Here is a 57,671-nt window from a genome sequence, read left to right on the forward strand (position 1 = left end):
GACATAGAGTTCGTCACCCAGGTTGATATCGGAAACCTCCCTGACCTGAAACGGTTCGCCGAAGCGGGCTGCCCGGAGTGTGTATGTGTTGCCGCGTCGTTCCAGTTGAATAATGTCGGCATCGGTGAGTGTCGTGCGGTTTTCGTTGATCGATTCTCCGGCGGTTTGGCGAACATACAGCGAAGTGGCCCCTTTGCTGTTTACCGCAGCACGTACGTACGGAGCGTTCGGCTCCAGGCTGGTTCGGGCCATCCAGCCGATTTGATGCACAGCATCGCTCGTTGACCGATGAGCGCGCGTGTAGACGATAAAGTCACCTTTAATGCGTTTCCACAGAAAATGCGATTCGTCCTGAGTAGTCCCCATACTGCTTAGTTCATACGCCTGCGTTGACGCCGTATAGCGAGCGGGCATGGACTGAGTCGCGGTGCCGATCTGGTTATCCCCATCGAAGATTCCGACGGATTTCTGCTGGGCATACGTGTCCATACAGATACTCATGATCAGGCTGGTCAGGCCAGTTATGGATAGGATAGTTGTCCGGTAGAATCGGTTATGTGCAAGCATAGGGGAGAGCGAAAACGCGTCAATAACTCTCGTGAAAGACAGTAGTCGACAAAGTTTACTTTCTGTTTATCGTCGGCCTAAACTGTTACCTCTATCCGTTAGTTCATAAGACACGAATCGGTGCTGTTCAGGCAAAACGATTTACTCAACTAACTATCTTTTCGTATGCGTTCGATCTTATTCTTCCTGTCTGTTGGTTTGTATAGCTCAGTTTGTCTGGGTCAAGTTGATATGGATACGACCAAAGCTCCCCGCGAACCTTCGCCGACAACGCGCGTGGCAATCCCCGGTGTTGATACGCCACTGTCGGGGCCGGGAACGATGATGCAGTCAACACCCGATCCCACGGCGGTCGTTCAGCCGCAGGATAACCGCAGAAAACGGAAAAACAAAACCGTCCCACCAACTGATCCCAGAGCGTTTGGCGTTGGTGTACCAATTGGCAAGACCAAAAAAGATTCGTTACGGTAAATCCACGAAACGAACCTTGTCTGACTAACTGCCCGTCCAGATGTTAAAATCGCTGACCTTTTCGCGGCTGACTGGCACTTCTTTAACAAAAATGGGTAATTCCTTCAGGGCGAGCTGATTGTCAAAATAAGACTGCATCTGATCGACGGCCTGGTGCATGACCAGAATGCCCCGGTTGATTCGAAAGAATCGATCGGGGCATTCTAGTTGTCAGCGAGTCTGGTAAGGTACAAGGCGATGAACGTTGCTGAACCGATGCGCGGTTTACAGAACGGCATAAAAGCACAGTGCGCTTTTATCTATCTTTGCCGCTTCATTAAAAGTACGTTATGAATAGCCAACTATTCAACAGGAGAGATCTGATTGCTTATTTTATTGTCGCTGCTATTGGTGCGTCATTACAGCTTATAGTAGGTACTTTACTTCAGGAATGGTTTCCCGTCACCTATGAGCAAGCCCTGCTCGCCGGTTATGTAGCCGCCTTTTTGATTGGTTTTTATCTGACTAAACTCTTTGCGTTCAACGCCAAAAATTCGGCCAAGACCAGACGGGAAGCGGCTAAATTCACGCTCGTTTCTATACTATCCTGCCTGATAACCGTTTATGGCTCTTCGTTGCTCTACGAATACTCCGTTAGCGTCATGCCCGCGATCACGTTTACGATTCCTTCGTCCACAAAGGTGGTGAATGTCAATAAACTAGTGTCGCATACAACGGGTATGGGCCTGAGCTTTGTCAGCAATTATATTCTGCACAAACGATTCACTTTCCGCGATACGGGCTTCTATGACAAACTAAAGCGGCTGCTAAATTTGTAGTGACTGCCGGTTGAAGCCCGGACAGTTCCCGCTAAGATCCGTCATCTGGTTCCAAACGAATAGTTGACTCCAACCTGGGCTTGTAGTAGGCTGTTTCCCGAGACTGCATACTCCCGGTTAGGGTTGATGACATCCTGCCAGTTAAGCGCAATATCAGCGCGTAGGGCCGACGATAGGCCGACACTCAAACCGGCGGTCAACGAACGCGCGTGGATATTGAGCGTACTATGACCGCTATAAATCCGCGTTCCGGATGAACCTGAACTAACGCTGGCGTTTTCTCCCGAATACGTGTACTGCCCAAACCGATACGAGCCTGCTATAAAGGGCGACAACCGGGTTCGGGTCAGGTGGTAACGCAAGGCGGGACCGACCGAAATCGTGTTGGTTACGATATTCTTCTGAGACCATTCCAGGCTCTGGCCTGCCGACAAACCCAGCATCAGCTTGTCCGCAATGAAATAGCCACCATGAAGCTGATTGCTCAGATTACGCGCTAAAAAAGTAGCCTTCGAGTAACCGCTCTGGATGCCGATCTGCCACGTTTTTCGCGCAAATGGCTTTGCCGAAAGCTGAGTCTCCTCCTTTTGAGCAACGCGTTGAGCTTGACCGAAAGCAGGGAATAAGACCACGCAGAGGAGTAAGGCTGTTTTCATGGACTAGGTCATTTTCCTGAAAACGGGAAACCTCTACGGTGCGTATGGGTCAGTTTTATAAATTCCGAATTATTTACTGGGAGGTAATAGCCTGCGCAAATGCCTGAACGGCAAATGAGTAAATCAACGTTTACAAGTAGTCTTGACCTATTATAGGTTCTGACAGAAAACCTTATTTTTCCTGGATTACCATTGTTTCGTCGGCTGCTTTCAACACCGAATCCAGTAATCCCGGAAACTTCGTTTCCAGCTCGTGCGACCGTAACGACGTCAGGCTCTGTGTCCCTTCGGTTCGTATCTGAACAATGCCCGCTTCGCGCAATACACGCAGGTGATGGGACATGGTCGATTTGGCAACGGGTGTTGGAATGGCACCGCAGGGTTGCTCACAGGTAAGTTTGGCCAGACACTGTACGAAATTCAGCCGCACCGGATCACTCAGTGCGTGCAGCAAACCGGTCAATGTAATCTGGTCAATGGTGGGATGCTGGTACTGTTTCATAAGGCTGGTTTGTCCAATTCTTGCTCATTTACCGGCTTCCGAGAAAAAGAAGTAGCTACAGCAATTGCTACTACAACGATCAGATCGATAAAAAAAATTCACTGTTTTTTTCAAACGCTGGAACCCGGAGCGCGCCAATGCTTGTTCGATGGCCATAAAACAACTATAGTTCGATACTTGTAGAACATTAAAACTATACAGCCTCGTTCCCAATGAAAACGCTCAAAAATCGAACAAAAACGTTCATCGCTGGCATCGTTGCGCTAACGGTCGCCTTTTTTCTCATCACCCCAAAAATCTTCTCCAATAAGCCGGAGCCATCCAACACGGAGGCAACCGCAGCCGCAACGGAAAGCAAAGTCGCGACCGACGTTTTTGTCGTGAAACGTGAAACCGTTACCGATGAACTTCAGACTACCGGAACCATTGCCGCCAATCAGGAAGTCGATCTGGTGAGTGAAGTAGCGCGTAAACTCGTTCGGGCCTACGCTCGTGAGGGGAGTTATGTTGGCCAGGGTACGTTACTGTTCAAACTGGATGACGCCGATCTACTGGCTAAAAAGCGGAAAATTGCCCTTCAGGAAAAACTGGCGAAACTGGACGAAAAACGGTTCCGGGAACTACTGTCAACCGAAGCGGTCAATCAGCAGGAATACGACAAGATTCTGACCAACCTGAATGTATTAGAGGCCGAACTGGCAATGGTTGACGTCGAGCTGGCTAAAACCGAAATCCGGGCACCGTTTGCGGGTCGGCTCGGCCTCAAACGCGTCGATGTTGGCGCGTATGTGACCCCCGCCACCGTGCTCAGTTCGTTTGATGATGTGAGCCGCGTGGAGGTCAACTTCACCATTCCCGAAAAGTATGCATCCGATGTTCGGCCGGGCCAGTCGATCCGTTTCATGACCGAAAATAGCAATCGTCCATTCGTTGGCAACGTCACGGCAACCGAACCAAAGCTGGAAGCCAATACGCGAAGCCTGCTGGTGAAAGCCGTTAGTGATAACCGTAGCGGTAAACTCGTGCCGGGTTCGTCGGCCAGGATTTCCTTCGCGCTGCATGTGGCTCAGGATGGTATTTTAATTCCAACGGAAGCGCTGATTCCTAATGCCAAAGGCTATTCGCTGTTCCGGCTCAATCATGGCAAAGCCGAACGGCGGGATGTGAAAACCGGCAGCCGCACCAAAGGGACCGTGCAGATTCTGGATGGTTTGTCAATCGGTGATACGGTGCTGACTACCAATTTATTGCGGCTCGATACAGGCGTTCCCGTAACCGCTTCTACCACCAATTAGGCTTCTATCCACACCACCTTCTCGTTCACAATTGTCCCAAAATTTACCCAATCATGAGTTTGTCGGGAATTAGTATTCAGCGGCCAGTGCTGGCCGGAGTACTGTCTGTATTGATTATTCTGTTTGGTTTCGTTGGGCTCGCCTATCTGGGAATTCGGGAATATCCCGTCACTGATTCGCCTATCGTTACCGTTACCACAACCTATCCGGGAGCGAGCCCGGACGTTATTGCCTACCAGATTACCAAACCGCTGGAAGAGTCGATCGGGGAGGCCAATGGCATTCGAACCATCTCGTCGGTTTCGCGCGAAGCGGCCAGTGTGATCACGATTGAGTTTAATCTTGATGCCGATCTGGAAGCTGCCGCTAACGACGTTCGCGACAAAGTGACGAAAGCCCGGCGGTTGCTGCCCGGTGATGTCGATCCGCCCATCGTCGAAAAAGCCAACAGTGGCGACATCGTGATATTCATGGCTGTGGAAAGCAAGACCAGGAGCATTCTGGAAGTCAGTAATATGGCGTCTACGATCATCAAAGAGCGTATGCAGACCATTCCGGGCGTCAAACGGGTGGGTATTGCCGGTGAGAAAAAATATGCGATGCGCCTGCGGATCGACCCGGCCAAACTAGCCGCTTACCAATTGACACCGTCGGATATTGAGCAGGCGCTGCGGAAAGAGAACGTAGATCTACCATCCGGCCGTATTGAGGGCGATCGTAACGAACTGACCGTCCGGACGCTGGGTCGGCTGACGAAAGAGGCCGATTTCAACAACATGATCGTCAAGCAGGAGGGGACTAGCATTATCCGGTTCAAGAATATTGGTTACGCTGAACTGGGTGCTGAAAACGAACGAACGGCCATCCTGAATAGTCTGAAAGGTAATTCGCCAGCCATTGGTGTCTTCGTCGAACCACAACGCGGTGCCAATGCCGTTGCCATCGCCGATGAATTCTACCGCCGGTTAAAAGAACTCCGCAAAGAAATTCCAGCCGAGTATGAGCTAACCATCGGGAAGGATTTTACGGAGCCAATCCGCGATTCGATCTCCGAAGTTGAAGAAACCCTGTTCATCGCGTTCGCGCTCGTTATCCTGATCCTGTTCCTGTTTCTGCGCGACTGGCGTTCGACCATTATTCCGGTGGTGGCAATTCCGGTGTCGATCGTGTCGGCCTTTTTCATCATGTACGTGGCCGGTTATTCGATTAATATCCTGACGCTGTTGGCCCTAGTGCTGGCCATCGGGCTGGTGGTCGACGATGCCATTGTGGTCCTGGAAAATATCTACGCCAAAGTCGAAGAAGGCATGTCGCCGTTGCAGGCTGCGTTCAAGGGATCGTCGGAAATCTACTTCGCCGTTATCTCCACAACGATTACGCTGGCCGCGGTCTTTCTACCTATTCTTTTCCTCCCAGGCGTCACTGGAAAACTCTTTCAGGAATTTGCGGTCGTGGTTGCCGGATCGGTCATCGTATCGGCCTTTGTGGCGTTGACGCTTTCGCCCATGATGAGCGCGTATCTGCTGAAGCGGCATACCAAACCAAACTGGCTATACCGCACAACGGAGCCCTATTTCGTGGCTTTAAACCGTGGGTATGAAACGTCGCTGAGCTGGTTCCTGCGCTACCGCTGGGTTGCCTTCCCGACGCTGATCATTACGTTTGGCCTGATCTATCTGATCGGGAAACAGCTTCCGTCTGAATTGGCCCCGCTGGAAGACCGATCGCAGATCAGTCTGGCCGTTGTTGCGCCGGAAGGGTCGTCGTACGAATACACGGAGAAATACATGAACGAAATCGCCAAATTCTCGGTCGATTCCACGCAGGGTTTGTTCCAGACATATTCCATTCTGGCGTTGACCTTTGGCCCGCCCGCTCCGGTGAATATGGCCATTCAAAATACCTTCCTCAAAAAGGCCGATGACCGCACGACCACGCAGGCGGATGTGTTCAATGCTTATTCCCGGAATGCGCAAAATTTCAGGGGTGTGATGGTGTTTCCGGTGCAGCCCCCAACGATCGGGAGTCGCTTTGGACAGGCTCAGCCCGTTCAGTATGTATTGCAGGGGACAAACCTGGCGGCTATCACGGCGGTATTACCGAAGTTCATGGACGAAGCCCGCAACAGCCCGATTCTCCGTTTCGCCGACTCCGATCTGAAAGTGAACAAACCCGAACTGGTGCTCCAGATAAACCGGGACAAAGCCGCTGAATTGGGTATCTCCGTCGCCGAAATTGCCCGTAGTCTGCAACTGGCACTGAGTGGCCAGCGGTACGGTTATTTTATCTTCAACGACCGGCAGTACGAGGTGATCGGACAGTTGCAGAAACAGGATCGCGATACGCCCTACGACCTCAAGTCCATGTACGTGCGTACTCGAACGGGTGATGTGGTCTCGCTGGACAACCTGGTTTCGTTCAAGGAAAGCATTAGTCCGGCGGCTATCTATCGGTATGACCAGGCAATCTCGGCGACTGTTTCTGCGGGGTTAGCACCGGGAAAGACCATTGGCGACGGCGTGGCCGAGATGAACCGGATTGCCAAAAAAGTGCTGCCGCCGACCATCAAAACGGCATTGGCGGGCGAATCGAGGGATTTTGCCGAAAGCTCGTCGAGTCTGCTCTTTGCGTTTGTCTTCGCGCTGGTGTTGATCTATCTGATTCTGGCCGCTCAGTTTGAAAGCCTGATCGATCCGTTTATTATTCTGCTCACGGTGCCGATGGCCATGACGGGGGCGCTTCTCAGCCTGTGGCTTTTCGGTCAGACGCTGAATATTTTCAGCCAGATCGGGATCATTACGCTGATTGGTCTGATCACGAAAAACGGTATTCTGATCGTTGAATTTGCGAACCAGAGCAAGGAAGCAGGAATGACGACGCTGGAAGCTGCCAAAGCCGCAGCCGCTTCCCGCTTCCGACCCATTCTGATGACGAGTCTGGCCATGATTTTCGGTACGATTCCCATTGCGCTCACGGAAAACAGCCGCAATTCGCTCGGAACCGTGATTGTCGGTGGGTTATTATTCGCGGGTTTACTGACGCTCTATATCATACCCGCCGTGTATTCTTACTTCTCCAGAGTGCCCAAACACGCCGATGCTGACGAATTACAGCCGGTTAACGAAACGAGTCTTAGTCACTAAATTTCATGAGACATCTTATTTATAGTCTGCTGGCTACCCTATTGATCTGGGGTGGTCCGGGGCAGACACTGGCTCAGCGCCAGCTAACGATGGACAATGCCGTTAAGCTCGCACTGGACAAAAATCGGGATATTCAGGTTGCCTCGCTGGAAACGGCCAAGTACGCCCAGAAAGTGGTCGAAGCGCGGAGCTATGCGTTGCCAGCCATTGCGGGATCAGCCCAGTATTTGTATTATTTTAACAAGCAGGTTTCGTTTCTGCCGGGCAGTTTTGTTGGACTCCCCGAAAATCAACTGGCTACGTTCCGTGTTGGCGGTTCGAATGCGCTGGTGGGGGGAATTGCCGCTACGCAACCGCTTTTTCAGGCGGGTATCCGTTCGGGAATTAAAGCGGCACAGATCGATGAAGCGGCCACCAATGAAGCCCTGACCGACGTTCGGGCGGGTGTCGTGACCGATGTGAAAAAAGCCTATCTGGATGTGCTGATCACGCAGGAGCAGCTTCGGTTGCAGCAGCAAAGCATTGCCCGGAACGAACAGGCGTTGAAAGATTCACGGTCGTTGCTGGCGCAGGGACGAGCCTCGCGCGTGGATACATTACGGGCCTTCGTGACGGTCGAAAATCTCCGCCCAACCTTGATCCAACTGACAAACCGGATCGGAATAACCAAAACGGTTCTAAAGCGGACTATGGGTCTGGACGAGCAGGAAACGATCGAGTTACAGGATTCACTACGTTTTGATGACGCTTTATTCATCGCACCTGGTGCAGACGCTTTTCAGGATGCCGTCCAGGCCCGTCCCGAAGTACGCCGGCTGGCATTGATCGAACAATTGAACCGCGAACAGGTGGCCATACAATCCGCTGAACGGCAACCCAAGCTGTCGGCTATCGGGCTGGTTCAGTCCCAATCACAGGCCAATAATTTCCGGGTAGATGAGTACAGATGGCCGGTGAGTTCGTATATGGGCCTACAGCTAACCGTTCCCATTTTTACGGGTTTTCGGACGAATTCACGAATTCAGCAGGCACAAATTACGCGTCAGCAAACCGAAACGCAGGTTGCGAATTTGAAGGAGATTGTACGGGCGCAGGTAAAAATTGGGCTGGCGAATGTGGAGGAAGCACGTCTTCGTATCGAAACTCAGCGGCAAACCATTGGCGTCGCCGAATTAGGCTACCGCATCACCCGCGATCGCTGGAAACAGGGTATTGCCTCCCGGCTTGATCTGTCCGACGCTGAACTTTTGCTGACACAGGCCAAATCGAATTATCTACAGGCGGTTTATGACTACCTCACCGCTACCGTCAATCTGGATAGAGTGATGGGCCGAATCAAGTGATTGTATACCCCTGGCCCCTCTCTTGGAATGGGAGAGGGGCCAGGGGCGGTCCAACGGGTCGTGAGGATAAGGTTGTATGTTTCCCTGAATGTTGTCATTTACGACTCAATAAAGGTGAGAACGACTCTGGGTAGTTTTGAACCAATAACAGGCGTTTTGGATGATCATAACGCGTTGTCCGCACCATTCGCTGGCCGTTGGAAAAGGTGGTAAAGCGTAGTAAATCGTTTGTAGCGATCAGTTACGGAAACAATCAACCAGTTATAGCGTGCCATTTGCCGGTTACTAAATTCGCTTAGGTTACCCAAGACAGGTTCTGCACTTTTGTTCACCTCTGCAACCATCATGCAAACGATAACCATCCTTCCTCTGCTAATTGCTTTTGGCGCTTTGTCCGTTGGCATGCTTTGTCTGCTTGTTGGCTGGTATTTATGGTACGAAAGCCAGGACCTTCGCAGTGGTGGTCTCACTGTGACGGCTACTATTCTGAAAAAATTCAGGAAAGATGATCAGGGAATAGGGAGAAGTCTGGAAAGCTATTACGCTCAGTGTCAATTTTATGACCCTACGGGGCAGGCGCGTGAGGTTGACGTGTATATGCAGTTGAAACGCTGGTTGCAAATGGATGAGGGTACAACAACGCTGCTGACATACATACCCGACGAGCGGGATGAGCCGTTACTTGGTTCGCGCTTCAACTGGCAGCTACGGGGTATGATTGGCCTTGGGCTGATGGCGCTGGGTATGTGCCTGATTCTTGTCCTGACCGTCGGCGGAATTCAGGAGTGGCTAACGATGAATCGAGCGTTCTGATAGCCAGTATTTTCGCTTTATACGCTTGTTAATTAACGTAATGCAAACACGGATGATCGACTGAGTACCCGCGTTCCGGCTGGTTCGTCCTTTGTCTTTGTTTCGCCGATAGCATTGATCTTTCTTTCCCGCCTTGTTGCGCAATGAACTCGGGACGCCCTTCGATTGCCCCAAGCCTAACGTTTCCGTGAGCCGACACGGTTTTATTTCTCAACGGTATGGATTTTTTTGGCTTATACAACGCCAGCGCCTTACGTACTATCAACAATTGTAAAAATTGCCTTAATGGTGTATTTATAGTAACTTGTAAATGTGATTTATTAATTAATTTGTACTTATTGTTAATATAATTTTGTGGTCAGAGTTGTGGTTTGAAATAGTTGCGGTATTTTTGGGATGTCTGGTTCCATCATGTTCCAGCGAAATATCCATCACTGCAAACTTGTATGATAAAAGCTGCGAACCTCGCTAAAAAAATGTTGGGTATACACCCGCAACAAGGTGTAAAACCGCTTGCCAATTTAGTACATGTGGGTTCTATGTTCCACGGATACCACATTCCTGACCAGTTTTTGACTAGTAAGTCGGTTTGCTATTGCGTTGGCGCTGGCGAGGATGTTTCGTTTGACACAGAATTGAAGGTAATTTACGACGCTCAGGTCTATATTTTTGATCCTACTCCGGAAGGTATCAACCATTTTCAAAAGCTCAAAGACTACACCGTCTCGGGTAAACCGATGACGCTTCACGAAAATGCGCCGTTTACGTATCGGACATCGACGGAGCAGTTAAATGAAATAACGTTTGTGGAAGTAGGCGTGTGGGATAGTAAAACAACGCTTAAGTTTTACGAACCAACGCGAGAAAACTATGCCTCTCACTCGGTGTTTCTGTTTAAAGAGTCAGGCAACTACATCGAAGCGCCGGTTGATCGCCTGAAAAACCTAATGGAAACACTAGGGCACAACAGTGTCGATATCGTCAAACTAGAGATCGAAGGGGCTGAATACACGGTTATCGACACAATCGTGGAGGATCAGTTAGACGTCAAAATCGTACTGGTAGAGTTTGACGAAGTGCACAATTCGACGGATAAGAAATTCCATTTCCGGATCAAACGCGCCTGCGACCAACTGAAGAAAGCAGGGTACGTACTTGTTCATTCGACGGACAGCATGAAACGTACATTTATTAAGAAAGATCTTTACGAACAACTGAAAAAGGCTGAAACAAAGGCAGTCAGCTAAATACAGCGCGCTCCTCGTAGTGATTCTATGCAGAAGCAGCCCTGATTGTTTTTGCCATACAGTAGACTCGCTGTAACGCGAATGAAAACCCGCGATTCTAGCCAACTGGTACGGGTTTCCACCCGTGTTACAACAGGATAGCGACTAAAACGGACTCGAGCCTTCACGTATACACGTGAAGGCTCGAGTCCGTTTTAATGGTTACCTCTTCGTGAGTTAGACGATTGGGCGATCTAGTGAGTTGACATTGTCCTTAGAATCAGTACCCATCTTAGCTCCAAATCCCGCAGCCCCTACACCGATCAACAGACCAAAGAAGCCAAAGATGGCGGCTTTAGACGCAGCTGAAGCAGCGGCATCGGCTGCATGCCGTGCTTTCACTTCCGCTTCCTGTTTCGTCTGTTCAAACTTGGCCGCTGCCTGTTTGTAGGTGTTGATCCAGTTATCAACTACCTGCTCAGATTCAGCCCGGCTCTTGCCAGTCCGTTTCATGACCACATTCACAGCATCGTCGCGATCTACACTGTTGACCGTAGCCTGTCCCTGTTTGAACAACCGGCTGAACAAACCATCCGCAATATCGTCCGACGACTGAGGATTGGAAGCAGCACGGTTAGCGGCATTTTTTGCCTGCTCGCCAGCCTGATCGGCTTTGCGTTCCAGCGTGTTTGGGTCAAGATTGGCATTGCCCGTTTGCCGTAGCAATTTGTTGGCTTCCTGCTTCAGGTCGTTTAGGTCCAGGTTCTGCAAGTCAACGCCATTCTCTTTAAGCTGACCCTGAACCGCGTTACCGATACCGGGTGCAGCCGCAGCTACAGCCGATCCGGCGGTGCTAACCAAACCACCGACTAGTCGACCGGCTCCACCAATGATGCTACCAATAGTCGTCGTCAGAAAATAGATCGTTATCAACGTAGCAAGACACCAAGTCAGTACCCCGTGAATAATACCGTCGAACAGGCGAGGTGTGCTGGCCAGACGACCGGCTATCCATCCACCGATGAACAGCGAGAGGAGGCTGCTGATGATATACCAGACGGCGCTTCCTGTGCCTAGTCCAGCGGTCGGGTTCTGTTCCGATACTGGATCAATGGTGCTTAGGCCAATGCCAACCCCTAATAAGGTCAGCAGCATTTGGCTAACAATGGCTACCAGTACCCCGGCGAAAACGGCGCTCCAGGAAATACGTTTTATAAAACTACCACGGCCATAAGCCGGATCGGTCGAGTAAGAAAGTTTGTGTTCCATTTTATTCTATAATTAACAGTTGAGGTAATGCATTAAGTAAAAAAGTATCGCTCGTTTTGGACTTATCTGATAACTGATCGTCCAATTTTCCGAACTTTAAATGTGAGTCCCTACTTCATGGCGAGGCCGGGATCCCTATATGAGTGTTGAGTAAATCAGAAAAGCCGCGAATCAATTAGCTGACTTTGAACATGTCTTTGAGTTTGGCAATACCTGACTTAGCATCATTTGCCAGTTGATCAGTTTTGTCATCTGCCTTGTCAGCGTAGTTGTCAAACTTGTCTTTTGCTTTGTCGGTGATGTGATCGGCGTCGGCTTTGATCGTATCAGCGGTTTCCTGCGCCTTTGTATCGTTCCATTTATCTTGAACTTCCTTCGTTTTGTCGTTTACCGTACTTAGTATTTGTTTACGAAGGTCTTTTCCTTGCCGGGGTGCAAACAGAAAGCCGACAGCCAGACCTGCGACCAACCCGGTCAATAATCCTGATACGTATTTTTGATCGGTGATCAGATCGTTTCTTCTGTCAAAAAGCATAGTAATGAGTAATGAGGTAATTGATGTGACTACATTAAATTGTGAATTACAATACCTGGGATTAAAAAATATGCCAAGTAATTTATTAATAGTCAATCAGTTGATTATTAGTGCCTTGTTTGAGTAATAATACTTGTGTATAGTAAATTTTGTGTGGGTATTTTTACTCAACTGTGGGGTCTATTGTCTCCGTTGCAGCTATGAGTGGTACTGGCTATGCTTTTGCATAGACATAACGGGTTGTCTGCAAAAGCGCACTCGTAAGCTGTACTAAGTGATCGTACTTACCGAGTTGGAATTGATCGGTTGTGTATGATGGCCCTGATACAGGAAACCATCACCGCGCACCGGGGCTGGAGGCTATCAATCGCCACGTATCGACGAGTGTACCCGGCGAGCCAGTGTGCCTAACTAGTTCACTGACTGGCTCAAACAGGTGATCAGTAATCGGATCAATATTGCGGTTTTGCCTACGGTAACCTGTACGTCTGGGTAAATCTGTGCGGAAGGGATGAAAAGCTTTTATTACCCGTTCGGCAGGTTGCGAACGTCAACGGTCATTTACCACAAAATGCTGGATCGTGGCATTGATAGACACCAATCAGGATATTGATGAACCTACAAGCCGCCGACAGACAACGGCCTTAGATCATGGTTCTCGACATTCGCGTGTCCGGACGAGAGGATTGCCAGACCCGTCGGTTGATCCGGGAGCAAGCCATAACATCGATCGCGCCTGGGTTATGGACAGGAAGCAGATGATTGGCGCATTACCGAAACGGGCTTTCGATGTCTCATTTGGTCAAGCCGGTAGCCTTGGCAATCCTGAAATAATTAATAGCCTGGTCTCCCGGCCCGTTCAGTCTAGTCTGACCATAGCCCAAAATTCAAATCGGGCTTTACGCCTGACCTCGGATGTTCTCACAAATCAAACTTAACGGATAGGCTTACGCTGTTTCGGTGAGCAACAACGGGTACTGATTCATCGTACGATCATTGCGATGAATCAGTACCTCACAAGCCAACATAATAATCATATCCTCGTTCGGCCCAGAAATCGCGCGGACGTTCATCGGCGAAGAATAACCGGCCAATGCGTTTAAGATTTTTAACACCGTATTTCACTGGAATCAGTAGCCGGAGCGGAGCGCCGTGCGGAGCCGTAATGGGTTGACCGTTCAGCTCGTAGGCTAACAGCGTTTGCGGATGCAGCGCACTCTTCATATCAACACCCACGTAATAGCCTTTGTCGGGCGTTTCCAGACCGACGTACTTGAATAAATCGTTGGTCGCGTCGGGATTGGGCCCATTGCCGCTGCGCGTTCCCAGTTTATAGTGTTCCATGAAATCCGAGAGCCGAACGCCACCCCAGTGCTGGACCTGACTCCAGCCTTCAATGCACTTGAATTCAAAGACAATCTCCTGCTTCGGTAACGCCTTGACGTCTTCGATGGTCACTTCCAGAGCCGGTCTTCCGGGCGTCTCAATGAGCATTTTCCAATCTTCGGGAACGGGCGTTTTTATGCCTTCGTAACTGTTGATGCGCGCTTTCTTGGCGGCTTCTTCAACCGGAAATGTCCGTACCAGATGGGTGTTGCTGAAATACGTCCGGGCAATAGCCTCGTTTGTGTTCAATACATTACGAAGGGGCTTCAGCGTGCCCATTTCTTTGGGACTGCGTGTTATCCAGTTGTAAACGCCAAAGGGAACCGCAGAGGCTACGGCAAACAAACCGAAGGAAACCAGCATTTTCCGGCGAAGGGCTGACTCCGGAACGTCTTTCTGTGGCAGTTGTGGTTCGTCTGTATCGGGTTTTGTTGATGAGGTCATGAGAGAGCGGGTTGAGTTGGACTGTCTACGGGAGAAGGTGTCGAGTCGGTAGGGTCAGTGGGTCGGATTTTATCCGGTTCTGTCGCAGCGGGCCGATCCGACGCACCGGGCTTTACGACCTCAAAACCGGTCACCATCGACTGAAAGTTATGCCAGCCCGCACGAATCACCTGGCCAACGTGGACAAAAAAGAAGAGCACAAAGCCGATCGTTAGCGCAAAATGTTCCAGTCGGGCGGCTTCGTAACCACCGAGTAAAGTCGTAAGCCACGAAAATTGAGTTGGTTTGTAAATGGCATAACCCGTTACTGCTGATCCGATACCCATGAGCATGATCGCGAAATAAGCGATTTTCTGGGCTCCGTTGTATTTGATGAACGGCGGCTGGGTTTTGCGCAGCCCCAGATCATGAAGCGTCACCTGAATGGCTTCGCGGAACGAGTTTCGATCAGGAACCAGATGACGCCATTGGCCCGAAATGACCGTATATCCCACATAGAATAAGCCATTGATCAAAAAGATCCACATGAACACAAAGTGCCACGCCATCCCCTCGGCTAACCGGCGCGGTATTTTCAGAAACTTAAAAAATCCGTCCGGAAAAAATGAGACTAGCACGTAGTCGCCAATCTGAATTTTATAGGGATGATAGGCCCAGTAAATCAACAGGCCACTCCAGATCATGACGAACAGCACCGGGAAGTTGACCCAGTGAAACCAGCGAATCGCCAGCGGGTGTTTATGAACAATGCGTTTCATAACGAAAAAGTAATCAAGACGGTTAGCGAGTCGCTTACACCTTATTACGAACAATCGCCTTTCGTAGATTGTTGGCGGAGTTTAGTCGCGACGAATACGCTGTGCGGAGTTGCCGTAAAGCGAGTGCCTGGAAGTAAGGTCATCGACAGAACAGGTTTAGAACACCCTTCGTTTTGGGTTCCTGACAAGAATCGTGCATATTAGTGTAAATCGCTTACTATCCGAACGTATTTTCTGCCCGAAAAGTAACATGACAGCCGATAAGACACTGCTGATGGACGCCATTCGCCAGTTTGTTCCCGTCGCCGATACCGACGAAGTACTTATCGATCAACTTTTTGAATCGTACGACCTTGAGCCCGGTGACTTCTTCTTGCAGGCCGGTGAGGTTTGCCGGTATGTGGGTTTTGTAAAGACTGGCCTGTTGCGCTATTACGTACTCGACGACGGCGAGGAACATACCTACGACTTTTCGCCGGATCAGACATTTGCCTGCAACTACGAAAGCTTTCTGCCACAAACGCCCTCTACGCGCTACATTCAGGCCATCGAACCTACCGCGTTGTGGCGCATCAGTTACGATAACCTTCAGCAATTATACAAAACGCTGCAACACGGTCAGCAATTTGGGCGGTTAGTGGCCGAGCAACTTTTTGTGATAACCTTGCAGAAGTTGACATCCTTTTACAGTGAGACGGCCGACGAACGCTACGATAGTTTTCTGCGTCTGTTTCCGGAGCTGGCCGAGCGCGTGCCTCAATATGTTGTCGCATCATACGTCGGAATCAAACCGCAGTCGCTGAGCCGAATTCGGGCGCAACGAGCGGGAAAACACTACTGACCGATCTTCACGTAGGTGAATGTGAGCGCCTGCTACGGGGCCGACCTTTGTGTTGTCAAACCAATCAACTACGACGATGCAAACGGACAAACTGCCCTTGTGGGCGAAAATCACTGGTTATTTTTTCGGAATCGCCCTGCTCTTTCTCGGGGCACGGTTTCTGTTTCTGCCCGAAACCGCCGAACGCGGGTTTGGCCTTGTTTATGATCAACCGTCAGACTCTTTCCATTCTATTAAGGGGATTCGTGATCTGTTTACGGGCCTGATTTTGATCATTTTCACCGCTGTAAATTGGCGCAAGCCGCTGATGGTTGTTGTATTGGTTGGGTCATTGATTCCGGTGGTGGATATGCTCGTTGTGCTCAATGCTCTGCATGCAGTACCCGGAACCGAATGGATTCATGGGCTGACTGCTGTGGCGTCGTGGGTATTTGCGTATTTCCTGAGTCGCTCCTGACCAGTTTCCTGCGAGACGGGTGCTGTTGAATCGGGTTCAGCCTGCCCATTGGGTAGCAGCCGTAGTTATTCACGGCAGATACTACCTTTGCGGGATAACTCTCGCGTTGTATGACTCTCCAACCCCTTGACACCGGACTTTTCAAACTCGACGGCGGAGCCATGTTCGGCGTCGTGCCCAAACCACTCTGGAACAAGCTCAATCCCGCCGATGAACAGAATCGCTGCACCTGGGCTATGCGCTGTTTGCTGTATGAACAGGGCGATCGGCTCCTGCTGATCGATACCGGTATTGGCGATAAACAGGATGCTAAATTCTTTGGCCATTATGACCTGCACGGCGATGCGTCGCTGCTGGAGTCAATTCAAAAGGCCGGTTATTCGGCAACGGACGTAACCGATGTACTGCTTACGCATCTGCATTTCGATCATGTGGGTGGGGCTGTCAGGCGGGAAGGGGAACAACTGCGACCCGTTTTTGCCAATGCTGCGTACTGGACGCATCCGGCGCACTGGGCCTGGGCGATCCAGCCAAACCCACGCGAAAAAGCATCGTTTCTGCGCGAAAATATTTTGCCGTTGCAGGAAAGTGGCCAGCTAAACTTTTTGACTGAAACGGAATTTCCATTCAGTGATGTGTCGATGCTGTACGTAGACGGGCACACCGAGAAAATGGCGTTACCCATGTTTACCATCAAGGGACGGACGGTAGCGTACATGGCTGATCTGATCCCCTCGTCGGCTCATGTACCGTTGCCCTACGTGATGAGCTACGATGTGCGGCCCCTGCTGACGATGGATGAGAAGACTCACCTGTTGCAGCGCGCAGCCGACGAAAACTGGATTCTGGTCTTTGAACACGATCCGGTAACCGAAGCAGCTACTGTCGAGATGACCGACAAAGGCGCTCGGGTCAGCGAAAAGGGCCGGTTGGCAGACTTCCTGTAACGCCCGTAGCGCAGGAGGAAACCAGCATATCGGTAGGCTTAATGTGTCAATATGGCCTCTCAAACGGCAATAAAGCGGATTTCCATCCGCCTGACGCATCCCTACAAACCAAACCGTTAATCCTGCCGTTATGGAACCGTATTGTCTTGATGAACAATGAAAATCGGTCTTGCCTTATCGGGTGGTGGAGCGCGTGGTCTAGCCCATTTGGGCGTCATTAAAGCATTGAAGGAGATGGGCATTGACTTCGATCAGATTGCCGGAACCAGTGCCGGAGCGGTTGCGGGGGCAATGCTGGCACAAGGCTACACGCCCGATGAGAGCCTGAAAATCATTGAATCGTCGTCGTTTGTCCGTCACCTGCGGCCCGCCTGGAGTCGGATGGGATTGCTGCGACTCGACATGGTCATTGATTTGTACCGCAAATACATACCGCATGATTCGTTCGAAGGATTACAGATTCCATTGCACGTGGTTGCGGTCGATCTGAACAACGGCGAACTGGTGGTTTTTGAGAAAGGTGAACTGATCCGGCCTGTGCTGGCGTCCTGCTGTCTGCCGGGAATTTTTGAGCCGCTATTGATCGATAAACGGCAATTTGTGGATGGTGGCGTTTTAAATAACCTGCCGGCCGACGTGATCGAGCACAAAGTAGATTTCATGATCGGGTCGCACTGCAACGTGCTGGGCCCACGGAAACCAATCACGTCGATGCGGGGTGTTATTGAGCGCAGTCTGGTGCTGGCAGTGCAGAGTAAAACGAAGGATCGCTTTGCGAAGTGTAATGTCCTGATTGAACCGCCCCAGCTGGCGCAGTACGGAACCACCGATATCAGCAAAGCGCGGGAACTGTTTCGGGTAGGGTATCAATATACCCGATCGATAGCTGACCGGATCGAGAAAAGCCTGCTGAACCCAACCACTGACTTATCGTGACATAGAATGAATTAGCGCTGTCAGGCGCCGGGCTTCACTGCCCGGCGCTTTTTTTGTAGGTCAGATTTACTGATTGCAGCGTACAGAGTCAGGCTGTAACTTGCGGCTCATTTACCTCGAGCCATTCTGGTGCCGTTGCCTCCGGGCAAGTGCTGGACAGGCGCTCTATTGACAAGATGAAAAAACACGTTTATTTTCTTTGCCTCCTCGCTATCGCCAGCGTTGGCTATGCGCAGCGAGCTACACCCGCAACCGACTTAGCCGATCTGGTGAATCCGCTGATCGGAACCGACTCGAAGCCAAGTTTATCGAACGGAAACACCTATCCGGCCATTGCGCTGCCCTGGGGTATGAATTTCTGGATGCCGCAGACGGGGAAAATGGGCGATGGATGGGCATACACCTATGCCGCCGACAAAATACGGGGTTTCAAGCAAACCCACCAGCCGTCTCCCTGGATGAATGACTACGGTCAGTTTTCGATCATGCCCATGACGGGCAAGTTGCGAATCGACCAGGACGAACGGGCGAGCTGGTACTCCCACAAAGCCGAAGTGGCCAAGCCCTACTACTACAGCGTTTACCTGGCCGACCATAACGTCACCACCGAAATTGCCCCCACCGAACGAGCGGCCAGTTTTCGGTTTACGTTTCCGAAGACCGATAGTTCGTATGTCGTGATCGACGCTTTCGATAAGGGGTCATCCGTCAAAATCATACCCAGCGAGCGGAAGATTATTGGGTACACAACGCGGAACAGTGGCGGTGTGCCGAAGAATTTCAAAAATTATTTTGTCATCTATTTTGACAAACCCTTTGCCTCGGCCCGAACCTGGCGCGGCAACCGATTGGTGAACGATACGCTGGAATTGACATCAAATCACAGCGGGGCGGCCATTGGGTTCAAAACCGCGAAAGGAGAGCACGTTGTAGCGCGTGTGGCTTCCTCGTTCATCAGCTACGAACAGGCCGAACTGAACCTGAAAGAAATTGGTACGGATTCGTTCGAAGCGGTGAAGCAAAAGGCCAAAGCGGCCTGGAACAAGGAGTTGAGCCGGATTCAGGTCGAAGGGGGGTCTCTTGCCCAGACCCAGACATTTTATTCGTGTTTGTACCGTTCGCTGCTGTTTCCCCGCAAATTCTTCGAGCTGGACGCAAACAGGAAAGTGGTTCATTACAGTCCTTACAATGGGCAGGTGCTGCCCGGCTACATGTTCACCGACACGGGTTTCTGGGATACGTTCCGGTCGATGTTTCCGTTCCTGAATCTGATGTATCCAACGCTGAATACGCAGATGCAGGAAGGATTGGCCAATGCCTATAAGGAGGGCGGCTGGTTGCCCGAATGGGCGAGTCCAGGTCTGCGGAGTGTGATGGTTGGTTCCAACTCGGCGTCTGTCATTGCAGATGCATACCTGAAAGGGGGCCGTGGGTACGACATCAATACGCTTTACGAAGCGGTTTTGAAAAATTCGGAGCACGAAGGGCCAATGGATGCGGTGGGTCGCCAGGGTGTCAAGTATTACAATGAGCTGGGCTACGTGCCCTATGATGTGAAAATCAACGAGAATGCCGCCCGGACGTTGGAGTATGCCTACGATGATTTTGCCATCTACCAACTGGCCAAAGCCCTGAAACGGCCTCAGGTGGAAATCGATCGCTTTGCCAAGCGTTGTCAGAATTACCGCAATCTGTTCGACAAGCAAACAGGGCTGATGCGCGGTAAGAATAAAGATGGGTCATTTCAGTCGCCGTTCAATCCGTTCAAATGGGGCGATGCGTTCACCGAAGGAAACAGCTGGCATTATACCTGGTCGGTCTTTCACGATATACAGGGCCTGGCCGATCTGATGGGCGGTCGCGACAAATTTGCTGCCAAGCTCGATTCGGTGTTTACAATGCCGCCCGTGTACGATGAAAGTTATTATGGGAGTGTAATCCACGAGATTCGGGAAATGCAGATTGCCGATATGGGCCAGTATGCGCACGGTAACCAGCCCATTCAGCACATGATCTACCTGTATAACTACGCTGGCCAACCCTGGAAGGCGCAATACTGGCTGCGCGAAGTGATGAATCGCCTGTACCTGCCTACACCGGATGGGTACTGTGGTGACGAAGACAATGGGCAGACATCGGCTTGGTACGTGTTTACCGCGATGGGGTTCTATCCGGTTTGTCCGGCTACGGACCAGTACGTTATTGGCAGTCCACTGTTCAAAAAAGTGACGGCTAGGCTGGAAAACGGTAAGCAGATCACCATTAATGCCCCGACCAACAGCGACTCGAATCGGTATATCAGCACAATGCGGCTGAACGGCAAACCCTATACAAAAAACTGGTTGAGTCACCAGGGGTTGCTGCAAGGGGCAATAATCGACCTGAACATGTCGTCGTTGCCCAATAAAGAGCGGGGAACCCAAACAGTTGACCTGCCCTACTCGTTCTCAGGGAGTGGCTTAAAGTAACGAACGGGGCAGGCGCGTGCCGCTCATTTCGCAAACAGCACGCGCCTGCCCCGTTCGTTACGGCACGAGTAAAAGGTAATCGTGCCAATAACCATCTAGTAAATACTCGGTGGTAAATTCATGAGACAGCTTTTAATTAGTTAAGTACAATTCTCATGTTTAGTGCTTTACTATCCATTCATTTATACTTTCTGTTATATTTGACCCATCTAACTATACCTGTGTGAAACGTCAGTCATCTTTAGTATCGGAAAGTGTCTTAATCGAAAAGCTTACCAGGCGCGATGAGCAAGCTTTCCATTGGCTGTACGACCAATACTCGCCAGCGCTCTACGGGGTCGTATTACGAATTGTTCGTGATGATGAACATGCCCAAGATCTCGTGCAGGATATTTTCGTGAAGATCTGGAAGAACCTGGATGCCTACGATGCCAGTAAAGGTCGGTTGTTTACGTGGATGCTTAATGTGGCCCGTAACACAGCCATTGATGCGCTCCGCGCCAGAAAAACGCAGCCATCCCAAACCAATGCAATCCGAACAGACGAAGAAAACGTACATATTGTTGACCGTCAGCACAACACTGAACAGCCAAACCCTGAACACATCGGGATCAAGGATGTTGTGAGTCAACTGCGGCCAGAACGTAGACAGTTAATCGACCTGGTTTACTTCGGGGGCTATACCCATGAAGAGGCCGCCGATGAGCTTAATCTGCCGCTTGGAACCGTCAAAACCCGGATTCGGGCCGCGTTGCAGGAACTAAAACAATTATTTAAGTCATGAATATACCGGAGTACATAGCGTCTGGCATCCTGGAATCGTACGTTATGGGCGCAGTGAGCGACCAAGAACGGCGTGAGGTTAATTGCCTGTCGTCTATTTACCCTGAGGTCCAGCAGGAACTGGATCAGCTGAGTTTGTCCATCGAGAATTACGCATTGCTGCACAGTGTTGAGCCGCCCGCTGAGCTGAAATCGAAGATTATGGCTCAGCTCACGTTTGAAGAGAAAACCGACGATCCGATCATCCGACCTATGCCCGTCGACCTGAGCGTCGATCGGCCAACGTTTAAAACTACCTGGATTGTAGCCGCTTCTATTGGCTTGTTATTACTGGGCTTCTCGTTTTTTTTACTGTCGCAGCTGCGTAGCAATCAGGATACGGTCGCTCAACTGCAATCGTCCAATGGGGTTCTGCAAAAGGAAGTTAGCCAGCTAAAAGATCATCAATCGGAAAGCGAACAGGCATTGGCTCTCTTTCGCCAGCCAGGTACGCGTACCCTCGAACTCAAGGGGAATGAAAAGGCTCCGAACGGTGATATGCTCGTAGTCTGGAATGCTAAAACTCGTCAGGTCGCGGTCGAAGTTCGGTCGCTTCCCCGGCTACGTCCCGATCAGCAGTACCAGCTTTGGTCGATGGTGGGTGGCAAGCCCGTTGATGCCGGTGTATTTGATACCAGCGATACGACGAAGCTGCTTCAGCAACTGAACCGACCTATCGACCGCGCCGACGCGTTCGCCGTAACGGTTGAAAAACGGGGTGGTAGTCCATCACCTACGCTCTCTACACTTCTGGCAATGTCGACCGTCGACGCCTGAACGATAGCCTCATTTTTGTTGTTTTTAACATAGGACACTCACTGTTCCGATGCCTGTGGCATTCTCTGGACGGTGGTGTTCTCGCTAACACTACAGATGGATTTCTTTCGGGAAACGGTCGTAGTGAAACGCAACTAAATTTACTCAATCAGTACACGCTCTGTATAGTTACCAACACACTGACTTATGAAAAACACGCTGTTATTCTTAGTGCCTGCTTTACTCTTGATGGGCTTTATTGGTATGAAGACCACGTTCGCACCTGCGGCAAATTCTGTCGATCAGACGAAGCGACTTGTCGATGAGAAACCTCCGGGTGGCCGGCGCGTTATCAAAACGGATGCTGAATGGAAGAAAATTCTTACCGCCGATCAGTTTGCCGTTTTACGCGAGCACGGAACGGAGCGGGCGTTCACCAGCCCGCTGAATGATATTCATGATCACGGCGTCTTTTACTGCGCTGGTTGCCACAACCCCCTATTTTCGTCGGATACGAAGTTCAACTCGGGTACGGGCTGGCCAAGCTTTTACGCGCCGATTGCCAAAAATGCGCTCAAAGAAAATAGTGACAAAAGCTACGGAATGGTACGGACCGAAGTGCTGTGCAACGTCTGTGGTGGTCACCTGGGCCATGTCTTTGATGATGGGCCAAAACCTACGGGATTGCGCTACTGCATGAACGGTGTAGCGATGACATTTGAGAAAAAATAGCCAGGACAGTTAGTTTAGAACGAAGGCGGCAAAAAGAAACCTGACTGTATAGGTCATTTCTTGTTTGCCGCCTTCGTTTCGTTAAGACGAAATATCCGACGGGTTCAAGTAACAAACGGATTGGTTAAGACGTTAATTAGTAGTGAATTAACCCGATTGAATTGTCCGTTCAGTTTTTCCGTTCCGGATGAATACCCAGACAAAACGAACGTGTTTCGTCGTATTTATGCTGTCGTAACAGCCCGACTTTTGTGTACCACATCGGCCGAAAATGCGCTATATTTGAAGCCCGGCGCGGATTCTGTAGCTGGTCTGCCCATGAGTGGATTAGCGGGCAGCGTTGACGTTCGCCTTTGATCGTAACAAAGTGTCCCATAACCGAGAACTTACGAATTATAACGCATGAGTGAATACAGGGAGCGATTCCGCGCCGTCCGGCACGCGTTTGGAGCGTTTCGACGACGAATTCGACTACGCCGGACAGAATTTGGCGAAGTTAGGCGCGGAGTTGGTCGGCAATTATATCGGCAGACAGCCCGGCTTGCCGGTGAAGAGCGGGTTAGCGGATGGGTTTTGACCTACCGTACGTATCGTAATCAACTACGCTCATTCATTCACCGCTACATTGACCCCGATGCCTGGTATTATCCGTATCTGAAATATGGTATACAGGGAGGCTTAACGGCTGCCCTGGTTCTGGGTATCTATGTGTTTATGCTCAATTACAACTTCCTGTATCTGACCGGCGAAATGCCTAGTGTGGAGGAGTTGAAAAATCCGAAATTGAACCAATCGTCGGAAATTTATTCGCAGGATGGCGTGATGATCGGGAAGTTTTATGCCGAGAACCGGACACCCATTAAGTACGAAAATATTCCGAAACAGCTGATCAATGCGCTGGTTGCCACCGAAGATGTGCGTTTTTACGAACATGGCGGTGTTGATCCTCGTGCTATTGGCCGGGCCCTCATCAGCTTCGGTCGCGAAGGGGGTGGATCGACGATCACCCAGCAATTGGCCAAAAATCTGTTCAAGACGCGCCGAAAGACCGAGTCAGGGTTGCTGACCCGTATTCCGTTTATCCGTAAAGTGATCTACAAGTCGAAAGAATGGCTGATGGCCCTGAAGCTGGAGCGCAATTTTTCGAAAGAGGAAATCATTACCTACTATTTTAATACGGTCGATTTTGGTAGCAATGCGTTTGGCCTGAAAACCGCAGCCCGGACGTTCTTCAATAAAGCACCCGATAGCCTGAATGTTCAGGAAGGGGCCGTGCTGGTTGGTTTACAGAAAGCGACCACGAGCTATAACCCACTTAAGAACCCGAAACGGTCGCAGGAGCGTCGGAACATAGTGCTGGGGCAGATGGCAAAATACGATTACCTGACCAAAAAACAGGCCGACTCTTTGAGCGCAATTCCCCTGGAAACGGACTTTACTCCAGAAAATCCGTACTCCGGACCCGCCAGTTATCTGAAAAATGCGGTTCAGGACTATGTGAAAAAATGGGGCGAAGAAAACGGCTACGACCTGTATACCGATGGGTTACGCATCATTACGACCGTTGACTCACGGATGCAGAAATACGCCGAAGACGCAACGAGCGAGAAAATGAAGCAGTTGCAGCGGACATTCGACAATCACTGGCGTGGCCAGAACCCCTGGACCGACGAAGACGGTAATGAGTTGCCGGGGTTCATTGATTCAGTGGCGCGTCGTACGGAGCGGTACAAAACCCTCAGTCGTCGGTTCATGCCGCTATACCCCGATTCGATCATGTACTACATGAAAAATAAGAAGTACAAGATGCGGGTTTTCAGCTGGACCGAAAAGCGCGGGTACGACTCTACGGAGATGACGCCTTACGATTCCATTGCGTACTATAAACATTTCTTGCAGTCGGGCATGGTCGCTATGGACCCGCATACGGGCTATATTCGGGCATGGGTCGGTGGGCTGGATTACGACTATTTCAAGTACGACCACGTCAAACAGGGGAAACGACAACCCGGCTCAACGTTCAAGCCGTTTGTGTATACGGCTGCCATCGACGATTCACTGGTCAATTTAAGCCCCTGCGATCGGGTTGAAGACCGGCCTTTCCGCAAGGAGTTCATTAATGCCGAAGGGAAAGAAGACATCTGGGAGCCCCGCAACTCAACGGGCTATTACACCTACTCGAACATGACCCTGCGCCGGGCGCTGGCGCGTTCGGTCAACTCAATCACGGCCCAGCTTACGGATCGGGTCACGCCCGAACGGGTGGCTCAGTATGCGCACCGGATGGGCATAAAGAGTCGGCTGGATGCGGTTCCATCGATCGGGCTTGGCTCGTCGGACGTATCGCTTTATGAGCTGGTCGGGGCCTATTGCGCATTCGTCAACGAAGGCGAAGCGATAGAGCCCATGATTGTGCAGCGCATCGAAGATCGGGACGGAAACGTGATCGAAACATTCAAATCGAAGCAGACGCGCGCTATCAGTCCCGAATCCGCTTTTCTGATGCGTTACATGCTACAGGGTGGGCTCCAGGAGTCAGGAGGCACATCGCAGGGATTATGGTCGTACGATATAGGGAAAAACCATAATGAGATGGGCGCGAAAACCGGCACGACGTCGAACAACTCCGATGGCTGGTTCGTGGCAATATCCGACAAACTGGTCGTTGGGGCCTGGGTCGGGGGTGACGATCGCAGCATTCACTTCCGCTCGACAGACCTTGGGGAAGGAGCAAAAACGGCATTGCCGCTGGTAGGCCAGTTCCTGAAAAAAGTGTATGCCGATTCGCGGTTTAAGGATTTGCAGGGACCGTTTCCGAAGCCAGCATTCACCGTCGAGAAAAATTATCTAAACTGCGGCTACTCGGACGAAGAAGAAGATACCGAAGAGTCGGATTCGACCGCAACGGGAGACGTGAGCGATTCGACGTTCGTACCAACGGCTCCGGCTCCTGAACCCACAACTCCCCCGGATACAACAGGCGTTCGACAGGAATAAGTAATTAGCAACAAAAAGGGCCAGAAAACGATTCTGGCCCTTTTTATTGAGTAGCCTAGAGGGCTATGTTCGGGTAGTCAACCTAGTTCCTGCCCGGACGGCCACGTCCGGGCTACTTAACTTACCAGAAATAGGTCAGGCTTAGCCGGGCGAAGAATGGAGTACCGGGCGTGAAGTGAATTTCGTCGACCGGGGCCGATTCACCCTGCAACCGGCTTTCGGTAGCAAACTGCGTTTCTTTCCAGCGGGTGTTTAGCAGGTTTTGTACCGACAGCCCGATGTTGTATCGATGTTTGGTGTAATTGGCTTGTAAGTCCGTGACAAAATAACCGCTTGCCACAATGGAGTTATCTTCATTTGCCGGGCGGTCGCCCATGTATCGGTATCGAATCGATCCGTTCAGACCATAGGCTGTTTGAAGCGATAGTCCACCCGTTGAGGTAAATGTCGGGGCCAGCGGGAGGTAATTTTGACTTACTTCGGCATCGATAGCGCGCGGTTTCGCCGTATTCAGATCAATGTCAGCATAGAGGTTTCTGGTGAGCTGATAACGGACTGAGACATCGATACCCTGCCGCCTTGACCGTCCACTTGGCTCCACAACGCCTTCGTCGCCAACGTAAACAAACTCCTGTTCCATCCACAAATACCAGGCAGCCGCATTGATCAGCAATTTGGGAAATGGCTTGACAAGCACGCCCAGATCGGAGCCGTAAGCGCCGGGTAAAATCTGCCCGGTACGCCGGAGCGGGCCATCCTGAGCCGTTACGACCCGCGCATCGTTGGAGTGAAATCCTTTACCTGTGTTGAGATACAGTTGAAAACGCGGATTGATCGTGTAGTACAGATTCAGCTTAGGTGATACAATAGCCTGCGTTGCGCGTTTAGTCGTAGGTGGAACGACCAGCAAATCCTCGTACTGACTCCGGAAATAGTCGACCCGAACGCCCGCATTGAGCGTGAACTGATCGGATAGCTGAATAAGCTCGTCAGCGTAGGCCGCTGCGTTGATCTCATTGATGTTGCCAAACTTAATCCGATTCAGCGTCTCTACACGATTTTTGGTATGCGACAGTTCGGTGTGGTTCGTTATGTCCTGCCGATACTGCGCGCCCAGCGTTGTGGTCCAGCGGGTCTTGCCAATATTGGTCTGGGTCGAATAACTACCATTGTAGCCGAACAGATTGCGGTGTTCTTTCTGCCGGATTTGGTCCCCGTTCACACTGTCCTCTTTGAAGAACGTGAAGTTGGAATACAGCTCAAAGTTATAATTACTGTAGAAAAACTGATTTTTGATGATGTGATTACGGGGCGTAACGGTTACCAGTTGCGCATTGAGGTTTGTCCGGCTGGTTTCGCCACCTTCCGATGGATCGATGGAGCCAAAGAAGCCGATCAAACCCGATTCGACCGCCCGGTCGGGAATCTGACCGGAGTGATTCCATTTGCTCCAAAACGTTGAGCCGGTCAGCGTCAGATTGGTGTTCGGAGTGAGGTGGCCGTGATACTTACCTACCACGTTTACGCGCTTGAAATGCTGGGGGTTATCGAAGTATGAATCCGAATAGGAATACTCAGAAGCAAGATAAGCGGACTGGTTTTTAGCCCGTCCTTTGCTGCCGAGCAGATCCAGACCAGCGACAGCCCGGTAGGTGTTGTACTGCCCGACTTCGAGCTTGGCAAACGAATGATCCAGCGCTGTTTTCGTTCTGAAGTCCACCCAGCCCGCCGTCGAAAAATTGCCTTTGTCGGTATGATAAGGTCCTTTCTTGAAATCGGCTCCTTCAACCAGTTCGGGAATAACGAAGTGAAGGTCGGCGTAACCTTGTCCGTGCGCGTGTGATACCATATTGACGGGCATACCATCCACTGTCAGGCGAATATCGGTGCCGTGATCGAGGTCGAAGCCACGCAGAAAAATCTGTTCGGCCTTGCCGCCACCCGCGTGCTGGCCGATAAATAGGCCCGGAACCAGCCGTAAAATTTCCTGTGAGTTGGTAATGGGTCGTAACCTGATATCCAGGCTACTGATCAGCTGCTGATCGTGTGCACGTTGCGATGAAACGACCACTTCGCGAAGCTCGACAGGAGCGCTGGTGAGGACTGTTTTTAAAAACGTTGTCTGATCTTCCCGAACCACCACGTCGACAAGCAGTGACTTGAACCCCACGTAAGACAGCTCCAGTTTGTAGGGTGACGGCACCAACCCATCGAACCGAAACTGCCCCAGCTCATTCGTGAGTGTGGCCTTGCCCAACCCGGTCAGTTGCACCGTAACACCTCTTAAGGGCAAATTCGTAGCCTGATCGTGTACGGTTCCGGAAATGCTACCAAGGTGCGCGTGGGCCTGTAGACTGACCAAGACAAAAAACAGCAGGAGAACTGATCGCATAGAAAAACGTAAGTCGATGAATGAGCGGTTGGAGAAAGCAGCTGGCTTCCCGATCACGGGACAAAGTTAGGGTTTGTTTTGCGGTTGGTCGACCTAGATTACAGCTAAACTGACTCGCTACAATGCTTTACGTGTTTATGGACATAGATGATGCCGGCATAAGCCAAAAAAGTCGGTCGGGCAGCGTGCCCGACCGACTTGATACATTAACTGATGCGTGTAGCGTCTATTTTCCGGTTGCCTGCTTGATTGCGGCCACTTCGGCGGGGTCAACGGGCGTACCGTCCTGTTTGAACACTTCGTGGAACCAGATAGCCGGTTCGCGACCGTTGACGTATGGATTTTGCCAGCTATCCCAGGGTAGGAATGTCTGTGTTTTGCCGGCCACGAAACCCCAGTTGATCATACCGACTTTCGCTTTCTTCGCAATGGGTAAATGCGACTGAAATTTACTGTTAACCCCCCTGGCCATGTATTCGGTGCAGATAACCGGACGACCAAATGATTCCAGCGCGGGAATGACCTTTTCCAGTTCCGTTGGGTTCGAATACTGGTGGAAGGTGATGATATCGGAATTCTCAAACTGAACCTTTTCCATGGGACTCCATTTCGCTGAATTCTGCCAGTCGGCGGGTGTACGATATACCCAAACACCTGACGTTACCGGTTGCGATGCTCCGGCCACCCGCACCCACTGGAATACGTGCGGAAGCAGACCCGTCACAATAGCGACTTTATTGGCAGGTTCAAGCTTCTTGCCATTTTTGCCGTAGCTGTTGTCGTTGGTATTATCGGGTTCGTTCCAGACGTCCCACGCCAGAATCCGGTTGTCATTCTTAAAGGCACCCACTACACCCTTCACGTACGTTTCCAGGCGCGGATATTGCGATACATCGGTCAACGCGGCTACGCCGGGACTCTGTACCCAGCCCGAATTGTGAATACCTGGCACCGGCTCACGCTGCTTACCCAATTTTGGGAACGAGTCCCAGCACGAATCGAACAGCACCAGCATCGGGCGGATTTTGTGTTTGGCACAAATGCTCAGAAACTGGTCCAGTCGTTTGGTAAAACCGGCGGGGTCCTGCCAAAGCAGATCGTGCAGAAAAACCCGCATGGTGTTCATGCCGATGCTCTCGGCCATAGCCAGCTCTTTATCGATCGTTGCAGGGTCAAAGCTTTCGGCCTGGAACATTTCAAGCTCGTTAATGGCATTGGCCGGGGCATAATTGGCTCCTACCAAAAACGGTTCTTTGGCATACCAATCATTGGCTTTCTTCGCTGACCAGCGACCCGGTGCGTCCTGTCCAAAGGTGGTCATGGCAACCAGGCACAGGCATACTAGAAACAAAAAACGATTCATACGTAGCAATAGGGATTAACAAGTAAGTGATACAAGACTCAGAACAGCATATTGGCCAATGATTACTTCACGGTCGAGAACCGATACTCGGTTGTCTGGCTGTACGTCTGTCCGGGTTTCAGAATCGTGTTTGGATAAGTCGGATGGTTGGGCGAATCGGGGTAATGCTGGGTTTCCATCGCGAACGCACCACGATAGACAATGGGTTTGCCATATTTGCCGGTATCTGTTCCTTTGAAGAAATTACCGCCGTAGAACTGGAGGGCTGGCTCGGTCGTCAGTACGTCCATTTTGATCCCAGATTTGTCGCCAATCACTTCGGCAGCGGTGGTTAGTTCGCCCGATTTGGGTTTGTTCAATACCCAGTTATGGTCGTATCCTCCGGCGAAGGTGAGTTGTTCGTTGATCTGGTCTACGCGTGCCGCCACCGTCGTTGGTTTACGAAAATCGAACGGAGTGCCGACGACAGAAGCGGGTTCACCCTGCGGAATCAGTCCTTTGTCTACCACCGAGTATTTGTCGGCGTTGATCATCACAAGGTGATCGTTGATCGTGCCGCTGCCCTCGCCGTTCAGATTGAAGAACCCGTGACTCGTTGGGTTATAAGGTGTAGCCTTGTCGGTTTTGGCCGAATAAACGATCTTCAAGGCATTATCGTCGGTTAGCGAGTAGGTCACGTTGGTGGTCACCGTTCCGGGAAAGCCGCCCTCGCCATCTTTCGAAACATAGGTTAATTCAAGCGTTTTGTCATTCACTTGTTTGGCATCCCAGACGTGGTTATGAAAGCCAGTGGGTCCGCCGTGTAAAGTGTTACCGTTGTTGTTGAGTTCAAGCGTGTAGGGTTTACCATCCAGCGTAAATTTGCCTTTCGCGATCCGGTTGCCAAACCGACCAACAATGGGACCGAAGAAAGCCCCTTCCGGCTTTTCATACTTGGCTACGGTCGAAAAACCGGGTGCTACATCCGTTACTTTGCCGTTCTTATCGGGTACAAGCAGGCCCACGATCCGTGCGCCGTAGTCGGTGATTGCGACCTGAATGGCTTTGTTTTTAAGGATATACAGGCTCGCTTTTTTGCCAGCCACATCTCCGCCGAACGATGCTGGATCGGGTAATTTCGCGTCTATCATTGCGGTTGTGTCGCCAGAAACGACGGCTAGTGAATCCGTTGCCTTTTGTTCCGTTTTGTTGGCTTGCTGACAGGCATTGAGGCCAACAACAGCTGCGAGCACCGGAAAAATTAGTTTTTGCATTGGTTTGAGAATTGAGGGAAATGAGTAAAGAGCGTAATAGGGCAGTTGAGTAAGCGGGGCGTTAACTAGAAACGAGTATGGCCCGTCTGTTTGTTACGAAATAGGACAATTACCTAGTTAACCGGCATCACTCGTCGTTAACGGACTCGTCACTTTGCTATTGGTGCCGGAACTGCTACATTGACAATTGGTTTGCCGAAATCGGGCGACCCGTCGGCATGCCACGTAAAAGGCTGAATATAAGGGGCTCGTTTATCCCCGCAGCCATCGGTAGCTGACCGGTTAGCGTGGTAGATCATCCAGTCCTGCTTGCCATCGGCTGAGCGAAAGAAACCACCGTGGCCCGGAGCCCACACGCCATTTTCGGGAGCCTGCACAAATACCGGGTTTTGGCTTTTCGTCCAGCTGCCGGGATCCAGCAGATCACCCTTGCCGTTGTACGTCAATAGGCCCAGACAGTAATCGAGCCAGCAGGCATTCGCCGAATACACAATGAACAGTTTATCGCTGTGCTGTAGAAATTCAGGTCCCTCGTTCACGTAAATTTTAGGGACTTCGCCGTTTTTCTGCCACGCCTGGGGCACATCACCGTGCATTTCCCACGGTAGATCGGGCTGCGAGATTTTGATGCGGTCACCGTCGATTGTCCAGGGATTTTTGAGCCGGGCGAGGTAAATATCCTGCCGGCCATTCGTTGGCCCTTCCCACCCCGACCAGGCTGCGTAAAGCTGTCCCTTATAATCAATGACCGACATATCAATTTCCCAATGGTCGGCTTTATCGCCAATTTTTCCTTTCATCACCCAGTCACCCTGCATGGGATCGGGCGACGCGTTTTCGATGACCCAAACCCGGTGCGAGCGGTTATTGAGCGAATCCGCTGAGAAGTAGATGTACCAGCGGTCGTTGAACGAGTGAATTTCGGGAGCCCATAAATCTCTGGAATAAGGCTGTCCGGCAGGAGGGGTGTAAACGATTTTGCTTTCTGCCGTAGCGAGTTCCGCCAGATTATGCGTTCGCCAGAGCGTCAGATTACGGCCGGTGGTATTCATGTAATAATACCAGCCGTCTTTTTGCAGCACCCACGGATCGGGACCCGATGACTTTATGGGATTGGTAAACGTTCGCTGAGCCATCGCGACAGGGCTCATACTAACCAGCAGTAGGCAGAGGGACAGAAACAGGCCTACGCGCGTCCGGGATGGGGAGAACGTTGATTGCCTGGGGGATGGGCTGCTGATGAACCGACCAAAATAGTGACGTGATTGCATTGATCAACAAAGGGGGTTTGGTAAGTAAAGGCCAAACCCGGCAATTTTACCCCTGCTGATCAGCGGAGAACGATTACTTTAATCACCACACCTGTTTTGGACGAGGTATCGTCTACGCGTTACTATCCAATTTCCCCGTATCATCAGTCGGTTTCGTTGCGCATGACTCGTCCGTACACTGGCCGTAAAAAACCAGTGAATGCGACTCCACGGAAAATTGAAGGGCGTTGCCAACGTTGGTCTGAATCAGATGCAGGCGGGGATCGCAGAATTCCTTCACCTTGTGGCAGACCGTGCAGACCAGATGCGCGTGCTGCTGACGTCCCAGCGATTTCTCGTAGCGGCTCTTGACGTTGTCTTCTTCACCAAACCGGTGTTTCCGAACCAGCCCACAATCGACCAGAACCTCCAGCGTGTTGTAGACCGTTGCCCGACTGACAGGATACGATTTCTGGTGCATGGCCAGGAATAATTCTTCCGCGTCGAAATGATCATTCCGGGAATAGACTTCTTCCAAAATGGCAAACCGCTCTCCTGAGCGACGCAAGCCTTTCGCCAGTAGCGACGCTTCCAGTTTAGCGCGGGCGGTGGCAAGCAACGAATTTGTCTCCTGCATAAACGAGTTGTTTGTCAGAAAGGAACTGGTCAAACGCCAGTTCCTTGTCCCGTAACCTAACCTATGACTTGTCTTAAATCACTACTACGATCAGTATGTATCAATCTATCCGTCAGCTGTCAGGACGAATCTGTAGTCTGCTTTCTTATTTAGACTAATTTTAAACAAACATACGGACTGGAAGCCTAAAACGCAAGGGCTGGTTTACTAATTTGTCGATTGGCAGAAGCAGGAACTCAATGGGAAAGCCTGTTACAAGGAAGATGGAAGCTAACTAAAAGGCCGTTCGGCTACTCCCGGCTGAGGTCGTGATCGGTGTTGGAATCGATGGAGCCGACTCGATAACAGGCTTTTCCGGTGCTAGGCCAGGTGTGTTGCGCTTGCTGCCGAAGAGCCGGTTGAACGAGCGGGTATACAAAAAACTCAATCCGCCACCCGTTGTAATCGTACTGTTGACGCTATACTGGGACAGTACGCTCTGCTGGTTCCGATTGTACACCTTTGCCCGGAATTTTCCGTCCGGTGTAATGAAGTATTCTAGCGTCCATTCGCCCAGCAGACTGGCGGCATTATACTGACTCTGCCCGTACGTAAAGCCACCATCGCGACTGATACGCAGCCGATCATTCAGTAAACGATACGAGAACCGAAGCTGTAGGTTGTTGAGCAGGTTTTCGTTCTGGGTATTGGTACTGGTGAATCCCCCGATTGATACGCCTACGTCCAGTTTCTCATCAAGATTCGATGCCAGCCGGCTAATCTGATTCGAAATCAATTCGCTCACACTGTTAGCCACCCCGGAGTTGACCTGTCCCTGATCGAACAGGTTGGTTCCTTCGGGCAGTAACTGGTTGAATAACAAAACGCTGCTCACCTGGCGGGTCAACTCCTGATCGTTGCTTTGGATGCGGGATTTGAACGCCGTTACGGCCTGTCGGAAATCGGACGAAGCGGGGAATTCTTTCACGTCCAGATCGTAACTAATGGCTGGTGAATCCAGATCACCGTTCAGCTTAATAACCAGATCGACCGGGTATCGGCGCGTCTGGTCGGAACTGGTGCTCGACGTGGGTAAGAGTGGAGAGAGCGAGGTATACTGCGTGTAAGCCGCTGTAACATCCAGTAAGGCACCGTACGGATCACCCGTCCAGGTAATGCGACTGTTCGGACGAATCTGAAACCGTTTGTTGATGATATTCTGGAACGTGAACGTGTATTCTCCCCGCTGAATCTCGTAGTTACCCGTCATCGAGAAATCGCCTTTCGTATCGACCTTCATAGCCAGCCGGCCCTGCCCATACGCCTTGATAATATCACCCGTCTGACGGTCGAGCTGGATTTCGCAATAGGCATCGGGTGTAATGTCAAAATTGAAATCCATCTGAATCCGGGACAAGTCCAGGTCAGATGCGCCACTTCCCGTTTTAGTCGACGTTGTTGTTTGGCTAGCGGGTGCACTGCGGCTGACAAACCGAATTTGATCATCGGACGCCAGCGACGTTGCTCCATCCAGCGGAATAAAAATGCGCGTGCCTTTATTACTGGCCACATTGGCGCGAATCGTCAGATTATTGAGCGGGCCGTAGAGTTCGGCTTTACCCGTTACAACGGCCTGTCCATAGAACATGTCATTGTCTTTGGCAACGGTGTTCAGGATTCGGAAGTTCTTCAGGTCGGCGTCGAAGCCCAGCGTGAAATACCGGAATCCATCGTGATAGACACCACCCCGAATCAGAGCCGTATTGCCGTCCGGATCGCGTAGCGTCAGTTTACGGGTAACGATCTCATTTTCGCCAAAGTAAATTTTATCGTCGAAGGTGAAATCTGCTTTTAGGTAATCGAAACGACCGCGTCCGCCCGTTACACTAACGTCGCCGTTCAGCACCGGGGCCGATGGGGTGCCGGTTATCGCTACTACGCCATTGGCCATGCCGCCAAGGTTAGAAAACAGATCGGTCGTAAACGCTTCGAGCAGGTGAAGATCAGCGTTGGTGAGGTTGGCTTTCAGCGACAGCGGATTCGATTTTTGCTGAGGGGTGTAGTTGCCCGCCAGGGTCAGCACATCGGCCCCATTCCGGTTGAGATTCGCGTTGACGTTGAGTCGCTGCGTTTGTTGATCCCACTTTGCCCGACCACGCAGATCACCCGCCAATGCTTTCTGGTAGGAGAGGGTATCAACCGAAAATTCACTTTCGATAATGGGCGTCTCGTACACATCGCGCACGGTCAGGGTTCCATTGAGTTTGCCGCCCAGCTCTGTATTCAGAAGCGGATTCAGCGACCGGAGCAGGAAGTTTCGCGCTTCCAGATTTAGTCGCTGTACAGAGTCCGCCGAGACCTTTCCCGATACCAGAATCAATTGATTCTGGTTTAGTACCGACATATTGCTGACGGTGTAGTCGGTGCCGACTTTGCGAATGATACTCTGCGGATTCAGGGTCCAGTCACTGTCCAGCACGCGCACTTTCGACTGATGAAAGGTCAGATCGATGGCATCGCCTTTAAAACGCATTTCGCCGTTCAGATCGGCCCGGTTCGAGCTGTTGGCTTGATCGATACTGCTGGTGAAGTTGATATGGTCGACGTCCCACGAAGCCTCAGCCTGAAGATTCCGGGTTGGCAGCAATGAACTGAAGGTTTGGCGTTGCGACGATACCACCGCCGATGCCAGCACTTCTTCGCCATACGTGAATTTAGACGTCGTCAGGTCCAATTCACTCGGCCCGAAGCCCAGTTTCCCGAAGCTGAGCGAATCAGACTTGACATTCGCCGTCAGAAATGAGGTATTATCGACCGTAAACCGCCCCTCAAGGCGTGTGGCCGGTGCTACGTAGACCGTAGGGCTCAGAAACGCCATCAGGGGCGCTATTGCTTTGGATACAAACTGGAAGTCAACGCCGTAACGCGGAGTTGCTTTAGTGCGTAGTGCACTTGCCTGCCGCAGTTTCTGCTGATAATACGCTTTCATGCCAGCGGCATCACCAGCAAAGTGAAGTTCATACTCGCGAGCCAGTCGTTTCAGGTCGTCGAAGGTGCGTTGTGGCTGGAAATTTCCCTGCAAGCGCGTAATCAGAAAATCGGAATCAAGGTCAAAGTAACGCTGCGTGCCTATCGAGTCTTTCCGTTCGATGGACGATAGCAGCGACAATGTTCCAACACGCAGGTTACGCTTACCGAGGCTTAGTTCGGCGTTGTGGAAATCGGCGTTACCGACAATATCATCCAGCTTACTACCCTCCAGCTTGACCGCTAAATCAGTTTTGACAACGAGCGAATCCGCCATGTAGCCTAACGCACGCAGGTCGGCGTGGCGAATGACACCATGCAGGTCGTACCGATGCTTCGGCTCCCGCAGGTCGAATTCACCATCCAGCGCAAAGTCCAGATTGGTATCGGTCAGCCCCAGTTTACCCCGAAACAACGCATTCTGCAAATTGCCCTGCGCCACGATATTGCGGTAATCATAACCCTGCCAGCCGAAGCGGCCTAACCGGCCATCGACATCGATACTGGCTCGCTCCAGATCCGTTCCGTGACCAGTAATACGGCCTTCGCCATCCAGCTTACCGAATTGATCCGACTGATCGATCAGTTTACCGAGATCCAGATTTTCACTCTTCAGGTTGGCGGTGTATGTAGTCTGATCGGAGTTTTTCGCCAGCTTCAGTGCCAGATCACCCGTTACGCTGCCTATACCCGTGCGAAATGTCCCCTTCGTCCTGAAGTTATCGAACGTACCGGCAAATTTAGCGTCGAAAGCGACCGTACCGAGCTTCTGAATCGTGTGATTGAAGGATGTGTCAGGGTAGTATTGCCGGATGTCGGCCATGTTCACGACCGAGGGCGTAAAGGCAAAATCGACGGTCGTTTTGTCCATGTCCGGTAATCCTTTCCAGGCAATATCGCCCGCCAGACGGCTACGTCCACCGGGTCCAAAGCGAAGATCGGTGTGGCTCAACCGAAACTCGTTGACGGTGCCCGTAAAATTGCCCGACAGATACCAGGTCTCGTTTAATTCCCGCAGATAATCCGAAAAGAAGCCCAGGTCTTTGGATTGCACTTCGCTGTCGCGGAAATGGGCCTGCATCAGCACCCGGCTGTTGAAATCACTGAACGCCGATGGTCTGTCGTAGAAAAAAGTGAGGCTGTTACGAATGATGGAATTGCCGATGTGCGCGCGCAGCTTGGCCAGTTCCATTTTCGTGTTGCAGTACAGAAAGCGCGTGTCCAGTTGCCGGATAAGTAACTTCGAATCCCGGTCAAAACCCGACAAACCTTTTATGTCGAGCGCAATCGTGTCGCCCAAGACCAGGAAGTTACTAACTTCCGCCGTCAGGTTTTTGAGCGTGAAGTGATTGTAATCGAACCGGTTCCGGTTTTTTATAAAGGGCTCGCGCGGGTCTTCGAGCGTATACATCCCTTCGACCAGATGAATATGGCTAACCGTGAACGGAACGTTCTGATTCGGGATACTGGGCTTGGTCGGATCAGATGTCAGCTCTTCGATCCGGGCAATGAATTCGTCCAGATTGGTATCGCCGGTCTTCGGGTTTTTAATCATCTGGACATCGGGCCGGTACAGCACAATTTCATCCAGGTGAATGTTGTGCGCCGATGAATCGATCAGGTTCTTCAGATCGTAATCCGCATCGAGCCGACCCACGCGAATCATGGGCCGTCCTTCCTTATCGCGAATACGGACGCCGGTGAGCGTGATCGAATCGAACCATTTGATGGAAACACCTTGGATATCAACCGGAAATTGAAGTTTTTCGGAGAAACGCGCGGCCAGTTCGCTCACTACCCGCGTTTGCACCGCCGGAATCTGTAACCCCAGCACAATTCCCAACAGCAAGCCGATTACCGTTAGGAACAGGTAAAGCAGCGTTTTAAGGAATATAGCGAAGAATTGACGCATTCGGGCCGGAAATGCCTAATGTACAATGATTATTGAAAAATACGCCTATCTCTGACAACTAAGAGAGTGAACGGTTTAGTAGCAACTTCCATTATATAGTCTACAAGAAACATTATCCATTAGTTTTGCACGGTGAATATTTTAGCCATTGAATCTTCCTGCGACGAAACATCAGCCGCCGTTTTAGCTAACGGTCAGCTGAAATCCAACATTATTGCCACGCAGCTGATTCACGAGCAATATGGGGGCGTTGTGCCCGAATTGGCGTCGCGTGCTCACCAACAGCATATTCTGCCAGTCGTTGAACGGGCGTTAGCGGAGGCAAATATAGCCAAAACTGACCTGTCGGCCATTGCTTTTACGCGGGGTCCGGGCTTGTTGGGGTCGTTACTGGTCGGTACGTCCTTCGCCAAAGCCATGGCGCTTGGGCTGAACATTCCGCTGATCGAGGTCAATCACATGCAGGCTCACGTACTGGCTCACTTCATCGATGAGCAGACCGACGGTGTTGCCAAACCAAAGCCGGGTTTTCCGTTTCTGTGCCTAACCGTTAGTGGCGGGCATACGCAGTTAGTACGGATCAACAGTCCGCTCGATATGGAGGTGATTGGCCAGACGCAGGACGATGCCGTTGGAGAAGCCTTCGATAAGTCGGCGAAGCTGCTCAACCTGCCGTATCCTGGTGGTCCGTTGATCGATAAATACGCCAAAGAAGGAAATCCACTGGCGTACAAATTTCCGATGGGCGAGATGCCGGGACTGGATTTTTCATTCAGCGGTATAAAAACGGCCATCCTGTATTTCCTGCGCGATAACGTCCGGGCGAATCCGAATTTTATTGCCGAGAACCTCACCGACATTTGCGCCAGCATTCAGCATACGCTGGTGCAGATGTTGCTCACGAAACTAAAGCGGGCGATCCGCGAAACGGGTATCCACGACATTGCCGTCGCGGGCGGGGTGTCGGCCAATAGCGGCCTGCGGTCGGCATTGACTCAACTCGGTAGTGAGCAAAACTGGAACGTATTCATTCCGCGTTTCGAGTACTGCACCGACAATGCCGCTATGATCGCCATGGCCGCTCAATTCAAATACGATCAGGGCGACTTCACGGCGCAAACCGTTAGTCCGTTACCACGAATGAGTTTTTAAGATTGACCATGATCACCATTTCTGAACTCTACATCTACCCGATAAAATCACTGGGTGGTATTTCTGTACAAGAAGCCGTGATTGAACCAAAAGGGCTTCAATATGACCGGCGGTTTATGCTGGTTTCGCCGGATGGTCAGTTCATCACGCAGCGCACGCACACGCAGATGGCGCTCATCGACGTAGCCATCTTTGGTGATCGACTGCGCGTGTGGCACAGAAACCATCCGGACGATGTACTGGAGCTGCCTTTGGTCATGCCGGAACAAGCTGATGCGGCCAGCGAAACAATGTCGGTAACCATCTGGGACAGCCACGATGTTCCGGCTATTACGGTCAGTACTGAGGCCGATCGGTGGTTTACGGCGATACTGGGCCAGGCGTGTCGGTTGGTGTTCATGCCCGAAACCACGCACCGCACCGTCGATGAACAATACGCCCGTCAGCAGGATGCGGTCAGTTTTGCCGATGGCTATCCGTATCTGCTGATCGGTCAGGCGTCCCTCGATGAACTGAACCGACGGTTATCCAATACGGCTTCCGAGCCATCAAGGGCACTTTCCATGCTTCGATTTCGGCCAAACATCGTTGTTACCGGAACACCCCCTCACGACGAAGATGCCTGGGCGCATTTCAGGATCGATGGCATTGATTTGTACGGTGTAAAACCCTGCGCTCGCTGCGTACTGACGACGATTGATCCGGCAACGGGTGAAAAGGGGAAAGAACCACTCCGGACGCTGGCGACCTACCGCCAATGGACTAAAAAAATCCTGTTCGGGCAGAATGTGCTGGCCGAACAAACGGGCGAACACCTATTGGGTACGCTTCGGGTGGGTCAACAGGTTGAGGTTGTTCGTCGTCAGGAACCCTGGCTCGCACCGCCCGTCGCTGAAATCCGGCAGGTTTGAAAACCTATTTGATTGGCCCTCGTTTACTGCCTACCGCTACTTCCAACTGAGTATTTTGTTAACACCTTTACGCAACGCTTATTACCTAAGCTTACCGGTCGTGTTTGGGGCCGTGCTGTCCAACAAAATGGCCGCTCGCCTATCTGATGTCACGCCAATTCACTGGGCCACGCCGATTGTGCTGGCGCTGATTGTCTTTATCATTTACACCGTTGACCGGCTGCTGGACATTCGGAAGCCCCTGGAGCCAACCACTACCCGGCATCAATTTCATCGGCGCTACGCTCCTCTGCTCTGGCGTGCCGTGTTTGGTGCGGCTCTTGTGGCTTTTGTGCTGACTTTCTTTCTGCCCGGCAGCGTTATCAAGTTTGGGCTTGTGCTGGGGGGAATCTGCGCGGCTTATGTCGGCGCTGTTTTTCGGCTTCCCGCGCGGCATCCGGCTTTACTGCTGAAAGAGCCACTGGTTGCCATTCTTTACACGGCTGGTGTCTGGGGCAGCGTTTGGGTACAACGTCCAACCGTAAGTGGTATTGAGATGGCGGAGTGCCTGATGTTCGTTGGCATTGCGTTTCAGAACCTGCTGCTGTTTGCTGTCATGGAGAAGCGAGAATTACCTAATCAGCCCGAGTTTTCGTTAGCTACCGAATGGGGCGAAGAACGTTGCGATACGATTCTGCGCTGGTTGACATTTATTATCATTGCGACGGGGCTTACGCTCTGCTTCGTCACAGAAGACCGGTTTGCGCAGCGGTCGGCCATTATGCTGGCGCTGATGAGTGTAACGCTCTATGGCATACAACGTTACCCCTTCTATTTTCTCAAAAACGAACGGTATCGCTGGCTGGGTGATGCGGTTTTCTGGTTCCCGGCGCTGGTTCTGTAGCCGGAATCGTAAGGTGATCTTTCGCAGGTATATTATGTAACTAGTTGGGTAACAGGTTAGTAATTAGTGCGTTGCCTGAAAGGGGTCAGGGCTCTACGGAGCTGTGGCCCGCTGCACAGTTGATAAGATTCCTACTAAAAAGTATACAGGGGAACTGACTTAGCTGATAGCAAATAAAAATAAAGGTTACTGGGAGTGAGTGTCAATTATATTCTAGAACTAGCCATATCCGTAGATTATAATTCTGAGTTTTAACAAAAATTATCCTTTCTTACATAAATATTGGTCGAAACACGTCTATCCCGTTCTAAGCCTCAGAACGTATCTACTCTTTTATTTACTTTACTGATAAACCCAGCTAAAACAGACGGAGCCGTTGACCAGAGACCATGTTCTCGCGCTGATTTAGTTCGACTCGACTGATCCACGCCCCAAACCCGATTGACCGGATTTATACTGCACGATCACCGGATGAATCGAATACATGGTCCGCACGAACAGAACTCTTTTTCTGGCTGGTAATTTTTGTGAAGACTAATTTCCGAAGTAAACAGCTGAGGTTGAAATCCATTTAGTATCCTCTTTTTCAATGAATCTACTTACCTATAAATCGCGCCCACGTATATGAAACAAGCTCTAACTGTACTGCGAGGCTTCCTGGTATTGCTTGCTGCTTTCTTTTGTCTGCTGACATCGAATAGCAGTTTGGCGGGTACCGTATCTCTGCCCGGAATAGCTGATGTGGAGGTGACAGGCACTGTCACGTTTAAAGACGATGGGACGCCGTTACCCGGTGCCTCTGTACTGGTAAAAGGGAGCACAAACACCGGGACCATTACCGACGCCAACGGCAAATTCCGGATCAACGTACCCGACGATGCTACCCTGGTTGTCAGCTACATTGGTTACATCGCACAGGAAATCAAATTGAACGGCCGGTCTACGCTGACCGTAGCGCTGGAAGCCGACGCGCAACAATTGAGCGAAGTGGTCGTCACCTCCTTTGGTATCGCCCGCGACCGGAAAACGCTGGGTTACGGCGTGAGCGAAGTAAAAGCCGAACAGATTACCCGGTCGCCCACAACCGACGTTACCAACGCGCTGGCGGGCAAAGTGGCCGGTGTGCAGATCACCGGAGCAGGCGGTGGTTTTGCCGGATCGAACGTGACGATCCGGGGTTTTTCAACGTTTACGGGCAGTAACCAGCCGCTCTATGTGGTCAATGGCGTTCCGCTCGATAATACCAACGGTAGTGGTGCGTCGAATGGGTCTAATTCGGTCAACACGGGTGTTGTCAACTCAAGCCGAATTTCGGATATCAATCCCCAGGATATCGAAAGTATCAACGTCCTGAAAGGAGCCGCAGCTACGGTACTCTACGGATCGAGAGCGGCATCGGGCGCGATTCTGATCACGACGAAAAAAGGAAAAAAAGGGGGGGGCAATCAGATCACGTTTTCGACCAATACGGCGGTCGGTACAGTGAGCCGGTTCCCTAAATTTCAGAATCAATACGCGCAGGGAAGCAATGGGAACTACATCAACAACGTAGCCGGATCGTGGGGGCCGCTCATGCAGGGGCAGACGGTTACGAACTGGTTTGGTCAGCCCGAAACCTTACAGGCGTATCCGAATAACGTGCGGGATATTCTGCAAAATTCGATCTCGTCGCAAAACGATCTTAGCTTCTCGGGTGCTTCGGACAAATACGACTACCGGGTTTCGTACGGTAATGCCTACGAAACCGCCCTTGTGCCAAACAATAAGTTAAGCCGCAATAACCTGACCGTAAACGCCGGAACCCAACTGACCAGCAAATTTAGAATTGCAACCGCGTTTACGTATACCAACAACGTTTCGGATCGTACGCAGTCGGGCAATCAGGGGGCTAACCCCTTGTGGCGCGGTATTTATACGCCCCGCAGCTACGATTTAACCAATGCGCCGTATCAGGATGCCGCCGGAAACCAGCAGTGGTTTGCCGCCGAAGATCAGCCGTACTGGTCGATCAACCACATCAAAAACCACCAGGAGGTGAATCGGTTCTACGGCAACATCAACCTGAAATACGACATTACGAACTGGTTACAGGCCGATCTGAAAGTGGGTACTGACGTATTTAACTACACCACGAAAGGCTTCGATGACAAGGGCGTCCGGAGCAACGCCAACACGGCTTCGGCGGGTGCGGGCGGTGTGCTGGATCGGTCCGAAATGACCCGGAACCTGAATTCCTACCTGACCGTAACGGCCAACCGGAAACTCACCAGCGACCTGCACCTGATTGCTACGGTTGGTAATGAGGTTATTTCCAACTACAACAGCTTCATTCAGGACATTGGACTGGGCATTGTGGTCGCTGGTTTCGATAACGTTAAAAACTTCCTGACGTTCAACCCAACATCGGCGATTACGAAGCAGCGCACCGTGGGCGTATTCGGCGATGTGGTGCTCGATTACAAAACCTGGATGTCCTTTAACGTCAAAGCCCGAAACGACTATTCTTCGACGCTGGCTCCGGGAAAACGGTCGATTTTCTACCCGGCGGTGGCCGTGAGTTTTGTGCCGACCGAAGCGTTCCCATCCATTAAATCGAAGTTTCTGTCATCGGCCAAGATCCGGGCGAACGTCGGCGAAGTGGGTAAAGGCGCCAGTCCGTACGTAATTAACACCTACTACGGGAAAGCCAGCGCTGCTGATGGTCTTGGGTCAACCGCCGTAAACTTCCCGTTCGGGGGACTGGCCGGATACACCTATAACAATGGCACGGGTAATCCTGACCTAACACCGGAATTTACCCGGGAAGTGGAATTGGGTGCTGAGTTGGCTCTGTTCAACGGTCGGCTCTCCATCGATGGATCGGTCTACCGGCGCGATAGCCGCAACCTGATCTTCTCGGTGCCGGTGCCGTCTACATCCGGTTTTACCAGCCTCGTGACGAACGCGGGTAAGCTGTCTACGAAAGGGATCGAGCTGTTGGTAACGGGTAATATTGTCGAGAAAGAGAACTTCAGTTGGGAGAGCTCCATCAACTTTACCAGCTTCCGGTCAATCGTGGAAGAACTGGCTCCCGGCGTGTCCAACATCTCGATTGGCGGCTTTACCTCGCCGAACATTCAGCTGGTGCCGGGTCAACCATACGGACAGATCTGGTCGAACGCCTACCAACGCAATGCGCAGGGGCAAATGCTGATCGGTAGCAACGGACTGCCCAAGGTAACCACCAATGTGCAGGCGGTGGGTAATCCGAACCCGAAGTTCACGATGGGATTCAGCAATACGTTCAATTACAAAGCGTTCAGTCTGTCGTTCCTGCTGGATCTTAAATACAAAGGCGATCAGCTTTCCCGTACAATTGGCGATCTGCGCATCAATGGTGTGTCGGAGGAGACGGCAAAATACCCCCGATTCAACGCAGACGGCACTGCCAATAAAGCGTATACGTTTGATGGTGTGCTGGACGATGGTACGAAAAACAACGTTGCCGTAACGGCCCAGCAGTATTTCAGTCTTCAGGGTAAATACGTGTCGTGGGAAGGATACGTGCTGGACGCTACGTACCTGAAAATGCGCGAGGCCAATCTGACCTACAAATTCCCCGCATCACTGGTGGGTGGTGGAAAATTCATCAAAGGATTACAACTGTCTGTCTATGGTCGTAACCTGTTCATCTACGCACCCAATTACCCCGACCTCGATCCGGAACAGAACCTGTTAGGGGTTAGCAACGCGCGCGGTCTCGAATTTGGGATTACACCGACCGCCCGGACGATCGGCGGCAGTCTGAGAGCTATATTTTAACGGGTGACTAACCGACAACTCATTGACATCATGAAGAAATTACTCTATACAACCGTACTCGCTACCGGACTGGCGTTCAGTTCATGCAGCACGTTTCTGGACATAAATGATGACCCCAACAACATCAAGAATGTGCAGGTGTCACAGTTGCTTCCGTCCGTTACGGTCAATGTAGGCTACATGGGGGCCAGCGATCTGCTGCGCTACGCCAGCCTGATGATGCAGCAATTCAGCGGTCAGGGACCCAATACAGGATTCGCGACCTTTAAGGAATACGAACGGTACAACATCAACAACTCCGACGTCAATAATCAGTGGGTCAGTATCTTTGCCACGGTTGTCAGTGATTTGGAATTGATGACGGCGCAGGCAACCACCGAAGGTAGTCCGCATTATGCGGGCGTGGGAAAAATCCTGAAAGCGTATGTGTATCAAATCGTTGTCGATACCTGGGGCGACGTGCCCTACACGGAAGCGGGCCGTCACAGTGCCAACTTCTACCCCAAGTTCGACGATGACGAAGCGATCTATAAAGATTTGATCCGGTTGATCGACGATGGTATCAAAGACGTTAGCGCCACCACCTCGGCGATGTCGCCGAATGCCAACAGCACGATTTATGCGGGTGCTACCTGGGCTGTTTCGCAGGCTAAGTGGATTCAATTTGCCAACACGCTGAAACTGCGCATTTTTCTGCACTACTCGGCGAAAGATCCGGCCTACGCCACACAGCAGATTACGGCCTTGGTGAACAGTGGGGCTAAGTTTATGGCCAGTACCGCCGATAATTTTCAGATGGCTTTCCTGTCGGAATCGCAGCGGCAGAACCCGCTTTACAGCACGGAGAATGGTCAGTTCAAGAACCAGTTTTTTCCGCACCGCTTCATCGTGGATTTGATGAACTCGAAAAGCGATCCACGTCGCGCGTCTTATTTCATTCCGTTTCCGTTTAACTCCAGCCCGGCGACGTATAAGGGTGCAAGTGCCCTGGACACCGATCCGTCATCGAACTATTCGCGCAATTACCAGTACCTGTACGGAACGCCATCGGCCCCGAATCTAACGCTGGTTAACGCGAATGGTAGCTTAAAAGATGGCGCCATCACGTTTGGCGGCAACAGCCCGGCCCGGCTGCTTACCTTTGCCGAATACAATTTCATCCGGGCCGAAGCGGCTCTGTTATACAGTGCGCCCGGCAGTCCGCAAACCTTCTTCGAAGCCGGTATTCGGGCGTCTATGGCCGATGCAGGGGTGTCAGCTGCCGATGTGACGACCTATCTGACGGCCAACGGAACGCTGAAAGGAACGCAGCAGCAAATGCTCGAACAGATCATCAACGAAAAATACGTGGCCAACCACGCGGTTCTGGTTGAACCGTGGACCGACTACCGCCGGACGGGTTATCCCGCGCTGACCCCGTTCAAAACGCCATTTGCCATTTACGACGAAGTGCCCCGGTCGTTGTTTTACGCGCAGTCTGAAGTGAGCAACAATCCAAATGCCAAACAGAAGAGTTCTATGCTGGAACGGGTATTCTGGGACACCCGCAAGTAATCACTAACCAGGCTGGCGTTCAGCGCCGAAGTTCATTACACTTCATCAACAAATACTTCACTGCTGGACGTCAGCCTGGTTAGACCAAATTATCGATACTTTTGCCCAAAAACGTCATGTTGAAATCGTACGTTCTGCTTATCCTCTTCCTGTGTGCGACGGGCCTGTTGCGGGCGCAGCAGGTGGGTGACACCAAAGCCGCGCAGGCACTTCTGGAAAAGACCCGTACGGAGGTGCGCAGTCAATTTCAGAAAAGGACAACCGGTCGGGCACTGGTTGTAAAGCGGATGCTGGATCTTGGTCTCTGGCCGGAAGCGACCGATGCGCTAAAAGCGGGGAAAGGGTTGAGTGCCGCCGAGAAGCCGCTGCTATGGGCCGAGTATTACTGGTTGACCAACGATTTTCAACGGGCCGAAACGGAAGTTAAGCGAGCGCTGACTACCGATAAAAACAATAGCTGGGCCAAACGGGTAAAGGCAGTACTGGCTATTGAAGCCTGGGATCTGCAAAACGCCGAAACGCAATGCAAAAACCTCCTTGCCAGCAACCCGAACGATGAGGAAACCTCACTGGTTTTGGGACGGGCTCTGCTGCTACAAAAGAAATACCCCGAGGCACTGGCTGTTGCACAGGCACTTCAGAAGAAAAATCCGAAACTGGCAGCTGCCTATCTGCTGGAAGCCAACGTTTACTTTTGGGATCAGCACCCCGAACAGGCCGAAGCGCCTTTAGTGAAGTCGCTCACGCTCGATCCTCTGAATGCCGATGCCCGGTTTAGCTATGGATACGCCATCTGGCGACGAATCGACGCGACCCAGCTAAACGACATGGCCGCGCAGTGGCAACTGGCCCTCGACATCAACCCGCTTCATTTTCAGACGCACTGGCACTGGGGCAACGGCCATACGAACCTGACATATGCCGACTACGCGGACAAGAACGAGAAAGAAATCCGCGAAAAACTCAAGGAAGTCGATAAGCTGTTTCGGGCCAATAAGCTGGCGGATGCCGTTGGCGTCACGCGTCAGGTAGCGCAGCAATACCCAACATCGGTACTGCCCGCCATGCACCGGGCCTCGATTTATTACAGCGATTTCGACAACCCGAATCGCAAAGCTAATCTGGACTCCGCCGAGCAGATCTTCCGGACGATTCTGGCGACCAAAAAGCATTACGGTCCCGCGCATAACGGGCTCTCAGCCGTTATCAAGTCGAAGCGGATACCGTATCTGATGACGTACGACTCCATTACGAACGTGCTTAGAACTACGAAGATCAATGATCCGGAGAACTTCGCTAACGTCTTCCCCGACCTGAGCTACTATTCGGGTGACCGGGCCAAAGCGATGGTCTGGAATCAGATGTATACCAGCGTGGTCTACTTTCCTTTCCTATCGAAACAGGGAAATGCGTTCGTTGTGCCACCGCTACACATCGATCTGGCCATTGCGATGCGGTCGCCTTATTTCCGCTTCTCGACAACGTTCGATAACCGGCAGTGGATGGATATTCGGGGGGTGGGCAGCGGAGCAGCCGCCATCGAATACGTAGAGCGGGGAGCCTATCAGGAGCGGAACGTGGTCTTGCACGAATACGTCCACCTGTTTCATGGCCGGGTGCTCACTGATGCCGAAAATCGTCAGATTCGTGAACGCTATTACCACGCGATGAAAAATAAGCTCACGCTGGATTACTACTCGCAAAACAACGAATCCGAATATTTTGCGCAGACCTATCCCGCTTACTTTGAGTCGATGAAAGTGCATCCGCTGGATTTCAAGTCGATGAACATCACGGCGGAGTTGAAAAGCAAAGACCCGGCCATGTACCAATTTCTGGACGCGCTGGTCAAGAAAGAACGTGCCTATCTGAATGGTGATCAGTCGGTCATGGCGTCGAACTGGGCGCAGGTTTATATCAATCTGAGCAACAAAGTCATCAAATCGGACTCGATAAAAGCGGGCAAATACCTCGATACAGCGTTGGTTTACGACAACAAATACCAACCGGCTTATCTAGCCTACGCCCGACTCAAGCAACAACAAAAAGACTTCGATAAGGCCCTGAGCTACATCAAGGCCGCCGAGACGATTGATCCTGGTTACGCCCCCGTTTACGCGGCCTATTCGCAATTGGAAGAAGCGAAATACACGCCCGACAAGCCTCTCGACGAGTTGGTGAAAACGCAGGCCCGTTGGTTGCAGAAAGCCCTTGATCTGGAAAAAGACTTTCAGACCCGCGCCAGTGTGGCTATTCAGTTGCGGGAGATGTATTTTCAGAACGGCAGGGTCAGTCAGGCCATTAAAGCTGCCGAAGACTATGCTGCCAACGGCCCGGATGTGTCCACGTATTTGCGAGACCGGCGCGATGATGCCAAAGCGTTTGCCGCGGCTCAACGGGCCATGCTGGGCTACGCCGATCAACTCGACGCGCTAAACAAGCTGGTGCTCCAACGACCGCAGAACTACGAATTGCGTGGTCTGTACGCCGATGCCCTATTCGCTAACGGACGCTATCAGGCAGGCATCGAAACCATGAAACAGGTTCAGCGCATTTTGGAAGCGGGCAAAAACGGGCGTACCGATTTTGATCTGAGCATCGCCGAAAATTACGCGAAACTTGCTAAGCAGGATTCGCTGGTGTATTATTTGGATAAAGTGCTGGCTGAAAAATCGGACCTCGATCCTGTTCACAAACAGCGCTTGGTGCGCCTGCTGGCTTCGGCAAATCGACTGCCCGAAGCACAAACCCTGTTCGCCAGCTTACCATCGACGGGTAATGCTGTGTATCAATCAGCGGCTTTACAGTCCAAGGGGATGATTCACGCGTTGATGGGTAAGCAGGATGAAGCCATAACGTATTTTAAACAATCGCTGGATCGCAATCCGTACAACGTCGACAGTTACGTGGGGTTAGCCAGCTTATATAAACAGGCCAGCAAGCCGGCTGAATTAAAAGGGCTGGTTGCACAAATCAATCAACTGGATATCAAGCCGGGCGCGATTGCGGGGTTATAACTGAATCTGTACGTATGAACCATTCGATTACCTTCCTTCTGATTTACCTCGTTACCCTTACTTGTTCATTTGCCCAAACCCGTTCGCTGAAACTTGACGCCGACGTAATCACCAACGACAAGGTTACGATCAAAGGAAAAGTTGTTCCCTACAAGGCTACGGCTGGTAACCAACCCGTCTGGGACGAAAACGGAAAACCCATTGCCTCGTTGTTCTACGTCTATTACGAGCGGTCCGACGTGACGGACCGGACTTCCCGCCCGTTGTTCATCTCGTTTAACGGGGGACCCGGTGCTGCGTCCTGCTGGATGCACATCGGCTACACGGGCCCAAAACGCGTGCTGGTCGATAGTGAAGGGTATCCTACGCAACCTTACGGCGTTACTGATAATCCAAATTCTATTCTGGATGTGGCCGATATTGTCTACGTCGAACCCGTAAATACCGGCTTCTCCCGCGCTGTCAACGATTCGATTCCCAAATCGAAATTTTTCGGCGTCAATGCGGATATCAAGTACCTGGCCGAGTGGCTGAATGTGTTCGTGAGCCGCAAAAATCGCTGGCCTTCGCCCAAATACCTGATCGGCGAAAGTTACGGAACAAGTCGCGTATCGGGTCTGGCCCTGGAGCTTCAGAACGCCAGTTGGATGTACCTCAACGGAGTGATTCTGGTCTCGCCTACCGATCTAGGCATTGAGCGGGGTGGTCCAATTGCCGCGGCCAATATGCTGCCATACTACGCGGCTACGGCCTGGTATCACAAAGTCCTTGCTCCTGATTTGCAGCAGAAAGACCTGAACGATATACTACCCGAAGTGGAACAGTTCACGATCAATGAACTGGTGCCTGCCATTACGCGCGGGGGCTTTCTGGAAGCTGACAAGAAAAAGCAGATGGCGGCTAAAGTGGCCCGGTATTCCGGTTTGTCGGAGAAAGTCGTCATGGAGCATAACCTGATCGTGCCCGCTACGTTTTACTGGAAGGAATTACTGCGGGATAAAGGGTATCAGATCGGGCGTTTGGACTCGCGTTACCTCGGTATCGATCGTGAAACTGCCGGTGATCATCCGGACTATGCCGCTGAATATACCTCGTGGCAACACTCGTTTACGCCCGCCATCAATTACTACCTGCGTCAGCATCTCAACTACAAAACGGACCTGAAATACTACATTGCCGGACAAACCCGCCCCTGGGATCGCGACGGCGCGAACAAAGACCGAACCGGCGAAAACCTGCGGCAGGCCATGGCGCAGAACCCGTACCTGCACGTTCTGATTCAATCCGGTTATTTCGACGGCGCTACCGATTATTTCAACGCGAAATTCAACATGTGGCACATCGATCCGAGCGGTAAACTGAAAGCACGACTCGACTGGAAAGGCTACCGGAGTGGCCACATGATGTATTTACGGGACGAAGATATGACGACCTCGACCGACGATATCCGTTCGTTCATTCAGAAGACAACACCCAAGCCAAATCAACCCGCTAAATACTAACGCATTATAACAAACCACTCATTTTTAACCAGTACGCTATTCATGAAACGGATTGCCATTTTATTGCTTCTAAGTCTGACAACAGGTTCGTTTTCGTTTGCACAGGGCCAACGTGGGCAACGGGCAGCCGGTGGCCCGCCCGCAGACGCACAAGCGCCTAAACCCGCTTCCGGTCCATCCGCAAAAGCAACTCCCGGCGACCTTACGTTACCGATGGACTCCACGGTCGTAACGACACATGCCGTAACCATCAAAGGCCAGCGCGTACCCTACACCGCTACTGTCGGTACGCAGCCGGTTTGGGACGAAAACGGCAAACCGATTGCGGGCGTCTTTTACACCTACTACGAGCGGTCGGACGTGAAAGACCGTACCACCCGCCCGTTGGTCATCTCGTTCAACGGGGGACCCGGCACGGCATCCGTGTGGATGCACCTTGCCTACACCGGCCCTAAGCTGCTCAACATTGACAGTGAAGGGTATCCATTGCAGCCGTATATCGTGAAAGATAATCCTAACTCCATTCTGGATGTAGCTGACATTGTGTACATCGATCCGGTCAATACCGGCTATTCGCGGATGGCGAACAAAGATGTGCCTCGGGCAAAATTCTTCGGTGTAAACGCGGATATCAAGTACCTGGCCGAGTGGCTGAATGTATTCGTGAGCCGCAAAAATCGCTGGCCTTCGCCTAAGTACCTGATCGGGGAAAGCTACGGCACCACGCGCGTATCGGGTCTGGCCCTGGAGCTTCAGAATGCCAGCTGGATGTACCTCAACGGAGTGATTCTGGTCTCGCCTACCGATCTGGGTATCAACCGGGAAGGGCCAGTGGGAGCCGCTAATCTGCTGCCATACTACGCAGCTACGGCCTGGTATCATAAAGTGCTGCCCGCCGATCTACAGCAAAAAGATTTGACGGCTATGCTGCCCGAAGTAGAGCAATTTACCATTAACGAGTTGATTCCGGCTCTGGCAAAAGGCGGTTTTCTGGAAGCCGACAAGAAAAAGCAGATGGCGGCTAAAGTGGCCCGCTATTCCGGTTTGTCGGAGAAAGTTGTGATGGAACATAATCTGATGGTGCCAACGAATTTTTTCTGGAAAGAGTTACTGCGCGCCAAGGGAAATACAATTGGGCGGCTGGATTCCCGCTATCTGGGCATCGACCGGGAAGACGCTGGCGAACGCCCTGACTATTCGCCCGAGCTAACATCGTGGCTGCACTCCTTTGCGGCTCCCATCAACTACTATTTCCGGGAGACGCTGAATTACAAAACGGACTTGAAATACTACATGTTTGGACCAGTGCATCCGTGGGCACGGACGGGCGCGGAAGCGGACAATACGGGCGAAAACCTGCGGCAGGCGATGGCGCAGAACCCATACCTGCATCTGTTGGTGCAGTCGGGTTATTACGATGGTGCCTGCGACTATTTTGGCGCTCAGTACAACATGTGGCAGATGGACCCAAGCGGAAAGCTCAAACCCCGAATGGACTGGAAAGGCTACCAGAGCGGTCACATGATGTACCTGCGTCAGGAAGATCTGGTCAAATCGAACGACGACCTGCGCGACTTTATCAAAAAGTCGACACCCAAGCCGAACCAACCCGCTAAATATTAACGAGTCAACCACGGATTTACAGAGACGGCAAAAACTATTGCGTTGCTCTCTGTAAATCCTTGGTTCACAAAACGTTAAATGCCTCTCCTCTTTATTTCTTTCTCGATCAAAAACAGCTCCCTACTGGTCTGGCCAGCAACGGAGCTGTTTTCCTGTGCCCGTCTCATCAAATAAGGGATTACATCCTTGATAGGTCCATACGGTAAATATTTGCTGACATTACAATTCTGCTTGGCCAGATTGAACGTAATATTGTCGCTCATGCCATATAACTGGGAAAAATGGACATGTGGGTGATTGAACGGTAAATTTGCTTCGTCGAGCAATTGAACCGCCAACTGAGCACTATACTCATTGTGTGAGGCAATGATCACCGAAACGGTATCGATGTGCTGAATGCAGTAGGTGATCGCTGCGTTGAAATCTTTATCGCTCGCTGATTTATCGATTTGGATAGGGGAGGAGCTATTGACCTGACCCGCTTTTCTCCGCTCTTTTTCCATATAAGCACCCCGGACAATTTTAACGCCCAGCACAAATTTATTCTCCAGGGCTATGTCGTGGCACCGTTTTAAAAATTCGAATCGATCGTGGCGATAAAGTTGTATCGTATTGTAAATCAATACGGTTTCTTTATTGTATTGCTGCATAGCCTGCATGGTTACGGCGTCGATCGTATTTTGTATCCACGACTCTTCAGCGTCAATCAAAATACCCACTTTTTTCTCTGCCGCGAATGCACACAATTCGGATACTCTGCCGACTACATTTTGCCATTCCTTTTTCTCCGCCAAATTTAATTGGGCTGTATCTACGGCAATTTTCTCCGCTGAAATTATAGATGTATTATTTAATTTTTCCAGCAAAGCAAATCGTGCCAATGCGGTCAACTTAATACTGATGAAGTCAATATTGTCGTGCTGGGCAGCGTGCTTGATAACCTGAATAAATTCATTTTTTGCCCCATCAAAATCGGCTTCACTTTCTTTTCCCTCGGCACCATAATCCATAATAAGACTAATGCCGTACTGGTTTAATTTATCGACGATAGCCGTCGTTTCTGCGAGTGTTTCTCCGCCAACGAACTGCTCGAAAATTGTTGACCGAAGTAAGCCATTGATTGGCAACCGCCAATCGACAGCCAGAATTGTCAATTTTGTCCCTGCTTTAACCAGCCAGGACTGATTCATCAGTTGAAACAGCCGGTATGTTTTTTTCAATTGTGCATTTGACTTATAAACAAAAGCCTGCTCAGTATTGTCGAACGAGATTTTAGTCTTCACATTCATGCTGTTTTTCCTCAAATCTATTAATGAAAGTAACGCGAAAAGGGCATTGGCAATTTTAGAGTAAACATGGATAATTATTGCAGAGTTCTCCAAAAATTCTTGACGATAACCTTTGACGGATTTGGACGGTAACGAACCTAATTTGCCACGGCGGGCTTTTTGATTTTTTTAGCCAGTGCAAAATTTACGATCAGTTAAGTATAAATGACAGGTATTTATACTTAACTGATTTTTATTTTAACGGTATTGGTAAAACTCAGTCCGAATTTTAGGCTCTATTGATAAAGTCAATAAATCCATAGTAGTATCTTGCGAACGGTGTTTGCACTAGCAGTTCGTTCTGTTCGTGAATGAGTTGTGAATAACTCTTTCCGTGCGCACATAATGTGATTCTAGTTTAGACTAATACCTCTTTAGCTTTATGAAAGTGTTGGACTTTACGCCCCCGGTTCCTAAAGAGGATTCGGTAGTAGTGGATGAAGACATCCTGCCTTATTTTTATAATTATTTTCACCGCCATAGACAATTACAAATCACCCTGATTATTCGTGGTGAGGGTACACTGATGGCCGGCAATTATAGTCAACTATTTAGGCCGGGTGATATTTATATTTTAGGCGCTAATCAACCCCACATATTCAAATCAGATCCAACCTATTTTGCGAATACGGATAAACTAAATGCGCACGCTATTCACATTTATTTTGACCAGGACCGTATTCCCGCTGACTTTTTCAATCTTCCCGAATTAGAATCCATTACCAGTTTTCTTACGACCACACAGCACGGCTTTCAGCTCCCCCGTGAGTATACGAGCTATGTGGGAAAAATAATAACTAAACTCCCGGCCAAATCGAATTTAGAGCGACTGCTGACCCTGCTAAAATTATTTGATTATTTCTCGAAAGAAGTACGTGGCTGGAAGTCACTAGATTCTGGCGTGTCGAGCAGCTATTTTCCTGACGGTGAAGGACTACGGATGAATGAAGTTTTTCAGTACACATTAGAGCATTTTGCGGAAAATATCACCCTCAACAAAATTGCCGAGATTGCCCATATTACTCCCCACGCTTTTTGCAAGTATTTTAAAAAGCACACCCGGAAAACCTACAACGCGTTCCTGAACGAAATTCGGATTGGTGAAGCCTGTAAGAAGATTATCAACAGCAATCACGATGGTATTTCTACCATAGCCTACTCGACAGGGTTCAATAGTGCGACCAACTTTAACCGTGTTTTTCGAAAAACGACGGGGATGTCGCCGAGGGATTACATGAGGGAGTACAAGAGCAAGGCTAATCTCCACACGAATTAAATCGGGTAGTACCTATTGGCCTGATACTTGTACATCTACGACACCGCTTCTGTTATAAATGAAGCTTCATCCCATCGTGCGAGTCGACGAACCCTAACGACTCGTAAAATAGCTTTGCTTCGGGCCGCTTCTTGTCTGTGGTTAGCTGGAGCAGGTGAGCGCCTTTTTCTCTGGCCCGCTCAATAGCGTAACGGAAGACAAGAGCGCCAATGCCTTTACGCTGATGGCCGACCTTCACCCGAACAGCTTCAATCTGAGCGCGTATACCACCTTGATAGGTCAGGTATTGTGTAAACGTCAGCTGAAACGTGGCAATGATCTCCTGATCAAGCTCGACGACCGTTAATTCCTGTTGTTTGTCTGCGATAATGGCTTTGAAGGCATTCTGGTAGACAGCCGGTAATGGTACTTGGAAGTTTTCCCGCTCAGCGCCCAGTTTATCGTCTGCCAACATCCTGACAATAGCAATCAAGTCCGCTTCCGTAGCTAATCTATAGGTTAATTTCATGTCTCTTTCGTGGGCTAGCCTCGCAAAAGTAGCAGAAAAATGTCGTTGAGCGATTCAGCAAAACGTTCGATCTTTGTCTCATGCATATCGAACACATTGCCCTCTGGGTCCGCGATCTGGAGCGGATGCGCACCTTTTATGAAACGTATTTCGGCGCGGTTGCCAACGAAAAATATACCAACACGACCAAGCAGTTTTCATCGTACTTCCTGACGTTTCCCGATGGCGGATCACGGCTGGAACTGATGCAGATGCCCGGCGTTCCTAATACCAAGAACGATGCATTCGCCCAATTTACCGGACTGATTCACATTGCAATTTGCGTTGGTAGTGAAGCTTCCGTCAATGCCTTGACCGAGCGGTTGCGGACAGACGGGTATCCGATCGTGGGTGAACCGCGCCGAACGGGTGATGGGTATTACGAAAGTGTTGTGTTAGATCCTGAATTGAATCGTCTTGAACTGACCGCCTAGTGAATCAGGACGGAGGAATACAGACCTTTCGCAGCTTTTTTTAACGCTATCGGTTGCGGTTTGGCCGTGTCCTTTACGTTATAATGACTCAAAATATTCAACAGAATCTCCGTCATGTACTCGCGCTTGTTGAACACGATATCATGCCGGTTTTCGGGAAGTAAAAATTGTTTCACCTGCGCGTTGATCAGATGTTGTTGCGCAAAAGACACGTTGGTCGGGTAAACCAATTCGTCGCGTTGACCGTGCAGCATCGTGATGTTCGCCCTGATCTTAGGCCAGTCGGGCAAGATGGCCTCCAGTGCCTCTCGATGCGCTAATTTTTCGTCGTTGGCCAGTCGAAGCAATGGCGGAATGCCCCAGCGTAGCAGCGGTGTATCGACCCAGTGACTGATCGGGTAAGTTCGTTCCAGCCCTGGTCCAAGTGCTGACGACACAAAGACAACATGATTGACCTCGTCGGGATTGTTCATCGCCAACCGGGCCGATACCGATCCGCCGTATGACGATCCGACAACCATCAGATAGGGTGCATTTCTGTATCGATCGATGAGCGGCTGTAAAAACTTGGCTTGTTGAACAACCGATGTTTCGACACGTCCGTAATCCGAATACCCGTAGCCGGGTCGATCGACCGCTACCAGTTGCGCACGGTTCAGTAGCGAAGTATCCTTGAAGAACTCGTTGAAAAACGAAAGCGAACTGGGAGCCCCGTGCACGAAAAGTACGACTGGCAGTGCTGAGTCACCCGGTAAGGCTGGCGTTTCCATGAATCGAATGGTGCGCGGTTGTTCACTGCCGTCTTTGATCTGGTAATGATGCACCGTAGGCCGTATACGCTGCCCTTTGAACTCATCAACCAGTTCCTGATCTGTTTGTCGGGAATCAATAAACCAAGCCGCCAATAATGTTCCGATAGCCAGAACAACAATAACCAGCAGGCTCCAGCGAAGTACAAGCCAAAACCGTTTCATACAAAATGTTGTGTGAAGATATAACTGCAAATTGGCGGCCAAAGGTTTACGGAAACTCAGAAAGCTTTCCAACGGTAAACAATAACTTGGGCTAGCCATATACGTCAGCGCAGAAAAACGCAAGGAGCGAGAAGAGCTAGGAGATACTAACCTAAGCTCATCGGCAACCGTACGGGAAACGCGGGATATGCTATTGGCAAGTGAAGGAAAAGACTCCTGACGGAGCAAACCAACCCGGTGCTTGATCAGGGTCTTTTCCTCCGCTTGACGATTAAATTCGCTGACTACAACTGGTCAACGCCTGTATTTTTTATTTCAATTCGCTTTCGACTGCGAGAAAGTGCGTCAGTTCACCCTGATTGTCGAAAAGCGGATCAATTTGCACACGGCACACGTAAGGCTCGCCACCTTTCCGGTAATTCGTGATGTCTGCCTTTACAAAATCGGCCTTTCTGAGTGACTCACGCATATTCAGTGTCGTGACAAGATCGGTTTTTGGACCCTGCAAAAAACTGGGTGTCTTACCAATGGCTTCCATTGGCGAATAACCGGTCATTGTCAAAAAGTTACTGCTTGTCCAGAGAATTGTCTGTGTAAGATCGGTCAGTACCAACGTAAAGCCAGTCTCCATCTTTTTGCTATAGGCATTCCGTTGCCGCCGAGACATATTCCAG

The 57,671-nt window shown here is 50.9% G+C and carries 44 protein-coding genes and 1 pseudogene (2 of these 45 cut by a window edge); 27 read left to right on the plus strand and 18 right to left on the minus strand.

Going from position 1 to position 57,671, the window contains the following annotated elements; genetic code table 11:
* Positions 1-567: the beginning of a TolB family protein gene (locus tag GK091_RS04565; protein WP_246202142.1), read on the minus strand. Its footprint begins 978 nt before the window's first position; 567 of the gene's 1,545 nt are visible here — the first part of the coding sequence; it begins with the start codon at positions 565-567; the stop codon falls past the left edge of the window.
* Positions 568-732: 165 nt separating this feature from the next.
* Here GK091_RS04565 and GK091_RS04570 point away from each other — a divergent pair, with 165 nt between their 5' ends.
* Entirely contained in the window at positions 733-1,038 is a 306-nt protein-coding gene (locus tag GK091_RS04570; RefSeq protein ID WP_164035424.1) for a hypothetical protein, read from the plus strand.
* 24 nt (positions 1,039-1,062) lie between these two features.
* On the opposite strand, the pseudogene GK091_RS04575 reads toward GK091_RS04570, so the two are convergent.
* Positions 1,063-1,224, minus strand: a pseudogene (locus tag GK091_RS04575) (DNA-binding response regulator); the annotation flags it as partial.
* 143 nt (positions 1,225-1,367) lie between these two features.
* Here GK091_RS04575 and GK091_RS04580 point away from each other — a divergent pair.
* Complete coding sequence (locus GK091_RS04580) at positions 1,368-1,856, plus strand: GtrA family protein (RefSeq protein ID WP_164035426.1); 489 nt, start codon at positions 1,368-1,370, stop codon at positions 1,854-1,856.
* Positions 1,857-1,897: 41 nt separating this feature from the next.
* On the opposite strand, the gene GK091_RS04585 is transcribed toward GK091_RS04580, so the two are convergent.
* Positions 1,898-2,512 carry a hypothetical protein gene (locus GK091_RS04585; RefSeq protein ID WP_164035427.1) on the minus strand — a complete coding sequence of 205 codons (615 nt, stop codon included), beginning with the start codon at positions 2,510-2,512 and terminating at the stop codon, positions 1,898-1,900.
* A 172-nt stretch (positions 2,513-2,684) separates the two neighbouring features.
* Positions 2,685-3,014, minus strand: a complete 330-nt coding sequence (locus tag GK091_RS04590; protein WP_164035428.1) for an ArsR/SmtB family transcription factor — start codon at positions 3,012-3,014, stop codon at positions 2,685-2,687.
* A gap of 212 nt (positions 3,015-3,226) precedes the next feature.
* Here GK091_RS04590 and GK091_RS04595 point away from each other — a divergent pair, with 212 nt between their 5' ends.
* The 5 genes from GK091_RS04595 (at position 3,227) to GK091_RS04615 (ending at position 10,855) form a co-directional block, all read left to right on the plus strand.
* Positions 3,227-4,309 carry an efflux RND transporter periplasmic adaptor subunit gene (locus GK091_RS04595; protein WP_164035429.1) on the plus strand — a complete coding sequence of 361 codons (1,083 nt, stop codon included), beginning with the start codon at positions 3,227-3,229 and terminating at the stop codon, positions 4,307-4,309.
* 53 nt (positions 4,310-4,362) lie between these two features.
* On the plus strand, positions 4,363-7,452 hold the full coding sequence (locus GK091_RS04600; protein WP_164035430.1) for an efflux RND transporter permease subunit: 3,090 nt from the start codon (positions 4,363-4,365) through the stop codon (positions 7,450-7,452).
* Between the two features lie 5 nt (positions 7,453-7,457).
* Entirely contained in the window at positions 7,458-8,795 is a 1,338-nt protein-coding gene (locus GK091_RS04605; protein ID WP_164035431.1) for a TolC family protein, read from the plus strand.
* Between the two features lie 345 nt (positions 8,796-9,140).
* On the plus strand, positions 9,141-9,608 hold the full coding sequence (locus GK091_RS04610) for a hypothetical protein (protein WP_164035432.1): 468 nt from the start codon (positions 9,141-9,143) through the stop codon (positions 9,606-9,608).
* A gap of 446 nt (positions 9,609-10,054) precedes the next feature.
* Positions 10,055-10,855 carry an FkbM family methyltransferase gene (locus tag GK091_RS04615; RefSeq protein ID WP_164035433.1) on the plus strand — a complete coding sequence of 267 codons (801 nt, stop codon included), beginning with the start codon at positions 10,055-10,057 and terminating at the stop codon, positions 10,853-10,855.
* 216 nt (positions 10,856-11,071) lie between these two features.
* Here GK091_RS04615 and GK091_RS04620 read toward each other — a convergent pair whose 3' ends face one another.
* The 4 genes from GK091_RS04620 to GK091_RS04635 form a co-directional block, all read right to left on the minus strand.
* A complete protein-coding gene (locus tag GK091_RS04620; protein ID WP_164035434.1) occupies positions 11,072-12,103 on the minus strand; it encodes a YrzE family protein in 1,032 nt (343 codons plus the stop codon).
* Positions 12,104-12,278: 175 nt separating this feature from the next.
* Positions 12,279-12,638 carry a YtxH domain-containing protein gene (locus GK091_RS04625; protein ID WP_164035435.1) on the minus strand — a complete coding sequence of 120 codons (360 nt, stop codon included), beginning with the start codon at positions 12,636-12,638 and terminating at the stop codon, positions 12,279-12,281.
* A 1,014-nt stretch (positions 12,639-13,652) separates the two neighbouring features.
* Positions 13,653-14,468, minus strand: coding sequence for a molybdopterin-dependent oxidoreductase (locus GK091_RS04630; RefSeq protein ID WP_164035436.1), 816 nt, complete (start codon positions 14,466-14,468; stop codon positions 13,653-13,655).
* Positions 14,465-15,226, minus strand: a complete 762-nt coding sequence (locus GK091_RS04635; RefSeq protein ID WP_164035437.1) for a cytochrome b/b6 domain-containing protein — start codon at positions 15,224-15,226, stop codon at positions 14,465-14,467. The genes GK091_RS04630 and GK091_RS04635 overlap by 4 nt, the downstream gene beginning before the upstream one ends.
* A gap of 250 nt (positions 15,227-15,476) precedes the next feature.
* Here GK091_RS04635 and GK091_RS04640 point away from each other — a divergent pair, with 250 nt between their 5' ends.
* The 10 genes from GK091_RS04640 (at position 15,477) to GK091_RS04685 (ending at position 26,182) form a co-directional block, all read left to right on the plus strand.
* On the plus strand, positions 15,477-16,067 hold the full coding sequence (locus tag GK091_RS04640) for a Crp/Fnr family transcriptional regulator (protein ID WP_164035438.1): 591 nt from the start codon (positions 15,477-15,479) through the stop codon (positions 16,065-16,067).
* A 76-nt stretch (positions 16,068-16,143) separates the two neighbouring features.
* Positions 16,144-16,524: a DUF4267 domain-containing protein gene (locus GK091_RS04645; RefSeq protein WP_164035439.1), complete on the plus strand. Its 381-nt coding sequence runs from the start codon at positions 16,144-16,146 to the stop codon at positions 16,522-16,524.
* A 110-nt stretch (positions 16,525-16,634) separates the two neighbouring features.
* The gene (locus tag GK091_RS04650) at positions 16,635-17,471 is read left to right on the plus strand and encodes an MBL fold metallo-hydrolase (RefSeq protein ID WP_164035440.1); all 837 of its coding nucleotides are present in this window, start codon (positions 16,635-16,637) and stop codon (positions 17,469-17,471) included.
* Positions 17,472-17,627: 156 nt separating this feature from the next.
* The gene (locus GK091_RS04655; protein ID WP_164035441.1) at positions 17,628-18,407 is read left to right on the plus strand and encodes a patatin-like phospholipase family protein; all 780 of its coding nucleotides are present in this window, start codon (positions 17,628-17,630) and stop codon (positions 18,405-18,407) included.
* A 176-nt stretch (positions 18,408-18,583) separates the two neighbouring features.
* On the plus strand, positions 18,584-20,875 hold the full coding sequence (locus tag GK091_RS04660) for a GH92 family glycosyl hydrolase (protein WP_164035442.1): 2,292 nt from the start codon (positions 18,584-18,586) through the stop codon (positions 20,873-20,875).
* A gap of 223 nt (positions 20,876-21,098) precedes the next feature.
* Positions 21,099-21,659 (plus strand): RNA polymerase sigma factor, encoded by a 561-nt coding sequence (locus GK091_RS04665; RefSeq protein WP_164035443.1) that lies wholly within the window; start codon positions 21,099-21,101, stop codon positions 21,657-21,659.
* Entirely contained in the window at positions 21,656-22,474 is an 819-nt protein-coding gene (locus GK091_RS04670; protein ID WP_164035444.1) for an anti-sigma factor, read from the plus strand. The genes GK091_RS04665 and GK091_RS04670 overlap by 4 nt, the downstream gene beginning before the upstream one ends.
* Before the next feature lie 186 nt (positions 22,475-22,660).
* Positions 22,661-23,185, plus strand: a complete 525-nt coding sequence (gene msrB / locus GK091_RS04675) for a peptide-methionine (R)-S-oxide reductase MsrB (protein ID WP_164035445.1) — start codon at positions 22,661-22,663, stop codon at positions 23,183-23,185.
* Between the two features lie 156 nt (positions 23,186-23,341).
* Positions 23,342-23,542 carry a hypothetical protein gene (locus GK091_RS04680; protein ID WP_164035446.1) on the plus strand — a complete coding sequence of 67 codons (201 nt, stop codon included), beginning with the start codon at positions 23,342-23,344 and terminating at the stop codon, positions 23,540-23,542.
* Positions 23,543-23,587: 45 nt separating this feature from the next.
* Positions 23,588-26,182 (plus strand): penicillin-binding protein 1A, encoded by a 2,595-nt coding sequence (locus GK091_RS04685; RefSeq protein WP_164035447.1) that lies wholly within the window; start codon positions 23,588-23,590, stop codon positions 26,180-26,182.
* Between the two features lie 121 nt (positions 26,183-26,303).
* Here GK091_RS04685 and GK091_RS04690 read toward each other — a convergent pair whose 3' ends face one another.
* The 6 genes from GK091_RS04690 to GK091_RS04715 all read right to left on the minus strand — a co-directional run bounded on the left by GK091_RS04690 (position 26,304) and on the right by GK091_RS04715 (position 37,995).
* Entirely contained in the window at positions 26,304-28,574 is a 2,271-nt protein-coding gene (locus GK091_RS04690; RefSeq protein ID WP_164035448.1) for a TonB-dependent receptor, read from the minus strand.
* A gap of 226 nt (positions 28,575-28,800) precedes the next feature.
* Positions 28,801-29,937: a cellulase family glycosylhydrolase gene (locus GK091_RS04695; RefSeq protein WP_164035449.1), complete on the minus strand. Its 1,137-nt coding sequence runs from the start codon at positions 29,935-29,937 to the stop codon at positions 28,801-28,803.
* A 62-nt stretch (positions 29,938-29,999) separates the two neighbouring features.
* Positions 30,000-31,190 carry an aldose epimerase family protein gene (locus GK091_RS04700; protein WP_164035450.1) on the minus strand — a complete coding sequence of 397 codons (1,191 nt, stop codon included), beginning with the start codon at positions 31,188-31,190 and terminating at the stop codon, positions 30,000-30,002.
* A 149-nt stretch (positions 31,191-31,339) separates the two neighbouring features.
* Complete coding sequence (locus GK091_RS04705) at positions 31,340-32,341, minus strand: glycoside hydrolase family 43 protein (protein WP_164040564.1); 1,002 nt, start codon at positions 32,339-32,341, stop codon at positions 31,340-31,342.
* A gap of 232 nt (positions 32,342-32,573) precedes the next feature.
* Positions 32,574-33,077, minus strand: a complete 504-nt coding sequence (locus tag GK091_RS04710; protein WP_164035451.1) for a Fur family transcriptional regulator — start codon at positions 33,075-33,077, stop codon at positions 32,574-32,576.
* A 274-nt stretch (positions 33,078-33,351) separates the two neighbouring features.
* The gene (locus GK091_RS04715; protein WP_164035452.1) at positions 33,352-37,995 is read right to left on the minus strand and encodes a translocation/assembly module TamB domain-containing protein; all 4,644 of its coding nucleotides are present in this window, start codon (positions 37,993-37,995) and stop codon (positions 33,352-33,354) included.
* Between the two features lie 132 nt (positions 37,996-38,127).
* Between GK091_RS04715 and tsaD the strand changes: the two genes are divergently transcribed.
* The 8 genes from tsaD (at position 38,128) to GK091_RS04755 (ending at position 52,438) form a co-directional block, all read left to right on the plus strand.
* Positions 38,128-39,147 (plus strand): tRNA (adenosine(37)-N6)-threonylcarbamoyltransferase complex transferase subunit TsaD, encoded by a 1,020-nt coding sequence (gene tsaD / locus GK091_RS04720; protein ID WP_164035453.1) that lies wholly within the window; start codon positions 38,128-38,130, stop codon positions 39,145-39,147.
* Between the two features lie 8 nt (positions 39,148-39,155).
* On the plus strand, positions 39,156-40,058 hold the full coding sequence (locus tag GK091_RS04725; protein WP_170312625.1) for an MOSC domain-containing protein: 903 nt from the start codon (positions 39,156-39,158) through the stop codon (positions 40,056-40,058).
* A 55-nt stretch (positions 40,059-40,113) separates the two neighbouring features.
* A complete protein-coding gene (locus GK091_RS04730; protein ID WP_164035454.1) occupies positions 40,114-40,941 on the plus strand; it encodes a UbiA prenyltransferase family protein in 828 nt (275 codons plus the stop codon).
* Between the two features lie 624 nt (positions 40,942-41,565).
* Positions 41,566-44,742: a SusC/RagA family TonB-linked outer membrane protein gene (locus GK091_RS04735; protein WP_164035455.1), complete on the plus strand. Its 3,177-nt coding sequence runs from the start codon at positions 41,566-41,568 to the stop codon at positions 44,740-44,742.
* A gap of 30 nt (positions 44,743-44,772) precedes the next feature.
* Complete coding sequence (locus GK091_RS04740; RefSeq protein WP_164035456.1) at positions 44,773-46,296, plus strand: SusD/RagB family nutrient-binding outer membrane lipoprotein; 1,524 nt, start codon at positions 44,773-44,775, stop codon at positions 46,294-46,296.
* 116 nt (positions 46,297-46,412) lie between these two features.
* Positions 46,413-49,313: a tetratricopeptide repeat protein gene (locus tag GK091_RS04745; protein WP_164035457.1), complete on the plus strand. Its 2,901-nt coding sequence runs from the start codon at positions 46,413-46,415 to the stop codon at positions 49,311-49,313.
* 14 nt (positions 49,314-49,327) lie between these two features.
* Positions 49,328-50,815 carry a S10 family peptidase gene (locus GK091_RS04750; protein ID WP_164035458.1) on the plus strand — a complete coding sequence of 496 codons (1,488 nt, stop codon included), beginning with the start codon at positions 49,328-49,330 and terminating at the stop codon, positions 50,813-50,815.
* Between the two features lie 42 nt (positions 50,816-50,857).
* Positions 50,858-52,438, plus strand: a complete 1,581-nt coding sequence (locus GK091_RS04755) for a S10 family peptidase (RefSeq protein WP_164035459.1) — start codon at positions 50,858-50,860, stop codon at positions 52,436-52,438.
* Between the two features lie 74 nt (positions 52,439-52,512).
* Here GK091_RS04755 and GK091_RS04760 read toward each other — a convergent pair whose 3' ends face one another.
* On the minus strand, positions 52,513-53,820 hold the full coding sequence (locus tag GK091_RS04760; protein WP_212592943.1) for a proline dehydrogenase family protein: 1,308 nt from the start codon (positions 53,818-53,820) through the stop codon (positions 52,513-52,515).
* Positions 53,821-54,148: 328 nt separating this feature from the next.
* Between GK091_RS04760 and GK091_RS04765 the strand changes: the two genes are divergently transcribed.
* Positions 54,149-55,042 (plus strand): AraC family transcriptional regulator, encoded by an 894-nt coding sequence (locus GK091_RS04765; protein WP_164035460.1) that lies wholly within the window; start codon positions 54,149-54,151, stop codon positions 55,040-55,042.
* A gap of 52 nt (positions 55,043-55,094) precedes the next feature.
* On the opposite strand, the gene GK091_RS04770 is transcribed toward GK091_RS04765, so the two are convergent.
* Complete coding sequence (locus GK091_RS04770; RefSeq protein ID WP_164035461.1) at positions 55,095-55,550, minus strand: GNAT family N-acetyltransferase; 456 nt, start codon at positions 55,548-55,550, stop codon at positions 55,095-55,097.
* Positions 55,551-55,630: 80 nt separating this feature from the next.
* On the opposite strand from GK091_RS04770, the gene GK091_RS04775 reads away from it, so the two are divergent.
* Positions 55,631-56,023, plus strand: coding sequence for a VOC family protein (locus GK091_RS04775; RefSeq protein ID WP_164035462.1), 393 nt, complete (start codon positions 55,631-55,633; stop codon positions 56,021-56,023).
* Here the strand turns inward: GK091_RS04775 and GK091_RS04780 are convergent.
* Complete coding sequence (locus tag GK091_RS04780) at positions 56,020-56,997, minus strand: alpha/beta fold hydrolase (protein ID WP_164035463.1); 978 nt, start codon at positions 56,995-56,997, stop codon at positions 56,020-56,022. The genes GK091_RS04775 and GK091_RS04780 overlap by 4 nt on opposite strands.
* A gap of 310 nt (positions 56,998-57,307) precedes the next feature.
* Positions 57,308-57,671 carry the 3' portion of a PAS domain-containing protein gene (locus tag GK091_RS04785; protein WP_317166271.1) on the minus strand. It continues 68 nt past the right edge of the window, so only the last 364 of its 432 coding nucleotides appear in the window; its start codon lies off the right edge, out of view; the stop codon is at positions 57,308-57,310.

The organism is Spirosoma agri, assembly GCF_010747415.1.
In the GTDB taxonomy this organism is placed as follows: domain Bacteria; phylum Bacteroidota; class Bacteroidia; order Cytophagales; family Spirosomataceae; genus Spirosoma; species Spirosoma agri.

Coding starts and splice junctions, on each gene's coding strand:
- GK091_RS04570 (WP_164035424.1), top strand. CDS start 733: ATGCGTTCGATCTTATTCTTCCTGTCTGTTGGTTTGTATAGCTCAGTT.
- GK091_RS04580 (WP_164035426.1), top strand. CDS start 1,368: ATGAATAGCCAACTATTCAACAGGAGAGATCTGATTGCTTATTTTATT.
- GK091_RS04585 (WP_164035427.1), bottom strand. CDS start 2,512: ATGAAAACAGCCTTACTCCTCTGCGTGGTCTTATTCCCTGCTTTCGGT.
- GK091_RS04590 (WP_164035428.1), bottom strand. CDS start 3,014: ATGAAACAGTACCAGCATCCCACCATTGACCAGATTACATTGACCGGT.
- GK091_RS04595 (WP_164035429.1), top strand. CDS start 3,227: ATGAAAACGCTCAAAAATCGAACAAAAACGTTCATCGCTGGCATCGTT.
- GK091_RS04600 (WP_164035430.1), top strand. CDS start 4,363: ATGAGTTTGTCGGGAATTAGTATTCAGCGGCCAGTGCTGGCCGGAGTA.
- GK091_RS04605 (WP_164035431.1), top strand. CDS start 7,458: ATGAGACATCTTATTTATAGTCTGCTGGCTACCCTATTGATCTGGGGT.
- GK091_RS04610 (WP_164035432.1), top strand. CDS start 9,141: ATGCAAACGATAACCATCCTTCCTCTGCTAATTGCTTTTGGCGCTTTG.
- GK091_RS04615 (WP_164035433.1), top strand. CDS start 10,055: ATGATAAAAGCTGCGAACCTCGCTAAAAAAATGTTGGGTATACACCCG.
- GK091_RS04620 (WP_164035434.1), bottom strand. CDS start 12,103: ATGGAACACAAACTTTCTTACTCGACCGATCCGGCTTATGGCCGTGGT.
- GK091_RS04625 (WP_164035435.1), bottom strand. CDS start 12,638: ATGCTTTTTGACAGAAGAAACGATCTGATCACCGATCAAAAATACGTA.
- GK091_RS04630 (WP_164035436.1), bottom strand. CDS start 14,468: ATGACCTCATCAACAAAACCCGATACAGACGAACCACAACTGCCACAG.
- GK091_RS04635 (WP_164035437.1), bottom strand. CDS start 15,226: ATGAAACGCATTGTTCATAAACACCCGCTGGCGATTCGCTGGTTTCAC.
- GK091_RS04640 (WP_164035438.1), top strand. CDS start 15,477: ATGACAGCCGATAAGACACTGCTGATGGACGCCATTCGCCAGTTTGTT.
- GK091_RS04645 (WP_164035439.1), top strand. CDS start 16,144: ATGCAAACGGACAAACTGCCCTTGTGGGCGAAAATCACTGGTTATTTT.
- GK091_RS04650 (WP_164035440.1), top strand. CDS start 16,635: ATGACTCTCCAACCCCTTGACACCGGACTTTTCAAACTCGACGGCGGA.
- GK091_RS04655 (WP_164035441.1), top strand. CDS start 17,628: ATGAAAATCGGTCTTGCCTTATCGGGTGGTGGAGCGCGTGGTCTAGCC.
- GK091_RS04660 (WP_164035442.1), top strand. CDS start 18,584: ATGAAAAAACACGTTTATTTTCTTTGCCTCCTCGCTATCGCCAGCGTT.
- GK091_RS04670 (WP_164035444.1), top strand. CDS start 21,656: ATGAATATACCGGAGTACATAGCGTCTGGCATCCTGGAATCGTACGTT.
- msrB (WP_164035445.1), top strand. CDS start 22,661: ATGAAAAACACGCTGTTATTCTTAGTGCCTGCTTTACTCTTGATGGGC.
- GK091_RS04685 (WP_164035447.1), top strand. CDS start 23,588: ATGAGTGAATACAGGGAGCGATTCCGCGCCGTCCGGCACGCGTTTGGA.
- GK091_RS04690 (WP_164035448.1), bottom strand. CDS start 28,574: ATGCGATCAGTTCTCCTGCTGTTTTTTGTCTTGGTCAGTCTACAGGCC.
- GK091_RS04695 (WP_164035449.1), bottom strand. CDS start 29,937: ATGAATCGTTTTTTGTTTCTAGTATGCCTGTGCCTGGTTGCCATGACC.
- GK091_RS04700 (WP_164035450.1), bottom strand. CDS start 31,190: ATGCAAAAACTAATTTTTCCGGTGCTCGCAGCTGTTGTTGGCCTCAAT.
- GK091_RS04705 (WP_164040564.1), bottom strand. CDS start 32,341: ATGAGCCCTGTCGCGATGGCTCAGCGAACGTTTACCAATCCCATAAAG.
- GK091_RS04710 (WP_164035451.1), bottom strand. CDS start 33,077: ATGCAGGAGACAAATTCGTTGCTTGCCACCGCCCGCGCTAAACTGGAA.
- GK091_RS04715 (WP_164035452.1), bottom strand. CDS start 37,995: ATGCGTCAATTCTTCGCTATATTCCTTAAAACGCTGCTTTACCTGTTC.
- GK091_RS04725 (WP_170312625.1), top strand. CDS start 39,156: ATGATCACCATTTCTGAACTCTACATCTACCCGATAAAATCACTGGGT.
- GK091_RS04735 (WP_164035455.1), top strand. CDS start 41,566: ATGAAACAAGCTCTAACTGTACTGCGAGGCTTCCTGGTATTGCTTGCT.
- GK091_RS04740 (WP_164035456.1), top strand. CDS start 44,773: ATGAAGAAATTACTCTATACAACCGTACTCGCTACCGGACTGGCGTTC.
- GK091_RS04745 (WP_164035457.1), top strand. CDS start 46,413: ATGTTGAAATCGTACGTTCTGCTTATCCTCTTCCTGTGTGCGACGGGC.
- GK091_RS04750 (WP_164035458.1), top strand. CDS start 49,328: ATGAACCATTCGATTACCTTCCTTCTGATTTACCTCGTTACCCTTACT.
- GK091_RS04755 (WP_164035459.1), top strand. CDS start 50,858: ATGAAACGGATTGCCATTTTATTGCTTCTAAGTCTGACAACAGGTTCG.
- GK091_RS04765 (WP_164035460.1), top strand. CDS start 54,149: ATGAAAGTGTTGGACTTTACGCCCCCGGTTCCTAAAGAGGATTCGGTA.
- GK091_RS04770 (WP_164035461.1), bottom strand. CDS start 55,550: ATGAAATTAACCTATAGATTAGCTACGGAAGCGGACTTGATTGCTATT.
- GK091_RS04775 (WP_164035462.1), top strand. CDS start 55,631: ATGCATATCGAACACATTGCCCTCTGGGTCCGCGATCTGGAGCGGATG.
- GK091_RS04780 (WP_164035463.1), bottom strand. CDS start 56,997: ATGAAACGGTTTTGGCTTGTACTTCGCTGGAGCCTGCTGGTTATTGTT.